Genomic DNA, 57,671 nt, shown 5'->3' with positions numbered 1-57,671 from the left:
GGTTTCTGGCTGCACAACAAACCCTTACACCGGAGAACGCGAAGCGGGTAAATCCGGCATTGGCGCGGGTATTGGCTCTCTGGTCGGCGCGGGTATTGGCGCACTCTCTTCTTCGAAGAAAGATCGCGGCAAAGGCGCTCTGATTGGTGCGGCGGCTGGCGCGGCCGTTGGCGGCGGTGTCGGCTATTACATGGACGTGCAGGAAGCAAAACTGCGCGACAAAATGCAAGGGACGGGCGTCAGCGTGACGCGCAGTGGCGATAACATCATCCTGAATATGCCAAATAACGTCACCTTCGACAGCAACAGCAGCAACCTGAAACCTGCGGGTGCCAACACCCTGACTGGCGTGGCAATGGTACTGAAAGAGTACAATAAAACCGCCGTCAACGTGCTCGGCTTCACCGACAGCACCGGCAGTCAGGATCTGAATATGCGCCTGTCGCAGCAGCGCGCGGACTCCGTGGCCAGCGCCTTAATCACTCAAGGCGTCGCCGCTAACCGTATCCGCACTCAGGGTATGGGCCCGGCAAATCCGATCGCCAGCAACAGCACGGCGGAAGGTAAAGCGCAAAACCGCCGCGTAGAGATCACCTTAAGCCCGCTCCAGTAACGTTTTGTGCCGGATAATGGCAGCGTCTTATCCGGCATGAAGCACTTGCCATCGTTGATTTTCGCGTTAAGGTGTTGTCACCAAATTTAGGGAAATCAGCGATGAGCAAATCAACACGGGCAACCATCAGCGATGTGGCGAAAGCCGCAAAAACCGGCAAGACCAGCATTTCACGCTACCTCAACGGTGAAAAGCACCTGCTTTCCGACGCGCTACTGGCCCGCATTGAACAAGCCATTGCCGATCTCGACTACCGTCCCAGCCTGATGGCAAGAGGCCTGAAACACGGTCGTACCCGTCTGATTGGTCTGATCATCGCCGATATTACTAATCCCTACTCCGTCAACGTGTTAAGCGGTATTGAAGCCGCCTGTCGCGATAAGGGCTTTACCCCGCTGGTGTGTAACACCAACAACGAAGTGGATCAGGAGCTGCATTATCTCGACCTGCTGCGCAGCTACCAGGTCGAAGGGATTGTGGTCAACGCCGTTGGAATGCGCGAAGAGGGGCTGAACCGCCTGCAACAGTCTGCGCTACCGATGGTACTGATTGACCGTAAAATCCCCGATTTTGCCTGTGATATGGTCGGGCTGGATAACACCCAGGCGGCAACGGTTGCCACTGAACATCTGGTCGAGCAAGGTTTTGAAGCCATCCTGTTCCTCAGCGAACCGCTGGGCATGGTGAATACCCGCCGCGAACGCCTGAGCGCTTTTCGCGCCACGCTCGCACAGTACCCCGGCGTTATCGCGCAAAATGCCGAAGTCCCGCTAACGGACAATACGCAACTGGATGACACGCTGCGCCAGTTTCACCAGCAGCATCGGGGGATGCGCAAAGCCGTTATCTCTGCCAACGGCGCTCTCACGCTGCAGGTTGCCCGCGCCCTGAAGCGCATTGGCCTTAACTGGGGCAGCGATATCGGCCTGCTCGGTTTTGACGAACTGGAATGGGCGGAGCTGGCGGGCGTCGGTATCACCACGTTGAAACAACCCACATGGCAGATTGGCTACACCGCCGTTGAGCAGGTTGTACGCCGAATTGATGGCGGCTCTGCTGCCATTCAGGAACAGGTATTCTCCGGCGAGCTGATCGTGCGCGGCTCAACCGCCCGTTAAATTTCCTTCGTGATGGTGATCATAAATTCGACATCATGAGCTTTTCTTTGGAACCGGTTCCATATAGCGTTATAACAAGAATGCTAGTCTGGAGTTTCCATGAAAAGAAAAATTATGGTGGTTACCGCCGCCTACGGCTACGACCAGGTGCAGGCCGCAGGCGGGCAAACGGCAATGTTGCCCATCATTGCCGAAGCCGGTGCTGACGGCGTCGAAATCCGCCGCGAGTTATTAACCGACGCCGAGCTGAAAACGCTGTCCACAATGGCCTCTGCAATCGAACTCTTCGGCCTGCTGGCCTGTTATTCAGCGCCTGAACCGTTATTCCTTGAGGATGGGAACCTGAATCCCCGACTTCCGCAGCTCCTCGAAGAAGCGCAGGCCCTACAGGCACTGTGGTTAAAAGTCTCTCTCGGTCATTTTTCCCATACCGAACAGTTCGACGATTTACGTGAATGGCTGGACAACAGCGGCATGGAGCTGGTTGTGGAAAACGATCAGACCGCCTGCGGACGCCTGCAGCCGATGCAACGCTTTAATGAAGCCTGTCAGACGCAAAACCTGCCGATATCTCTGACTTTCGATATGGGCAACTGGCTGTGGGTTGGCGACTCCCCGGAACAGGCCGCGCAGAACCTGGCGCCAACCGTCGGATATATCCATGTCAAAGCCGCAGTTACGCATCGCGATAGCTACCGTGCCGTACCGCCTGATGAAGCAGATTCACGCTGGCTGGCGCTGTTAAAAACGCTGCCCAACGATGTTCCGCGCGGTATTGAGTTCCCCCTGGAAGGGCAGGATTTGACGGCGGTTACCCGCCACTACGTCGAGCTGTTACGCGAGGAGTAACACATGAAAAATTCACTGGATGCGGTCACTATTGGTGAAGCGATGGCGATGTTTGTCGCCACGCAAACCGGCGAACTGACGGATGTAGAGCAGTTTATCAAGCGCGTTGCAGGCGCTGAACTCAACGTGGCGACCGGTCTTGCTCGTCTGGGCCTGAAGGTCGGCTGGGTGAGCCGCGTAGGCAACGACAGTTTTGGTCGTTTTATCGTTAAGTCGCTGGAAAAAGAAGGGATAGATGCGCAGGGAGTTACCCAGGACGGGCGTTACGCTACCGGCTTTCAGCTTAAATCTAAGGTCGAAAATGGAACCGATCCCATTGTGGAGTATTTCCGCAAAGGGTCCGCCGCCAGCCACCTCAGCGTTGAGGATTATCACGAGGACTATTTCGCCAGCGCGCGCCACTTGCACCTGAGCGGCGTGGCGGCGGCGCTTTCTGCCAGTTCCTATGAACTACTGGCGCACACCGCCCGCACGCTGAAAGCCCAGGGGAAGACCATCTCGTTCGACCCAAATTTGCGTCCGGTGCTGTGGAAAAGCGAAGCCGAGATGGTGGAAAAACTGAACCGGCTGGCATTCCAGGCTGACTGGGTTTTACCTGGATTAAAAGAGGGGATGATTTTAACTGGCCAACAGACGCCTGAAGCCATCGCCGACTTTTATCTGCGTCACGGAGTGAAGGCCGTGATCATCAAAACCGGGGCTGATGGTGCCTGGTACAAAACAGCCAGCGGTGAACAAGGTTGCGTTGCACCGGTAAAAGTCGACAACGTGGTCGATACGGTCGGCGCAGGCGATGGCTTTGCCGTGGGCGTTATCAGTGCCCTGCTGGAAGGCCGTTCGCTGCATCAGGCGGTGACCCGCGGCAATAAAATCGGCGCACTGGCCATTCAGGTTCAGGGCGACAGCGAAGGATTACCCACACGTGAACAATTAGGGGAATAAACTCCCGGCCAACTCTGTCTCTGTACCCTACATACAGAGGCGGCGTATCAGCATAACCAGAGGGCAGTCTATGAATAGCTCAACTAATGCAGCAAAACGCTGGTGGTACATTATGCCAATCGTGTTTATCACGTATAGCCTGGCGTACCTTGACCGTGCGAACTTCAGCTTCGCCTCCGCCGCCGGTATCAACGAGGACCTCGGCATTACCAAAGGGATCTCTTCCCTGCTGGGCGCTCTGTTTTTCCTCGGCTATTTCTTCTTTCAGATCCCAGGCGCGATTTACGCAGAACGGCGCAGCGTACGAAAACTGATTTTTGTCTGTCTGATCCTCTGGGGCGCATGCGCGTCGTTAACCGGTATGGTCAGCAATATTCCAATGCTTGCCGCCATCCGCTTTATTCTTGGCGTCGTTGAAGCCGCGGTGATGCCCGCAATGCTGATTTATATCAGCAACTGGTTTACGAAATCCGAGCGCTCGCGCGCTAACACTTTCCTGATCCTCGGTAACCCGGTTACCGTCCTGTGGATGTCTGTGGTTTCCGGTTATCTGATTCAGGCGCTGGGCTGGCGGGAAATGTTTATCATCGAGGGCTTCCCAGCCATCATCTGGGCGTTCTGCTGGTGGGTATTGGTAAAAGACAAACCGTCTCAGGTCGGCTGGCTGTCAGAATCTGAAAAAGCCGCCCTTCAGGCGCAACTGGAAAAAGAGCAGCAAGGCATCAAAGCCGTGCGTAACTATAGCGAGGCCTTCCGCTCACGTAACGTCATCCTGCTGTGCATGCAGTATTTCGCCTGGAGTATTGGCGTCTATGGTTTTGTCCTGTGGCTACCGTCGATTATCCGCAACGGCGGCGCAAATCTGGGCATGGTAGAGGTTGGCTGGCTGTCATCCGTACCTTATCTGGCGGCGACGGCGGCGATGATCCTCGTCTCCTGGGCCTCCGATAAGCTGCAAAACCGTAAACTGTTTGTCTGGCCGCTGTTATTGATAGCCGCTTTCGCTTTTATCGGCTCCTGGGCCGTGGGTGCAGACCACTTCTGGATTTCTTACACGCTGTTAGTTATTGCGGGTGCGGCAATGTACGCCCCATATGGCCCCTTCTTCGCCATCATCCCGGAAATGCTGCCGCGCAACGTCGCCGGGGGTGCAATGGCGCTGATTAACAGCATGGGCGCGCTAGGCTCATTCTTTGGTTCATGGTTTGTCGGCTACCTCAATGGCGCAACCGGCAGCCCATCCGCCTCGTACATTTTTATGGGGGTAGCGCTTTTTGTCTCAGTATGGCTAACTTTAATTGTTAAGCCTGCTAATAATCAGCAATTACCTATTGGCGCACGCCACGCTTAAATTTTAACTTACGGAGATTCGCATGAAGCCGTCCATTATTCTCTATAAAGCGTTACCTGACGATTTACTGCATCGCCTGGAAGAGCATTTTACTGTGACTCATGTGCCTAACCTGCGCCCGGAAACGGTCGCACAGCACGCCGAGGCTTTTGCCAACGCGGAAGGTATGCTGGGTTCCAGTGAAGCCGTCAATACCGCCCTACTGGAGAAAATGCCCAGGCTACGTGCGACATCCACGATTTCCGTAGGCTATGACAACTTCGACGTCGATGCCCTCAACGCGCGCAAGGTGCTGTTGATGCACACGCCAACCGTGCTGACGGAAACTGTCGCCGATACGGTAATGGCGCTGGTGTTAAGCACCGCTCGCCGCGTGGTAGAAGTTGCTGAACGGGTGAAAATTGGCGAATGGACCAAAAGTATCGGGCCGGACTGGTTTGGTACGGATGTACACCACAAAACGCTGGGGATTGTCGGCATGGGCCGTATTGGTCTGGCGCTGGCGCAACGCGCGCATTTTGGTTTTAGCATGCCGATTCTTTATAACGCGCGCCGTCATCACCAGGAGGCGGAAGAACGCTTCAACGCGCGTTACTGCGACCTCGATACGCTGTTGCAGGAGTCCGATTTTGTCTGCCTGATCCTGCCGTTAACCGCAGAAACGCATCATTTGTTTAGTACCGAACAGTTTGCCAAAATGAAGTCCTCCGCCATTTTCATTAACGCCGGGCGTGGGCCAGTGGTCGATGAAAAAGCGCTGATTGCCGCCCTGCAAAGCGGGGAAATTCATGCCGCAGGCCTGGATGTGTTTGAGCAGGAGCCATTACCGGCAGACTCACCGTTATTAGCGCTGCCAAACGTGGTAGCCGTGCCGCACATAGGTTCAGCGACGCATGAAACGCGCTATAACATGGCGGCCTGTGCGGTGGATAACTTAATCGATGCGCTGCAAGGACGCGTTGAGAAGAATTGCGTGAACCCGCAGGTCGCGCCATAAACAAAAGGCCGGGTAGCACTTACGCTTACCCGGCCTTTTATGTATTACAGCGCCTTCATTACTGAGCGGCATTCACCGCAGCAGTCCAGGCCTGATTAAATGCCTGATGCTGAGAGGCCAACGGGCCAATCAGCGTGTTGTACTGACTTGCCTGCTGTGAAGTTGGGAACTGGATACCGTTAGCGACAAAGCTCACCTGCGTATCCTGCTGTGCCACAAAATCACCGACCTGCACTAACTGCTGCGTGAAGATTTGCGCGGCAGGGATCAGCGGCTGTAGCGCCTCTGAAGGTACAGTGACGACTTTATTGTAGACCTGGTCAAAGACCGGCTTCAGATCCTCGCCCTGCTTCAGCGCGCCATGCGCAGCATCTGCCTGCAGTTTCGCATTCTGCAACTGTTGCCCTAACACGCCCAGCGCACCATTTGCCTGACGCAGCGGTTCGCGCTGAGTCACATAATCCTGAGGAACACGAATCGCATTTACGCTATCAACCACCGGGCGCAGACCGGAGTCCATTGCCTGATTAACCTGCTGCGAATAGCCATACAGAATCGCGTAATCGGACACAAACGGGCCAAACTGTTTTTTCTGATCGGCGGTCAGCGTTGGTAAACGCTCTCCGCTACGCATTGCAGTATTCTGCAGAAAATCGATAAACGCTTTGCGTTGATCGCCTTCTTTATCAAAACACCCACTCAGGCCAACTACCATTAAGAGCGCCAAAACAGGCGCAAACCAGCGAGAGCAGGACTTACCTGTCGCCATTTTAATACTCCTTTCACCCAAAAATGCGCACAACGACACCCGCGTGCCTGACGTTGACAAGGATAGTCCAGGTCAGCCCCGCAAGATACCCTTTCCGCGTAATCTTGTGGGGGAAAATAACCGCTCCCGCCACCCATCGTTTTGCTAAACAATGCGCCATTTACCACACGGCGTCATATTTTAGTCATCTTTACAATCGGGATCGATCGTTCGCAGATCACGACCTTTATCAGTTCGTTAGCCTGCAAAAGATTGTCGACCCCGATCCGCTGAAACGAATCCATCACACAAACCTAAAATTCGGCTTCATTTTTTCCGACTACTCTTAATGAGCTTCGATGAAATTCACGATCCCGCTGTGTGATTTGTAGGAGTTCTCAATGGAATACAAAGATCCTATGTTTGAACTGCTGAGCAGTCTGGAGCAGATTGTTTTTAAAGATGTATCGCAGACGGTTACTCTGACGCAAAAAACCAACCCTTTCACCGAATTTGAACAGCTACGACGAGGGACAGGTTTAAAAACAGATGATTTTGCCCGGGTGATGGGCGTGACGGTCGCGACGGTTCATGAATGGGAGTCTAAACGCGTAAAGCCTTCCAATACCGAATTGAAGTTAATGCGCCTGATTCAGGCAGACCCAAGATTAAGTAAGCAACTGATGGATTGAACTATTTTTCAATTTTACTTATGAACGGTCCTGTAAAAGGGCCGTTCCCTTAAGGGGGTTGTCCACAAAAAAGAAAATAGTAGTTGCATCCACATGCGTAAAATGAGTTAATGCCCTCAACGGTTTGACGTACAGACCATTACAGCAGTTAGTAAGGCAAGTCCCTTCAAGAGTTATCGTTGATACCCTTCGTAGTGAGCATTTCCTTTACTGTTAAAAAATCTGTAAAGCACGCCATATCGCCGAAAGGCACACTTATTTTTTAAAAGGTAATACACTATGTCCGGTAAAATGACTGGTATCGTAAAATGGTTCAACGCTGACAAAGGTTTCGGCTTCATCACTCCTGACGATGGCTCTAAAGACGTGTTCGTACACTTCTCTGCTATCCAGAACGATGGCTACAAATCTCTGGACGAAGGTCAGAAAGTTTCCTTCACCATCGAAAGCGGCGCTAAAGGCCCGGCAGCTGGCAACGTAACCAGCCTGTAAGCTTAAAAAGCTCAAAATTCTGAATCCCTGCCAAACGGCGGGGATTTTTTTTATCTGTACTTCGCAAGACTCCCCGCCCAAACGCTTCTTTGCATTACTTTACCCGTCCTCCCTTTGACCTTTCCCTAAGGGCAAGCTTTATAGTGAGCCAGTCTGTATTCCACAATATTCACAAGGAATTGAAGTTATGTCGAAATCCTCACTGCTGCTGGTTTTAGGTTTGCTCACTACAGGTAGCGCGTTCGCAGCAACTCCGGAAGCTGCTTTTCTGGCGGAACACGGGCTCAGCGGTAAATCCGTCGAGCAAATCGTCGAGACCATTGACCAGTCGCCGCAGAACCGCCCGCTGCCGTACTCAGCATCTATCACCAGTACCGAACTGAAGCTCTCTTCGGGCGATCAGATTTATACCCTACCGCTCGGTGACAAGTTCTATCTGTCATTTGCCCCCTATGTATGGCAAACACATCCTTGCTTCAACCACAGCCTTTCTGGCTGCCAGGGCGAAATGCCGGAGAAGGCATTCAATGTCAAAGTGACGGATAACAAGGGTGAGGTGGTGGTACAAAAAGTGATGAAGAGTGGTCGAAATGGCTTCGTCGGGGTATGGCTACCGCGCAATATGGCAGGCACAATCGCGGTAAGTTACAACGGTAAAACGGCGGAGTATCCCATCAAGACGATGGAAGACAGCCAGACCTGTCTGACAAAATTACAGCTGCGCTAACTACATACAAAAAAGCCGGATGGCACAATGCTTATCCGGCTTTTCTAAGTCAGCTCAGGAGCGTTACTGCAGCAGAGAAATATCCGCTACGCGCAGGAACAGTTCGCGCAGTTTTGCGAGCATAGACAGACGGTTAATACGCAGATCTTTATCTTCCACGTTGACCATCACTTTCTCGAAGAACGCATCAACCGGTTCACGCAGTTCCGCCAACTCAACCAGCGCTTCCTGGTAACGACCAGCTGCAAAGACAGGCTCCAGCTTATCGCGCAGCACCACAACCTGCAGCGCCAGCGCAATTTCTTCCGGCTCTTTCAGCGTTGCCGAATTTACGCGGTCATTCAGCGTCTCTTCAGACTTCGCCAGGATGTTCGATACACGCTTGTTCGCTGCAGCCAGCGCGGACGCGGCTTCCAGCGTACGGAAGTGCGAAACCGCCTTCATACGTGCGTCGAAATCAGCCGGACGAGTCGGACGACGCGCCAGTACTGCCTGAATGGTATCGACGGTGTAACCTTCATCCTGATACCAGGCGCGGAAGCGACCGAGCATAAAGTCGATCACATCATCCACCACGTTGGCGTTAGTCAGCTTGTCGCCATACAGACGAACCGCTTCTTCGGTCAACGTTTGTAGATCCAGATTCAGGTTCTTCTCAACGATGATACGCAGTACGCCCAGCGCGGCACGACGCAGCGCAAACGGGTCTTTGTCGCCTTTCGGATGCTGACCGATACCGAAGATACCCGCCAGTGTGTCCATCTTATCGGCAATCGCCACGGCACAGGCAACCGGGTTAGACGGCAGGTCATCACCGGCAAAACGCGGCTGATACTGCTCGTTCAGCGCCACAGCGACATCTTCCGCTTCACCATCGTGACGCGCGTAGTGCATGCCCATCACGCCCTGAGTATCGGTGAACTCGAAGACCATGTTGGTCATCAGGTCGCACTTGGACAGCAGGCCAGCACGCGTTGCGTGGTTAACGTCAGCGCCAATCTGACCAGCAATCCAGCCCGCCAGCGCCTGGATACGGTCAGTCTTGTCGCGCAGCGTACCCAGTTGCTGTTGGAACAGCACGGTTTGCAGACGCGGCAGATGGTCTTCCAGACGTTTTTTACGGTCTGTATTGAAGAAGAATTCGGCATCCGCCAGACGCGGACGAACCACCTTCTCGTTACCGGAGATGATTTGCTGCGGGTCTTTGGATTCGATGTTGGCAACGAAGATAAAATTCGGCAGCAGTTTGCCGTCGTTCGCGTATACCGGGAAGTACTTCTGGTCACCTTTCATGGTGTGTACCAGCGCTTCGGACGGAACAGCGAGGAATTTCTCTTCGAACTTCGCGGTCAGCACGACCGGCCATTCCACCAGCGAGGTGACTTCTTCCAGCAGGCTTTCACTCAGATCGGCGTTGCCGCCAATTTTACGCGCCGCGTCTTCGGCATCGGCTTTGATTTTGGCTTTACGCTCAGCGTAATCCGCAATCACTTTGCCGCGCTCACGCAGAATTTCTGGGTACTGATCGGCATTATCGATGGTGAACTCCGGCTCGCCCATAAAGCGATGCCCGCGGATCACGCGATCGGACTGAATCCCCAGAATAGTTGCCGGAATAACTTTGTCGCCCAGCAGCAACGTCACGGTGTGAACCGGACGCACGAAGTGAACGTCAGACGCGCCCCAGCGCATCAGTTTCGGGATCGGCAGCTTCGCCAGTGAGGTGGCGATCATATTCGGCAGCAACGCTTCAGCGCTTTCGCCTTTCACATGCGCGCGATACAGCAGCCACTCGCCTTTGTCGGTGGTCAGACGCTCAGCCTGATCAACCGTGATGCCACAGCCACGCGCCCAACCTTCGGCCGCTTTGCTCGGTTTACCTTCGGCGTCAAACGCCTGGGCAATGGCCGGGCCGCGTTTTTCTACTTCACGGTCGGGTTGTGCTTCAGCCAGGGCAGCGACTTTCAACGCCAGACGACGCGGCGCGGCGAACCACTCCACGTTGCCGTGCGCGATGCCAGCATTATCCAGCTCCGCGGTAAAGTTCGCAGCAAAGGACTGAGCCAGGCTGCGCAGTGCTTTTGGTGGCAGCTCTTCAGTGCCGATTTCCACCAGAAAAGTTTTCTCAGACATGGCCGCCTCTTATTTGTCTTTGTTGCACATCGGGAAGCCAAGGGCTTCACGGGAAGCGTAGTAAGCTTCTGCCACTGCTTTGGTCAGGGTGCGAATACGCAGGATATAGCGCTGACGCTCGGTGACGGAGATGGCTTTACGCGCATCCAGCAGGTTGAAGCTATGGGCGGCTTTCAGAATACGTTCATACGCAGGCAGCGGCAGCGGATTTTCCAGCGCCAGCAGCTGCTGCGCTTCTTTCTCGTACTGCTCGAAGCAGGTGAACAGGAAGTCCACGTCGGCGTATTCGAAGTTGTAGGTGGATTGCTCCACTTCGTTCTGATGGAACACGTCGCCGTAAGTGGTTTTACCCAGCGGGCCGTCGCTCCAGACCAGGTCGTAAACGCTGTCTACGCCCTGAATGTACATGGCCAGACGTTCCAGACCGTAGGTAATTTCCCCGGTCACTGGTTTACATTCCAGACCACCAACCTGCTGGAAGTAGGTGAACTGCGTGACTTCCATGCCGTTCAGCCACACTTCCCAACCCAGACCCCAGGCACCCAGCGTTGGGTTTTCCCAGTTATCTTCCACGAAACGGATATCGTGAATGGTCGGGTCCATACCCAGCTCTTTCAGAGAACCCAGGTACAGCTCCTGAATGTTGTCCGGAGACGGCTTAATCACTACCTGGAACTGATAGTAGTGCTGTAAGCGGTTCGGGTTTTCGCCATAGCGGCCGTCGGTCGGACGACGAGAAGGCTGCACATAAGCAGTCGCCATCGGTTCCGGCCCCAGCGCCCGCAGGCAGGTCATTGGGTGAGATGTCCCCGCGCCGACTTCCATGTCCAATGGTTGAACGATGGTACAGCCCTGGCGAGCCCAGTAATCCTGTAAGGTCAGGATCAAGCCCTGGAAGGTCCTGGTATCAAACTTTTGCATATTATTTCGTGCTGGATACGTGTGGATTTAAAGGAAGCGGTCAGTATACCCGCTGGCTGCAAGATATACAGTACGAAACGGGAAAAAGGGGGAACTTAGCGCATGGAAAGGTGTAAAAACTGCCCGTCTGCATCAAAAGAGCAGACAAAACTCTCTTTACGGAAGGTAGAACCACGCATCTCATAGCTGCCCTGAAATTGTTCCAGACCGGAGATATCAATTTTCTGCACTCCAGTGTTGTAGATTTGTGCCGCCTCATTTTTACATAGTGACTCCATATCCAGCGAACGTGTTGCACTGACTTTGATCTTTTGCGCCTTCTGCGCGGGTGCAGGCGGCTGGGTGTCGGCGCACGCAACCAGTAAAAGGGTAACGATCGCGGAAAAGAAATACTTCATCATCATTTTATTACCGCCTGATTTGCTGGTCAGTCTTATTATTAAGTGTCTGGAAACGGATGCTATTTTGAGAATCTCATCAGACCATCTCAAGCTTTAGCGTAAGAACTCGGATTTTTCCAGTGAGCTACGCTCGCAAATTTTCGGTCAGACTTTTTTTAATGGATACAGAGGAACTGATGCAGCCCAAAATATTCTGGATTGATAACCTGCGCGGGATAGCCTGTCTCATGGTTGTGATGATCCACACCACGACCTGGTACATCACCAATGCGCAAAGCGTCAGCCCGTTGAATTGGGATCTGGCCAATGTGCTCAATTCAGCCTCTCGCGTCAGCGTCCCGTTGTTCTTTATGATTTCGGGCTATCTGTTTTTTGGCGAGCGCAGCGCCAAACCGCGCCATTTCATGCGCATTGCGCTCTGCATCCTGTTTTACAGCAGCGTGGCGCTGGCCTACATCCTGCTGTTTACCTCGATCAACGCTGAGCTGTCGCTGAAAAACCTGCTGCAAAAGCCGGTGTTCTACCACCTGTGGTTTTTCTTCGCGATCGCCGTAATCTACCTGGTTTCCCCGCTGATACAGGTAAAAAATATCAGCGGCAAGATGCTGCTGGCGCTTATGGTAGTGATTGGGGTGATTGCCAATCCCAATACCGTCTCACAAAAAATTGGCGGTTTTGAGTGGCTTCCCATCAACCTGTACATCAGTGGCGACACGTTCTACTACATCGTGTACGGTATGCTAGGCCGAGCGATTGGTATGATGGATACGCACAAGCGCGCGCTTACCTGGCTCTGTGCGGCGTTGTTTATCACCGCAGTGTTTATTATTTCTCGAGGCACGTTGCATGAACTGCGTTGGCGAGGCAATTTTGCCGATACCTGGTATCTCTATTGCGGCCCGGCGGTGTTTATTTGTGCTACCTCCCTCCTGACGCTGGTCAAAAATACGCTCAGTACGCGCACTCTGCCGGTACTGGGCCTTATTTCCCGCCACTCCCTGGGCATTTATGGCTTTCATGCGCTGATCATTCACGCGCTACGCACCAACGGTGTAGAACTCAAAAACTGGCCGCCGCTGGATATGCTGTGGATTTTTAGCGCCACGCTGGCGGGAAGTTTACTGTTGTCTGTATTGTTACAGCGCATCGATACGCGCAGACTGGTGAGCTAACAATAAAAGCCCTCGATCGGTAACCATCGAGGGCATACGATCACTCCGTAAAATCGTCTGCGACTGCCAGCGTTTCTTTTGGATGCTCAAAGCCACTATCACGGATATTTTTCTGCACCGCAACGGTACCAAACAGGCTCAAAAAGAAGGCCAGGCCGTAAAACCCTTTCTCGTTTAGCAGCAGCGTGGCATTCCACAAACCGATAACCAACAACGCAACCGCAATAATAAACGCGGCAAGACAGGTTATGTAGTAAATCGGCGTAGTCGGGATCCCCTCATATTTATCCCGTACCGTCTTTTGATACGACGCAGCAGAAAACAAACCAAGCACCAAAACAGCAAAGTAATACCCCTTTTCGTTCAACTGCATATCGGCATTCCACAACCCCAGCAGATAAACCACAATGCCGCCGAGAAGCGCGACCCATGACACAATACTAAATGCCGGTGAATAAGTTGATGTCCTGTTTTCCATTTAGAGTTCCGGTCCTTTAGATAAATATTCTGCTGAACGCATGAGTAAAACTTGCCCCAGTAAACATACGATGAATGCCAGCGGGAACAGCCCCTTTTCGAGGGGTGATAATGGGACATTCAATACGCCCACCAACAGCACCCCTACCGTGATGAGCGCCACCATCTGACATACAGAGGCGAAGTGTTCATCGTTCTGATTGAGATTTTCTGCACGCTGATAAACGTACGTCACAAACATTCCCGTCATCAGCACGGCGAAAAAATAGCCTTTGCTACTCAATAACGGGCATGCCCGCCATAAGCCAATAACGTAAATAAATGCACCAGAGAAGAATAATATCCATGGCAACAGCCTTGTCGTCTTCATTGGGACCTCCTTATCCATCATGGATACAATATGAATAACCCGCTAAAGACAACACAGAAAAGGTCACTACGCCGGACTTTCAGAATAAATTCATGCGCGCTAATTATTAATTAGATTGAAATATATATTTGATAAATCCCCTCTGTTTACCAGAGGGGATTTAGGGTCAGGACATCAGCGGGTGTAATTGCTGATAGATTCGGCGGAAGGTTTCCCGACGCTGTTGGTAAAGGGCATGGCGCTCGGCATCAGGATAATGCGCCTGCTCCAGCGTAAGCTGAGGTAGAAGGTCTGATAATGGCTGCTGCGGATTAATGGCAATCTGCGCCAGACGCGCCGCACCGAGAGCAGGACCAACATCGCCGCCGGTACGGTAATCCAACTGCAATCCGCTGATGTCAGACAGCATCTGACGCCAGTATTCGCTGCGCGCCCCGCCGCCAATCAGCGTAATGCTGGAGGGCTGCACGCCGCAGGCGTGTACCACGTCCATACCCTCAGCCAATGCAAAACCAACGCCTTCCAGCACCGCCTGTGCCAGCTCCGCCGGACCATGCTGATGCGTCAGACCGAAAAATACGCCCTTCGCCTGCGGGTTGTTGTGCGGCGTACGTTCACCGGACAGATAGGGTAAAAACCAGACCGGCTCAGCGTGTTCATCCGCCTGTTGCGCTGCGGCAATCAACGCAGGAACGCTCGCCAGTCCGGTTAATTTTGCCGCCCAGTCCAGGCAGGATGCCGCACTTAACATCACGGACATCAGGTGCCATCGTTCAGGCAATGCATGGCAAAAGCTATGGACCGCGCTTTCCGGTTTGCTGAGAAAGCCGTCGCTGACCGCAAAATAGACCCCGGAAGTACCCAGCGATAGCATCGCCTGACCGGCATTCATCATGCCCACGCCCACCGCCCCCGCTGCGTTATCCCCGCCTCCGGCGACCACCGCAACCTCCTGCATTCCCCAGGCCCTGGCGACTGCTGGCAACAATGTTCCGGTAATCTCACTGCCTTCATAGAGCGCAGGCATATGCGCACGAGTCAGCTTACAGGCTTCCAGCATGACATCACTCCAGTCACGCTTCGCAACATCCAGCCACAAGGTACCAGCCGCATCAGACATATCGCTGGCGAAATCGCCGGTCATACGCAGGCGCAGGTAATCTTTCGGCAGCAGGACTTTATCAACCCGGCTAAAAATCTCCGGTTCGTGGCGCTGTACCCACAGCAGCTTTGGCGCGGTAAAGCCAGGCATCATCAGGTTGCCGGTGATGGCACGAGACTGCGGAACCAGGCTCTCCAGCATGACGCACTCTTCGGCGCAGCGACCATCGTTCCACAGGATAGCCGGGCGCAATACCTTCTGTTGTTCATCCAGTAGCGTCGCGCCGTGCATCTGTCCGGCAATCCCCAACGCTTTCACCTCGCGAAGTGAATGCTGCCGACCCAGGGCTTTCACAGCGCGATCCGTTGCCAGCCACCACTGCTCTGGGTCTTGTTCTGACCATAACGGGTGCGGGCGCGAAACGGTGAGTTTCTCTGTTTGCGAAGCGACCACATCGCCCTGCTCGTTGAGCAGAATGGCCTTTACGCCTGATGTGCCAAGATCTATCCCGATATACATAGGGCATCGTTCCTTAAAGAAAGGCCCGGTAGCGCGAGCTGACCGGGCTTACGGACATGCTCAGAGACCCGTTATTTGTCGAACAAATAATGGTTCACCAGATTTTCCAGCAATTCCTGATGACCGCTCTGGTGCACTGGCGCCAGGTTGTGTTGTTCAGCGTACTGCGCAATTTCCGTCAGCGTCATCTGCCCTTTCAGAATTTGCTGGCCCAGCTCACCATTCCAACCGGCATAACGTTTAGCCACGCGCTGATCCAGACCACCGTCTTCAATCATACGCGCCGCAATTTTCAGCGACAGCGCCATGGTATCCATCGCACCAATATGACCATAGAACAGATCGTATTTATCGGTACTCTGACGACGAACCTTGGCATCGAAGTTCAGGCCACCGGTGGTGAAGCCGCCGGCTTTCAGGATTTCGTACATCACCAACGCATTCTCTTCTACGCTGTTCGGGAACTGGTCAGTATCCCAGCCCAGTTGCGCGTCCCCACGGTTGGCATCGACAGAGCCAAACAGACCCAGCGCGATAGCGGTGGCGATTTCGTGATGGAACGAGTGACCCGCCAGCGTGGCGTGGTTGGCTTCGATATTCAGTTTGATCTCTTTTTCCAGACCGAACTGCTTGAGGAATCCGTATACGGTCGCCGCATCGTAATCGTACTGGTGCTTGGTCGGTTCCTGCGGCTTCGGCTCGATAAGCAAAGTGCCCTGGAAACCGGTTTTGTGTTTGTGTTCCACGACCAGTTGCATGAAGCGACCAATTTGCTCACGTTCCTGACGCAGATCGGTATTCAGCAGCGTTTCATAGCCTTCACGACCGCCCCACAGAACGTAGTTTTCACCGCCTAATTTATGCGTGGCATCCATAGCCGTAACCACCTGCGTGGCGGCCCAGCTGAACACTTCTGGATCCGGGTTCGTGGCCGCGCCCGCGCCGTAACGTGGGTTGGTGAAGCAGTTTGCCGTTCCCCACAGCAGCTTCACGCCGCTCTGCTCCTGTTTTGCCGCCAGTACATCAACCATCTGCGCAAAATTGTTTTTGTACTCTTTCAGCGACGCACCTTCCGGCGAGACATCCACGTCATGGAAGCAGTAGTAGGGCACGTTCAGTTTGTGGAAAAACTCGAACGCCACGTCCGCCTTGCGCTTCGCTAATTCCAGCGCTTCACCGGGCTGCTGCCACGGGCGATTAAATGCACCAACACCAAACATATCTGCACCATTCCAGCAGAAAGTGTGCCAGTAGCAGGCAGCAAACCGCAGGTGATCTTCCATACGCTTGCCTAACACTAACTCATCAGAGTTGTAGTGGCGAAATGCTAATGGATTAGTTGATTTGGTGCCTTCATAACGAACGCGCTCAAGCTGGTCAAAATAGGCTGGCATAATGAACTCCATAATCAGGTAATGCGGCGGGTGATGGATAATGTCGTAATATTGGGCACTCCCCACCCATTGCTCAATTATGTTATTTAATACTGCCATTGAGATAATTCACAAGTGTGCGCTACTTCTCAAAATAAAATCTGACCAATTTAAAAATTGTTACTTATCAAACTTAAATGCAACCCAGGTAACGAATCATTTAAAATACGATCCCGGTCATAAATCAAGAAATAAACCAAAAAACGTAATTGGAAGATAAAAATCTATAATTGCCTTCCCGCCTTTACCTGTTAAAACTCTGCTACGTCTTATGCTGTGATTGTTACTTTTACTGCTATTTCTCCCCTACAAAAGGCATCACGATTATGAAGATGAAGAACATTTTACTTGCTGTTTGCACATCCCTTTTACTCACCAGCGTCGCAGGTCATGCCAAAGAAGTAAAAATCGGTATGGCGATTGATGATCTCCGCCTGGAACGCTGGCAGAAAGATCGCGATATTTTCGTCAACAAAGCTGAATCGCTTGGTGCGAAAGTATTTGTACAATCGGCGAATGGTAATGAAGAAACCCAAATGTCGCAGATTGAAAACATGATAAACCGGGGCGTGGATGTCCTTGTGATAATCCCTTACAACGGCCAGGTATTAAGCAATGTTATCAAAGAAGCAAAACAAGAAGGGATCAAGGTGCTGGCTTACGATCGCATGATCAATGATGCTGACATCGATTTTTATATCTCTTTCGATAATGAAAAAGTAGGTGAATTACAGGCTCAATCATTAGTCAATATTGTTCCCGAAGGGAATTATTTCCTGATGGGTGGCTCACCCGTTGATAACAACGCGAAGCTGTTCCGCGCTGGACAAATGAAAGTATTAAAACCGTATATCGACAGCGGAAAAATTAAGGTAGTGGGCGATCAATGGGTTGACGGCTGGTTACCGGAGAATGCGTTGAAGATTATGGAAAATGCGCTAACCGCCAACAATAACAAAATTGACGCAGTAGTTGCCTCAAATGACGCCACAGCTGGCGGTGCGATTCAGGCGCTGAGTGCGCAAGGATTATCAGGAAAAGTCGCTATTTCCGGACAAGATGCAGACCTTGCAGGCATCAAGCGCATTGTCGCCGGGACTCAAACCATGACGGTTTATAAACCTATTACATTGCTCGCAAATACCGCTGCGGAAATCGCCGTCGAACTGGGAAATGATCAACAGCCTAAAGCAGATACTTCGCTGAATAATGGCCTGAAAGATGTCCCTTCCCGACTACTCACACCTATTGATGTTAACAAAGACAATATTAACGAGACCGTCATTAAAGACGGATTCCACAAGAAAAGCGATCTGTAAGCCATGTGCCCTCTGCAAATCAGAGGGCAATAAAACGTGGTGTCAAATTCGCCACGGATAAACGTGAATGTCCACGCAGGGTTCTCTTATTGGCTTATGTGGAGCAGTTATGCCATATCTTCTTGAAATGAAAAACATTACCAAGACATTCGGCGTAGTGAAGGCGGTTGATAACGTTAGCCTTAGGATCAATGCTGGCGAAATCATTTCATTATGCGGTGAAAATGGTTCGGGTAAATCGACGCTAATGAAAGTTCTGTGCGGAATTTACCCGCATGGAACCTACGAAGGCGAGATCATTTTTGCTGGCGAAGCCATCCGTGCCAGCCATATTCGTGATACCGAACGTAAGGGTATTGCGATCATCCACCAGGAATTAGCCCTGGTGAAAGAGTTAACAATACTGGAAAATATTTTCCTCGGTAACGAAATGACCCGTAACGGCGTTCTTGATTACGAGATGATGACGTTACGCTGTCAAAAATTACTCGATCAGGTCAGTTTGTCTATTTCGCCAGATACGCGCGTGGGCGATTTAGGATTAGGGCAACAACAGCTGGTAGAAATTGCAAAAGCGCTGAATAAGCAGGTCCGCTTACTTATTCTGGATGAACCAACGGCCTCCCTCACCGAGCAGGAAACTGCAATACTGCTGAATATTATACGTGACCTACAACAGCATGATATCGCCTGCATTTATATTTCACACAAATTGAATGAAGTTAAGGCCATCTCGAATACCATTTGCGTTATTCGCGACGGTAAACACATCGGCACACGCGATGCAACCAACATGACTGAAGACGATATTATCACCATGATGGTTGGTCGTGAGCTCACCGCACTTTACCCCAGCGAGCCTCATACCACGGGAGAAGAGATTTTACGGGTTGAGAATCTGACAGCCTGGCATCCCGTCAATCGCCATATAAAACGCGTCAACGACATTTCTTTCTCACTCAAGCAGGGCGAAATTCTCGGCATTGCCGGACTCGTCGGTGCAGGACGTACCGAAGCCGTACAGTGTCTGTTTGGCGTCTGGTCTGGTCGTTGGGAGGGAAAGATTTTTATTGAAGGCACTCAGGTGCATATCCATAACTGCCAGCAAGCTATTGCTCATGGCATCGCCATGGTGCCTGAAGACAGAAAAAAAGATGGCATTGTTCCGGTGATGGCTGTGGGGAAAAATATCACGCTGGCTGCACTCGATAAATTTACCGGGGGCATGAGCCATCTTGATGATGCCGCTGAACAAAAATGCATTCTGGAATCGCTTCAACAGCTCAAAGTAAAAACATCGTCCCCCGACCTTGCGATCGGGCGTCTGAGCGGAGGGAATCAGCAAAAAGCGATTCTCGCACGTTGCCTCCTGTTAAATCCCCGGATTCTCATTCTTGATGAACCCACCAGGGGTATTGATATCGGCGCCAAATATGAAATCTACAAACTCATCAACCAGCTCGTCCAGGAAGGCATTGCCGTGATTGTCATCTCCTCTGAATTACCTGAAGTGCTCGGACTAAGCGATCGCATCCTCGTGATGCATGAAGGAAAACTGAAAGCTAACCTGGTAAATCATAACCTGACTCAGGAGCAGGTGATGGAAGCCGCATTAAGGAGCGAACATCATGTCGAAAAACAATCCGTCTGAAGCGAAACTTTCTCCCTCTATCACAGGTGGTTTCCCAGCAATAAAATCGCTTAACTTGCAAGTCTTCGTCATGATTGCGGCGATTATCGTGATTATGCTGTTTTTCACGTGGACCACTGATGGCGCATACCTGAGCGCACGTAATGTCTCGAACCTGCTTCGACAGACTGCGATTACCGGTATTCTTGCCGTGGGTATGGTGTTTGTGATCATTTCCGCTGAAATCGATCTCTCTGTCGGTTCCATGATGGGATTATTGGGCGGCGTAGCGGCGATCTGTGATGTTTGGCTAGGCTGGCCTTTACCGCTGACGGTGATCGTAACCTTGACTCTGGGATTGCTCCTCGGGGCATGGAATGGATGGTGGGTTGCTTACCGCAAGGTTCCGTCGTTTATCGTCACCCTTGCGGGAATGCTGGCTTTCCGCGGTATTCTGATTGGCATCACCAACGGCACCACCGTATCCCCCACCAGCGCAGCAATGTCTCAGATTGGTCAGAGCTACTTGTCTGATGGCACAGGCTTTGTCATCGGTGCTCTCGGCTTAATGGCGTTTGTTGGCTGGCAATGGCGAGGCCGTATGCGTCGCCAGGCGTTAGGCCTTGCCACTCCCGCATCAACGTCGGCTGTGGGTCGCCAGGCATTCACAGCCATTGTCGTCTTAGGGGCAATCTGGCTATTAAACGATTATCGTGGTGTTCCAACGCCCGTCCTGCTGCTGACGCTGCTGCTGCTCGGTGGGATGTTTATGGCCACGCGCACGGCATTCGGTCGGAGAATTTACGCCATTGGCGGGAACCTGGAAGCCGCCCGCCTTTCAGGTATCAACGTTGAACGCACCAAACTTGCCGTTTTCGCTATTAATGGTTTGATGGTCGCCATTGCCGGGCTCATTCTTAGCTCCCGGCTTGGCGCAGGTTCCCCTTCCGCAGGGAACATTGCAGAACTGGATGCCATTGCCGCATGTGTCATCGGGGGAACCAGCCTGGCGGGAGGGGTCGGGAGTGTTGCCGGCGCCGTCATGGGCGCATTCATTATGGCTTCTCTCGATAATGGAATGAGTATGATGGACGTCCCCACCTTCTGGCAATACATAGTGAAAGGGGCGATATTGTTGTTGGCGGTATGGATGGACTCAGCAACCAAACGTCGTTCCTGAATTTAAGAAGTGGGTGTATCTCAATGCCGGTTAATGCAACCGGCATTGTCTTATCTACATGATTCAGCAGGAAAAGAACCATGTTTTATAAACGTCATCGTATTACGTTGTTATTTAATGCCAATAAAGCCTACGACCGTCAGGTGGTTGAAGGGGTTGGCGAGTATCTGCAAGCGTCACAATCGGAGTGGGATATCTTCATAGAAGAAGATTTTCGTGCTCGCATTGATAACATTAAAGAGTGGTTAGGCGACGGCGTTATTGCCGATTATGACGATGATGATATTGCGCAATTACTTGTCGATGTGGATGTTCCGATCATTGGCGTTGGGGGTTCCTACCATCTGCAGCAAGATTATCCACCAGTACATTACATTGCCACCGACAACCACGCGCTGGTAGAAAGCGCCTTCCTGCATCTGAAAGAGAAAGGGATTAACCGGTTTGCATTTTATGGTCTTCCGGCTTCAAGCGGGAAACGCTGGGCCGCAGAACGTGAATATGCGTTTTGCCAGTTGGTTGCCAAAGAGAAGTACCGCGGCGTCGTCTATCAGGGGCTGGAAACCGCGCCAGAAAACTGGCAGCACGCGCAAAATAGGCTGGCGGACTGGCTGCAAACCTTACCTCCACAAACCGGGATTATCGCCGTCACCGACGCACGTGCGCGGCACGTTCTGCAGGCCTGTGAACATCTGCATATTCCGGTACCGGAAAAACTGTGCGTCATTGGTATCGATAACGAAGAGCTGACCCGTTACCTGTCACGAGTCGCCTTGTCCTCCGTCGCTCAGGGGGCCAGACAAATGGGGTATCAGGCAGCCAAACTACTCCACCGCCTGCTGGCTCACGAAGAGATACCCTTACAGCGCATTCTGGTTCCTCCTGTACGCGTTGTTGCGCGTCAGTCTACAGATTATCGTTCACTTACCGATCCTGCCGTTATTCAGGCGATGCATTACATTCGCAACCATGCCTGCAAAGGTATCAAGGTTGATCAAGTGTTGGACTCAGTAGGGATTTCACGTTCGAATCTGGAGAAGCGCTTTAAAGAAGAGGTCGGAGAGACCATTCACGCCGTGATTCATGCCGAAAAGCTGGAAAAGGCGCGCAGCCTGTTGATTTCTACCACGCTTTCAATCAACGAAATTTCACAGATGTGCGGCTACCCATCTCTGCAGTATTTCTATTCGGTATTCAAGAAAGAGTACGACACGACGCCAAAAGAGTATCGCGATGTGAACAGTGAAGTGTTGCTATAAGGATGATAGCCGGAGGGCGAAGTCGCCATCCGGCACTCGAAATTACATATGCGCGGCGATTAAACGCTGGTTGTCCTGATACATTGCAAACAGATAGTTGTTATAACTCTGTCCCTTAGTGGAATAACCCTTAAGTTTATGGATCATCGCGGTGGCGGTGACTTCCTGATCGGCTTTACGCAACTGCGCACGTGACTTACGGAAGGAAGAGTAGGCCGGATGCGTATTCAAATTAATGACGTAAGCATTCACCGACTCTTTCACTGATTCAAATTGTGAGTAGCCTTTCACCTTACCCGGTGCATTGTTACAACGACCCTTGCCACATTTCATGCCAAACAGGTTGTTGTTGCTACGCGCCAGCTTCGACGTACCCCAGCCGCTTTCTGCCGCAGCCATGGTTGCCACCATACTGGTCGGGATAATGTCTACACGCTCAAGCAGCGTATTCCACGGAATTTTACGCGTGTTACCAGACCAGTTCACCTTGTAGCGCTTCGCGATGTCTTTCATACGCGTACGCTCAGTCGGTGACCAGCGGTTCTGGTACTGTTTTGAAATCAGCCAGTTACGGTCCGCCGTAATGGCAGCATTTTGACTGGTAATATAAGGCATAACCGTCCGGAGAAACGCTTTTTTCCTTGGTGTTCCGGAAGGGTATTTTCGCAAATCAGGAAGTGAACTACTCTTTGCACTATTGCGAGAATACTCTTGTTTACTGCTAACCTGTTTATTACTTGCCTTGGTTATCTGGGGCTTGTGACTCGTTGTCGCCGTGTGTGTCTTTGCCAGCACCTCACCCGAAAATGCAACGGTGAGTAACATAAGAATCATTGCCCCATATCGTCGAATGGGAGTCAATATCATTAGGTCTCCTGGTCGGATTTATACATTCCAACACCTTATATTTTTCACAAAAATGAGAGATGAATCTCAAATCATATCAAAAATAGCCGTCAAGAGCACCCACAGGAATAGTCCAATTCTGAAACTATGTCACGTATTAACGGTTCTGGGTGCCATTAATTCGAAGAAAATGTGGAGGTTATCGCAAAATAAGTTCATTTTTTGCGCGCGATTGCTCACCCTCACTTCTCCTCCTGGCGGAATCAACTCAAAGGAGGAGTTTCCGGCCTGATTTCGCTGGCAAACTGGCGAAAATCGCAGCATCAAGGACAGCACTATGAAACTTGCCGCCGTTGCGCTGGCGCTAATGCCCGGCATTGCCATCGCCTCATCATGGACGTCTCAAGGACTTCCCATCTTCGAAGCGGAAGGTACGGGTAAATTCGTCAGCCATGCAGCGTTGACGAAGGGTACCCGTCCTTTAACCCTGAATTTTGACCAACAGTGCTGGCAGCCTGCTGATGCGATAAAACTCAACCAGATGCTGTCGCTAAAACCTTGTGAAGGCGCGCCGCCACAGTGGCGTTTATTCAAAGACGGCGATTACACGCTGGAAATCGATACCCGCTCCGGTACGCCAACGCTGATGCTGTTGGTAAAAAGTGCTAAGGACACCGTCACCACCCAGATTCGCCAATGCCCGAAATGGGACGGTTCACCATTAACGCTGGACGTGAGCCAGACCTTCCCGGAAGGTGCCGTGGTGCGTGATTTCTACAGCCAGCAAACGGCAACGGTAAAAAACGGGTCGATTACCCTACAGCCCGCCGCAACCAGTAACGGGCTGTTGCTACTGGAACGGGCGGAAACCGATGCCCCCGCAGCTTTCGACTGGCATAACGCCACGGTGTATTTCGTCCTGACGGACCGCTTTGTGAATGGCGATCCGAGTAACGACCACAGCTATGGGCGTCGCAACGACGGCATGCAGGAAATTGGCACGTTCCACGGTGGCGATTTGCGCGGGCTCGCCAGCAAACTCGACTACCTGCAACAGTTAGGCGTCAACGCCCTGTGGATCAGCGCGCCGTTTGAGCAAATCCACGGCTGGGTCGGCGGTGGCGCCAAAGGGGACTTCCCCCACTACGCTTACCACGGCTACTACACCCAAGACTGGACCACGCTTGACGCCAATATGGGAAACGAAGCGGACCTGCGTGCGCTGGTTGATGGCGCACACCAGCGCGGCATCCGTGTCTTGTTTGATGTGGTGATGAACCATACCGGCTACGCCACGCTGGCGGATATGCAGGAGTATCAGTTTGGGGCACTGTACCTATCGGGCGATGAGCTGAAAAAAACGCTCGGGGAACGCTGGACGGACTGGCAGCCATCCGCCGGGCAAAGCTGGCATAGTTTCAATGATTACATCAACTTTAGCGATAAAGCTGGTTGGGAAAAATGGTGGGGAAAAAACTGGATCCGCACCGATATTGGCGATTACGACAATCCTGGCTTTGACGACCTGACGATGTCGCTGGCTTTCCTGCCCGATCTGAAAACCGAATCCACCACGCCTTCCGGGCTGCCAAACTTTTATCAGCACAAGCCGGATACGCACGCCAAAGCCATCGCCGGTTACACGCCCCGGGATTATCTGACGCACTGGCTCAGTCAGTGGGTGCGTGATTATGGGATTGACGGCTTTCGGGTCGACACCGCTAAACACGTCGAGCTTCCCGCCTGGCAGCAGCTAAAAACACAAGCCAGCGCGGCGCTGGTCGAATGGAAGAAAGCCAATCCGGAAAAAGCGCTGGATGATAACCCCTTCTGGATGACTGGCGAGGCCTGGGGTCACGGTGTGATGCAAAGCGACTATTACCGTCACGGCTTCGATGCGATGATCAATTTCGACTACCAGGAGCAGGCGGCAAAGGCCGTCGATTGTCTGGCAAATATGGACCCCACCTGGCAGCAGATGGCGGATAAATTGCAGGACTTCAACGTCCTGAGCTATCTCTCCTCGCACGATACACGTCTGTTCCGCGAAGGTGGAGACAACGCCGCCGAGCTATTGCTGCTGGCACCTGGCGCGGTTCAACTCTTTTATGGCGACGAGTCGGCCCGCCCCTTTGGCCCAACCGGCTCAGACCCATTACAGGGTACGCGCTCAGAAATGAACTGGCAGGATGTGACCGGGAAATCTGCCGCCAGCGTCGCCCACTGGCAGCGAATCAGTCAGTTCAGGGCCAGGCATCCCGCCATTGGCGCCGGTAAACAAATCACGCTGCCGCTGACGCAGGGATACGGATTTATTCGTGAGCATGGCGACGATAAGGTGATGGTGGTGTGGGCCGGTCAGCCCTGATCCCGGCAGGCTTCTCGCTGTGCACGCAGCGGGAAGCCTTACTCAACATTAAAAACCAGCCAAATAAAAATCATTAGCACAAAATCTCAATCCGGCCTGATACCCCTGATTTGCACCCTGCCATGGGTAGCGCTATGGTTAGCCACTTTACTACTCAGTTCGACAGACCACCTGCTATGACATTCTCACTTTTTGGCGACAAATTTACCCGCCATTCAGGCATCACACGCCTGATGGAGGACCTTAACGACGGTTTACGCACCCCAGGCGCCATCATGCTCGGTGGCGGCAATCCGGCGCAAATTCCAGAGATGCAAAATTACTTTCAATCTCTGCTGGCAGATATGCTGGAAAACGGCAAAGCCACTGATGCGCTTTGCAATTACGATGGTCCACAAGGTAAAACCGAGCTGCTGACTGAGCTGGCGAAACTGCTACGTGAGAAGCAGGGTTGGGATATCGAGCCACAAAATATTGCACTGACAAATGGCAGTCAGAGCGCATTTTTCTACTTATTCAATCTGTTCGCCGGACGCCGCGCCGACGGAACAACGCAAAAAGTGTTGTTCCCGTTAGCTCCGGAATACATTGGCTATGCCGATTCCGGGCTGGAAGAGGATCTCTTTGTCTCCGCGCGTCCAAATATCGAACTGTTACCAGAAGGTCAGTTTAAGTATCACGTTGATTTTGAACACCTGCACATCGGTGAAGAGACGGGCATGATCTGCGTGTCACGTCCGACAAACCCGACAGGCAACGTGATCACCGATGAAGAGCTGATGAAGCTGGACCGGCTGGCCAACCAGCATGGGATCCCGCTGGTGATTGATAACGCCTATGGCGTACCGTTCCCCGGCATCATCTTTAGCGAAGCGCGCCCGCTGTGGAACCCCAACATTGTGCTGTGCATGAGCCTTTCCAAGCTGGGTCTGCCAGGCTCCCGCTGCGGCATCATTATCGCGAATGAAAAAATCATCACCGCCATCACCAACATGAACGGCATTATCAGTCTCGCGCCTGGCGGAATGGGTCCGGCAATCATGTGCGAAATGATTAAGCGCAACGACCTTCTGCGCCTGTCCGAGACGGTGATAAAGCCGTTTTATTATCAGCGCGTTCAGGAGACGATTGCGATCATTCGCCGCTATTTATCTGAAGATCGGTGCCTTATTCATAAACCGGAGGGCGCGATTTTCCTGTGGTTATGGTTCAAAGATTTGCCTATCAGCACCGAACTGTTGTATCAGCGTCTGAAAGCGCGCGGCGTGCTGATGGTTCCCGGTGACTACTTCTTCCCGGGTCTGGATAAACCCTGGCCGCATACGCATCAGTGTATGCGGATGAACTACGTGCCAGAACCGGAGAAAATAGAAGCTGGAGTGAAGATTCTGGCTGAAGAGATCGAACGCGCCTGGCAGGAAGGCTAACGCAAGTCCCGACCTAACTACAGGTCGGGACTCACATTACTGTGGAAGTGAACACAGACGCTGGCGCTGAATACTGACGGCATCTATACACTGCAACGCGCTGGTCGGGCAGGCTTCGACACACGCCGGCCCCGCATCACGGTGCCAGCATAAATCGCACTTTATCGCCTGTACCCGCGACGAGCGGGCGACGACATTCATTGCCCCAAACGGGCAGGCCAGCATACAACTTTTACAACCAATACAACGCGCCTGTTCAACGAAGATATGCCCATGTTCACGACGAATTGCGTGCGTCGGGCAGACATTTGCACAGGGAGCGTCCTCGCATTGATGGCAGGCGACTGCCGTCGTAAAGGCGTCGTCTTTGATCACGCGGATGCGCGGGGTAAACGCAGTGGAAGAGACCGACGCGCAGTCCTGGTTTTGCTGGTGCGCGACGACGCAAGCAACTTCGCAGGTACGACACCCAATACATTTTGCCGCATCCGCCATAATAAACTCGTTCATTGCTCCCTCCGTCTGCGTGAAAACCACAGAGTGCCAGAGAGGTTGCCCCTGACGCCTTGATCGGACAGGGGAAACGGTTAAATATTGTCAGGTGCCTGAACAACTATGGCGATCCGCCTAATCGCGAGCGGTAAAGCCCAGTTCATTGGAAATGAGCCGGATGACGATGCTTCGGGTCTTATCCGGTCTATCACATTGAAAAGATTGCCCTCCTCCCTGAGGACAAACGGGTGAGAATCAGAAACGCCAGGTCAGACCGGACATAAAGGTAAAGCTGTCATCACGGTCAACCATCGGGCTATTTTTAATATCATCTGGCAGCGCACTATAGTTGGCGCTGGCCAGCAGCGTCAGATTGCTGGTCAATGCGTATTTAGCGGACAGGCCAACATACGGTGTCCAGCTATCGCCAGGGGAGTAGCTTGATAACCCACTACGGCGGGATTCATTGCCAGAGATGCCGTAGTAATATTCGTTGAAGTTTTCGTCATAGTAGAGCACGCCAATCGCCGGCGTCAGCGTCAGCTTGCCCATCGGCATTTGGCGAAACAGAGACATTTCCCCAACCCAACCGTTGCTGTTGTCCAGCACATCCGCTGCTGCGGAGACTTTCACGCTGCCCCATTTCTCATGGTGATACCATGCAGCACCCGCCATCGCGGTTGCGTCACGCTTGTTCAGTTGCTTCATCGCTTGATCGTCGTTATCACCCGGATCAAACTCAAGCGGCATATACGAGGCAGTAATGCTAAATTCATTACTTTCATTTTTTGAAAGAATATAACCTAACGTTGTTTGCCTAAAATAAAATGATTCACTTTCATAACTGACAAGCGGTACTGCGTGAACGTTATCATTATATCCACGATAAGGAGATTCGTTATATACAGCACCGCCGCCAATAGAAAATTCTGCGGCAGTTGCGCTCGCCATAAATGAAAAGGTGAATAGCGCCACAATATTGCGTTTAATTAACATGCCCACATTCCATTTTAAAATAAGATACAAAACGCGTGCATAATAATGCTTACAATTTCATCGGTGCAAGATTCATATTTATATAGTAATATATACAAACATATATATATTGGGTTTGGCGATGAACAAATTACAACTCAAACACCGGGAACTGAAGATTATTTCGGTAATTGCTGCCAGTGAAAACATCAGTCATGCCGCTACGGTTCTCGGCATCGCACAAGCCAACGTTAGTAAGTATCTTGCTGATTTTGAATCCAAAGTTGGACTAAAGGTATTTGATCGCACCACTCGACAGCTCACCCTCACACCGTTTGGTACAGCGCTGCTTCCTTACATCAATGACATGTTGGACAGAAACGATCAGCTCAATAATTTCATTGCTGATTATAAGCACGAAAAACGTGGCCGGGTAACCGTATATGCACCGACGGGCATAATTGCTTATTTATCGCAACATGTGATCGCAAAAATTCAGGATATCGGTGGAATTAGCCTCTCACTTAAAACATGTAACCTGGAACGAAAGGCATTTTTTGAAGGTGTCGACTTCCCTGAAGATTGTGATATTTTAATCACCTATGCGCATCCTAAAGATGAATCTCTGGTTGCCAGTTTCATTACCAAATATGCGGTGACGGCTTTTGCCAGCCCTGAGTATATCAAAGCACATCCTATTAGTAGCCCTGATGAACTGGAAGAACATTCCTGTATCCTGATTGATTCCATGATGATAGATGAGGCTAATATCTGGCGTTTCACTTCTGCCGGAGGCAAGGAGATGCACGATTATCGGGTGACCGGAAATTATGTCTGCGACAATACACAGTCTGCACTGGCGCTGGCACGTAACCATCTGGGCATTGTTTTTGCGCCAAATGCGAGTGTACAAAAAGATGTTGAATCCGGGTCGCTGGTTCCATGTTTCTCAGAACAACATGAATGGTGGCTGGATTTGGTGGTGATTTTCCGCAAACGTGAATATCAGCCATGGCGGGTACAGTTTATTCTTGATGAGATGTTGGCAGAGATCCGCCAGCAACTTACTCAGGCGCTGGAACAGCAGCCTGAGTAAGCGAATTAGGGTACCAGGTTCAAAATGGTAAGCAAAATAGCCTGCGCCTAGTGATCGAGATACAGATAATGCACCCAACTGGTCATACGCAGCAGAACCTTACGCATCACTGACACATGGGTGAAGTGATCAGAATAAACCGCGACCTGCGCATAAATCCCATCAGGCAGTGCGTTCACATCCACATTATCATTCAGCTCAATCGTGGCGATCACCCCCTCCGATCCGGGCGTAGAATTTAAGGATTGCAGCACCCCATTCGACTGATATGTCCCCCCCGGTACGGCCGGACTGATGGCAGCCAGTTTGCCGCTGAAAACCTTACCCGGCAAGGCGTTAAACACCACCTCAGCTTCATCGCCTGGCTCCAATCGCAGCAACGAGTTTTGCCGGAACTGGGCGATAATTTGCCGTTTTTGATCAGGGATAAACACCATCACCGGACGCATAGGCAGCGCGGCGGCATAGGTTCCCGGTCGCATCAACACCTGCGTAACGTAACCATCGCTGGGCGCGCGAACCACTGTCTGGTCCAGGTTGAACTCCGCTTCGGCTAACTGCGCTTTCAGGCTGGCAATTTGCGAATTCTCACCCTGCACCAGGCTGTCTAACTGACTCTGGATTTGCTGTTGTTCCGCAACGGAGGATTTCACCGCTGCTTCCTGCGCCAAATAGTTTTGCCGCGCCGCATCGATATCGCGTTCAGAAAAAGGATTGACCTTCGCCTGACTCCCCTGCGCATAACGCTGGTAATCTTTAGCTAGCTTGTCACGGGTAGCCTTTGCCCGCTGCGTGTTGGCTTGCATTTCGTCTAACTGCGCCACCAGCACCTGCTCTTTATGTTGTGCAGTGACAATATCAGCTTTCAGGCGATCAACTCGTGCCTGGTAACGTCCTGGATTAAGTTTAAACAGTACCTCACCTTTTTTGATCAGCGTATTCTTCTTATCCGTCACTTCCGTCACGACCCCCGTGACTTGCGGTACTACGGGAATAGAAATTACTGCCTTTTGCGCCTTAAATGTATACGGATGGTTATAATTCATCAGTAATATAAGCCCGCAAACAATGAATATACCGCCCAATGCTGCAGTGGGTACTGTCCATTTATTGGCAGGAATTTTAAAAATCTTAAATATTGACCATGCGCACGCCACATAGGTCAGAACGATCAATAAATCCATCGATATTACTCCGCCGGAGAGGTCTTCGCCTCACCCAGTTTCTTTTCCAGATCGGCAACCCTGGCCTGCAACTGGATCAGGGAAGAATCCGCGCTTTGCATACCCCACCCGCGTTCCGGGCGATAAAGCGTTGCCCAGATCCATAAAAAGGGCCAAATGACATGTAAGGTAAACAAACTCACCCAGCCCGCGACATGTATTGCGTCAGCATGAGGATGGTTACGTTTCTTTGCAATGAGATAGGGAATATCATGCAGAATAATAATCCCGTAAAAAATGACCAGGAATACAAAAATAAGCACTCCTAATGCAAAATAATTAAGAAACATATTTGCCTCAGGGATTTAAATTAATAATTCGGCTGCAATTTGATTTACACAATAGAGTTGATAATAGTAGTGGAATGACCAGATTGGATGCAATCGTCTTATTTATATAACGATATATGGGTTTATATATAACTGCAGAATAAAGATATGCCCGGCGCAAAACCGGGCAATAAGTGATGAGAAATTAAAATAGTCCCAGCGGTTTATCTGAGTAGCTCACCAGCAGACATTTGGTTTGCTGATAATGCTCGAGCATCATCTTATGCGTCTCGCGCCCGATGCCCGACTGCTTATAGCCACCGAATGCCGCATGGGCCGGGTAAGCATGGTAACAGTTGGTCCATACACGCCCCGCCTGAATCCCACGGCCCATCTTGTACGCCAGATTTCCGTTACGGCTCCAGACACCAGCGCCAAGCCCATATTGGGTGTCATTGGCGATTTCCAGCGCCTCTTCCATGGTTTTAAAGGTCGTGACGGCCAGCACGGGCCCGAAGATCTCTTCCTGGAAAACCCGCATGTTGTTCTTGCCAAACAGAATGGTTGGTTCGAGGTAATAACCTTCTTTTAAGTCGCCATCCAGTTGCTTGCGCCGCCCGCCGGTGAGAACATCAGCCCCTTCTTTCTTACCAATATCGATGTAATTCAAAATGGTTTCCAGTTGACCATGCGACACCTGCGCACCCATTTGCGTCACGCTGTCTAACGGGTTGCCGCTGCGAATACTCTCCACCCGGCGAATAGCTCTTTCCATAAAACGTTCGTAAATAGATTCCTGTACTAATGCACGGCTCGGACAGGTACACACTTCACCCTGATTGAAGGCAAACAGCGCGAAACCTTCCAGCGCTTTGTCAAAAAAAGCATCCTCTTCATCCATCACATCTGCGAAGAAGATATTGGGCGATTTCCCACCCAGCTCCAGCGTGACGGGAATAATGTTCTGCGTGGCGTATTGCATGATCTGCTGCCCAACTTCCGTTGAGCCGGTAAACGCCACTTTCGCAATGCGTTTAGACGTCGCCAGATACTCACCGATTTCCCCACCCGCACCGTTTACCACGTTCACCACGCCTGGCGGGAGCAGATCGCCGATGACTTCCATCAGCAACAGCACGGACAGCGGCGTGAGGCGCGCGGGTTTAAGCACGACGCAGTTACCCGCCGCCAGCGCGGGCGCCATCTTCCAGCTGGCCATCAGCAACGGGAAGTTCCACGGGATAATTTGCCCTACCACGCCAAGAGGTTCATGGAAGTGATAAGCCACGGTCTCGCTATCAACCTCGCTTATTCCCCCTTCCTGCGCACGAATACAGGAAGCGAAATAGCGGAAATGGTCAATCGCCAGCGGAACATCTGCCGCGCTGGTTTCGCGGATGGGCTTACCGTTATCCCAGGTTTCTGCCGTCGCCAGCAGTTCCAGGTTTTGCTCCATACGATCGGCGATTTTGAACAGTATCGCCGCCCTGTCCTGCACGGATGTCTGCGCCCACTTGTCTTTTACTTTGTGCGCGGCATCCAGTGCCAGATCGATATCCTTTTTGCCGGAAGAGGCCACTTCGCACAGTAATTGCCCGGTTACCGGCGTCAGGTTTTGGTAATACTCGCCGTCCACCGGGGCAACCCAGTCACCGCCGATAAAGTTATCGTATCGGGCTTTTAACTTCAGAGGGTAACCATACTCGCCGGGATAAATACGCGTTGAAGGGGGGTTATTGGTCATGACCGTCTCCTTGCTGTAGGGGTACTACAAGGGTAGACGGGGCTGGCGAATTATTCGCCAGCCATTTACTGCTTTACGACAGGTATCACGAATTACATAGCAGCGCGATAAATCGCCATGATTTCTTCATGAGTCGCCTGAATCGGGTTAGTGAAACCGCAGGCATCTTTCAGAGCATTGGTCGCCAGTACGGCAATATCCTCTTCCTTCACGTTCAACTCACGCAGACCGGCCGGGATATTCACTTTCTGCGCCAGTTCGCGGATCGCCGCGATGCAGGCTTCCGCCCCTTGCTCTGTACTCAAGCCAGCAACGTCCACGCCCATTGCCGCAGCGCAATCACGCAGGCGAGCGGCAGCCACTTTGCTATTGAAGACCTGCACATGCGGCAGCAGCACTGCGTTACATACACCGTGCGGCAGATCGTAGAAGCCACCCAACTGGTGCGCCATTGCATGCACATAACCAAGAGAAGCGTTGTTAAAAGCCATGCCCGCGAGGAACTGCGCGTAAGCCATGGCTTCGCGCGCCTGAGCATTGCTGCCATCTGCAACGGCGACCGGCAGGTTTTCCGCAATCATGGTGACCGCTTTCAACGCGCACGCATCGGTAATCGGCGTTGCAGCAATAGACACGTAGGCTTCAATGGCGTGGGTCAGCGCATCCATACCGGTTGCCGCTGTCAGGGACTTCGGCATGCCGACCATCAGCGAGGAGTCATTAACGGACAGCAGCGGCGTAACGTGCTTATCCACAATCGCCATTTTAATGTGGCGTACTTCATCGGTAATGATGCAGAAACGGGTCATTTCAGATGCCGTGCCCGCGGTGGTGTTAATGGCGATCATCGGCAGCTGTGGTTTTGCAGAACGGTCCACACCTTCGTAATCGCGAATATCGCCGCCGTTAGCCGCCACCAGCGCAATGCCCTTCGCACAATCGTGCGGAGAACCGCCGCCGAGGGAAATAACGCTATCACATTCGTTTTCTTTCAGTATATGCAGGCCAGCAGCGACGTTACTGGTCGTGGGATTAGGATGCGTACCGTCGAAAATTACGCTGAAAATATCACGTTCCTGTAATGCTTTTTGAATCTCGCCAGCCATACCTAATTTTGTCAGCATGGCATCCGTGACAATCAGCGTACGACGAAAACCATATTCCGCCATTGTATTCATTGCGTCTTTTAATGAATCAGCGCCGATTACATTCACGGAAGGAATAAAAAATGTTGAAGCAGCCATTGTACGATCCTTAATTACTCTAAAGAGTCAGGAAGCATACGAGTGAAATATCCAACAAAATATGATCGTGGTTGTTATTTTAATAACACCCACAATTAAAAAGCACATTAGGTTCATAATCTAATGTGCTTATTTCAATCAATATCTATTTTGTATTAATTCATTTAATTCCTGAATTAATTGTTTCATTACTTTTCGGGAAACAGCAAAGCATCGCGTAATAAATGATCATTTCCCCGGCGACGCGTAAAACCAATGCGGTCAAAATATTCCAGAATCTGGATAGCCAATTTGCGTCCAACGTTAAGCCTGTCGCGGAAATCGGCAGCACAGGTCGATCCTTTCTCCTGATCCAGTTCGCGGATCATATTGGCAAAGGCCACAATCCGATCATTACGGTAATAGCGATCTTTGACGATCGCGGTGATGATGCCTTGCTGCGCTGCTTGTCGTAACGCCACACGCATCATCTGCTCATCTGTGCCCGTCTGTTTTGCCAAATCACGCACCCACCACGGCTCATCGCCAAAAAGCGGTTCTGCTTTTTGCCAGATAGCCTGCTGCTCTTCGCTGAAACCGGCCTTATGATCCGGCAAATGCAGCCAGCCATGATGGCTATGGATGGCGCCGCTCTCACGCATCTTTTCAATCAGCAGCAGGACCAACGCTTCGTCTTCCATCGGCAAAGCCATACGGCGCAGGCGTTCTCGCCCAGGTCCTGGTTCATCACGGTGCTGCTCGTGGTACGTCGCCAGCGTATCAAGGACTTTCCGCTGCCAGCGCGCTGCAACGGCAGCATTCAACAGACTGTATCCCGCCTGAATAAAGCCATGCAGCTCAATCAACGGACGCATACCGTTGCCGTTGAGCTGACGCGCCCAGGCGAAGTCAGGAATATTCACCGCCCCGCGCGTCAGATGTAGCGCCAGAGCTTCGCCGTCACTCTGTACCTTCTCCAGCGCTGCTAGCCACTGCAAATATTCCGGCTTACGCTTCCCGCGACGCGGCGGATTGAGCGTTACCACGCGCGCGCCAGCCAGCGTCGTGCGGGCCGAAATATCGCGTAGCACCAGACGGTCGTTATCGGCGAGCCAGAGCGGTGTATCAAACACCAGTTCCGCCAGCGTCCCTTCAAGCAGCGAGATTCTCCCGGTGACGTGGCTGGCCGCGTGGTGAATATGCAGCGGTTGCCACTGCATCAGCGGCGCGGCATGCTCTAAAGAGACAATCACGCGGGTAAACGCCTCTGGCGGTGCATCGGACAGCAGCCAGTCGCCGCGGTTAAGCTCTTCTTTTTGTGCATCACCGGCAATATTCAGCGCAATACGTTGCCCCGCCTGCGCGCGATCGGTGGCCTGATTTTGCGCATGCAAGCTACGTACGCGCATCGGTTTGTTGACGCCCGTGAGCCACAGCGTGTCACCAACAGTCACCTCACCGCTAAGCGCCGTCCCGGTCACCACCAGACCCGCGCCTTTGACCGTAAAGGCACGGTCAATCGCCAGGCGAAAGCTACAATCGCGGGCATGCTCGCGCGACGTTAATTGCTGTAAATGATCGCGCAGTTCTTCGATTCCACGACCTTCACTGGCAGCCGTCACGAACAGAACCGCATCGGCGAATCCATAGTTCTCAAGCGCAGTATGCACCTCAGTACGTACCGCGTTGATGCGATCGTCATCCACGCGATCGGCTTTCGTGAGCGCCACGGTGATCTGCGGATTGCCCGTCAGTTGCAGAATTTGCAAATGCTCACGTGTTTGCGCCATCACGCCGTCATCACACGCCACCACCAGCAGCGCATGGTCGATCCCGCCGACACCCGCCAGCATGTTGGACAAAAACTTTTCGTGTCCGGGAACATCGATAAATCCCAGAATCCTTCCGTCCGGCTGCGGCCAGTAGGCATAACCGAGATCGATGGTCATGCCGCGCTTTTTTTCTTCCGGCAAACGGTCGGCATTCACGCCGGTAATCGCCTGTAATAACGTTGTTTTTCCGTGGTCAACGTGTCCGGCGGTTGCAATAATCATTTCAGCATCATCTCCATAAACCGGGTCTCGTCCTCAAGGCAGCGCAGATCCAGCCATAAGCGACCATCATAAATTCGCCCAATGATCGGCACGGGCAGCGCACGCCAACGGGCGGCCAGTGCTTCGAGGCGGCTACCGCGCCCGTCATGTGGCGTAAAGGTTAATGCCGCGCTGGGCAGCCTATCAACAGGCAGCGAACCGCTGCCTATCTGCGATAAACAAGGCATAACGTTCAGGGCGAATTCGTCGCCGTAATGATCAGCAAGCCGTGCCTGTAATTGTTGTGCCTGCGCGTGGACAGCCTCCTGCGAGCGGGTGAGCTGGCGTAACGTCGGCAACTTCGCTGCCAGCGCTTCCGGGTGCAGGTAGAGCCGCAGCGTCGCTTCCAGCGCAGCCAGCGTCATTTTATCAGCCCGTAATGCACGTTTCAGCGGATGGCTCTGTAAGCGCGCGATCATCTCTTTTTTACCGACAATAATCCCTGCCTGCGGCCCTCCCAGTAATTTATCGCCAGAGAAGCTCACCAGGCTGACGCCAGCGGCAATCAGCTGTTGCGGCATCGGCTCCTGCGGTAATCCATACTGGCTGAGATCGACCAGCGAGCCGCTGCCGAGATCCGCCACTACCGGAATATCCAGCTCCTTGCCAATAGTGGCCAGCTCTGCCTCATCCACCGACTTCGTAAAGCCTTCGATGCTGTAATTACTGGTATGTACTTTCATCAGCAGACCGGTATTTTCATTTACCGCCTGACGATAATCTTTCGTGTGGGTCCGGTTGGTGGTACCCACTTCGCGCAGAATACATCCGGCCTGACACATCACGTCCGGAATACGAAACGCGCCGCCAATTTCTACCAGTTCTCCGCGTGAAACGACCACCTCTTTGCCGTTAGCTGTGGCCGCCAGCATCAGCAAAACCGCGGCCGCGTTGTTATTGACGATACAGGCGTCTTCCGCCCCCGTCAGACGGCAGAGTAAATCCGCCAGGGCCCGATCCCGATGTCCACGCCCGGCATCATCCAGGCTGTATTCCAGCGTCACTGGCGTGCGCATCGCCTGCACCACAGCCTCGATCGCTTCTTCGGCCTGCGATGCGCGACCAAGATTGGTATGCAGCACCGTTCCGGTAAGGTTAATTACCGGACGCAGCGCACTTTGCGATTCTCGTTCCAGCCGGGCGCAGGCCTCTTGCGCCCAGTCCTCACACCATGCCGGGAGCGCGTGCGTGTCGCGAATAGCTTCTCTGGCTTCGTCGAGCATGTGACGCAGCAGGTCAACCACCCGGGTATGACCGTGAGACTCACGTAAAGCTGGGAAGGCGCTATCGCGCAATAAACGATCGATCGCAGGAAGCTGGCTGTAGAGTGAACGCATGTCGGTTGTCATGAAAGGGCCTGGCTGTTGGTGGCCCTCTCCACCGTGGAGAGGGATATCGATATAGCAAGGATTGTACCGTGACTTTGCTCAGGCGAGTATAATGTGTATCAAGCCTTTGGCGGTTCCGTACGGGCAAAACTTTCGCGTTGAAAGAGCGTTTCCACCAGTTTGACCAGACGCGGGCGATCAACACACCAGCCGGGCGCAACCCGACGGAAATTGAGATAACCGACGGCACAGGCAATCGCAATGGTTGCCAGGTTAACCGTATCCGTTTTCAGCGTACCCTCCGCCAGATAACCTTCCAGCATATCCAGACTACGGGTAATCTTCTCTCGCTGGCGTAACAGTTCGGTTTCTGACTGCTGTGCGACGGGGCGAGCTTGTTCGCGTACCGAGACTAAACCGGCATCCATAATGCCATCGGCCAGCGCTTCCAACTGGCGTACCTTCAGCGCCGCCAGTGGTTCACGCGGCAGCATCGCTGGCGCAATATCCAGCAGTTCTATGTATTCCGCGATGATCGGAGAGTCAAACCAGTACTCGCCCTCATCGGTAACCAACGCGGGCACTTTTCCTAACGGGTTATAGCGTGCCACGCCGTTATCTGCGTTATAGGGGAGTTCATTCACAAATTCGAAGGTGATGCCCTTTTCCAGTAACAGAATAGAAATTTTACGCACAAAAGGGCTGGTATAGCTGCCAATGAGTTTCATGCCGGGTCCTTTTTGCCAACAAAAATATCAGTATGGCTCAGGTCAGTGCAAATGGCAGGTGATGACGGTCTCAATGATCCAAATAAAGGTAATGCATCCAACTGGTCATGCGCAGCAGCACTTTTCGCATCACTGAAACGTGAGCGAAATGGTCGGAATAGACCGCCACCTGGGCATAGATACCGTCCGGCAGCGCATCCACATCGGCATTGGGAGCCAGCTCAATCGTGGCCAGCACGCCATCGGTACCCGGCACCACCGTTAAGGACTGTAATGCTCCCTGCGCCTGATAAGAACCGCCCGGAACAACCGGCAGAATGCTGGTAAGCTTGTCGGAGAATACCTGGCCTGGCAGCGCGTTGAAGACCACTTCCGCTTCATCACCCGGTTTAAGGCGCAGCAACGAATTCTGGCGGAATTGCGCCACGATTTGCCGTTTTTGTTCCGGAATAAATACCATCACCGGGCGCAGAGGCAGCGCGGCGGCATAGGTCCCGGGCCGGATAAGCACCTGTGTTACATAACCGTTGCTGGGCGCACGTACGATAGTCTGCTCAAGATTGTATTTGGCTTCAGCGAGCTGGGCGCGCAGAGACGCAACCTGAGATTGCTCTCCATTGACCATACTGTCTAACTGGCTCTGAATCTGCGTCTGTTCAGCAACGGAGCCTTTGACCAGCGCATCCTGCGCCAGGTAGTTTTGCCGGGCATTGTCGATGTCGCTTTCAGAGAATGGATTAACCTTCGCCTGACTACCCTTCAAATAGCGTTGATAATCTTTATACAGGCGATCTCGTTCAGCGGAAACGCGGGTGGTATTGGCTACGGCTTCAGACAGCTGCGCTTTCATATTGTCGATGTTGTGCGTAGCGGTCACCAGGTCGGCCTGCAGCCTGTCAACCCGCGCCTGATAACGAACGGGATCGAGTTTAAATAACACCTCGCCTTTTTTAATCAGCTGATTATTTTTATCTGTCACTTCACTAACAATTCCGGTGACCTGTGGGGTAACAGGAATTGAAATAACCGCCTTTTGCGCCGTAAAGGTATACGGGTGGTTATAGTTCATTAATAAAATCAGTCCCGCCACAATAAACACCCCACCTAATGCGGCGGTAGCAAGCGTCCATTGATTTACCGGAATACGGAATATTTTAAAAATGGCCCAGGCGAATGCCACATAGGTCAGGACAATCAACAAGTCCATGATCAAATCTCCGGAAAGGTGGAGTTATCGTTTTTTTTCTCCCCATCCAGTCTATTTTCCAACTGGGTGATGCGCGCGGCCAGCGCGGCAATTTCAGGGTCAGGTTCCTTCCCGGACGGCGTGATGTGTGACTGCATTCCCCAGCCTCGTTCTGGCTGATAGAGCGTGGCCCAGATCCACAGGAAGGGCCAAATAACATGCAGCGTAAATAAACTCACCCAACCCGCCGTATGGATGGCATCGGCATGGGGATGGTTGCGCTTCTTAGCCATGTTATAGGGAATATCATGGATGGCGATGATTCCGTAAAACAGAACCAGAAAAACGAAGATCAGCACACCTAACGCGAAATAGTTTAGAAACATACCCGCCTCGTATTCACGCTAATCAGAGCTTTCGATTGCAGGCAGCCGAAAGGAGTCATGGCTGGTAATTTGAACATAATTGCAGTTAGCCATTTCCGCCATACCACCAGGGTATAAATTTTCAGGTTGATGGCTTGCGGGGTAGTTGCAAGAAATAGGTGATGAAACAGAATCCGCTCCAGATCACACCAGGAGAAATCCAGACAAATATTTATTGCGAAGTAGATCACAAATACCCAACAAACAGCCAAAACAAAAACGTGAACAACTTCACACTTAACGCCCATTTTTAGCCAATTCTTGACCTGTGATGTTTTTTTGTACCGATATTTTGTGATGAAAATCACATTAACTAACGCCATACACCCTATATTTACGTGACAAACGTCACATAAAAAGTCGTCGACTGGACAGTTGAACGATTCAGTGCCAGATTTCGCAGTATCTACAGGGTCCGGCTACCTCCTGCCGCTACATTAACAAACCTCGGGCTTTTAGCCTGCGCGACAGCAAACATAAGAAGGGGTGTTTTTATGTCATCCGATATTAAGATCAAAGTGCAAAGCTTTGGTCGATTCCTCAGTAACATGGTGATGCCAAATATCGGCGCGTTTATCGCGTGGGGTATTATCACCGCATTATTCATTCCGACAGGGTGGTTGCCGAACGAAACGCTGGCGAAGCTTGTCGGCCCAATGATCACCTATCTGCTGCCGCTGCTGATCGGTTATACCGGTGGTAAGCTGGTTGGCGGCGAGCGTGGCGGCGTGGTGGGTGCTATCACCACCATGGGCGTTATCGTCGGTGCCGATATGCCAATGTTCCTCGGCGCGATGATCGCAGGTCCGCTGGGCGGCTGGGCTATCAAACATTTCGACAACTGGGTAGACGGTAAGATCAAGTCCGGTTTTGAGATGCTGGTGAATAACTTCTCCGCAGGCATCATCGGGATGATCCTCGCCATTCTGGCATTCCTTGGCATTGGCCCATTGGTTGAAGCACTGTCCAAAATCCTGGCGGCAGGCGTTAACTTCATGGTTGTCCATGACATGCTGCCGCTGGCGTCTATCTTCGTTGAACCGGCGAAAATCCTGTTCCTCAACAACGCCATCAACCACGGTATTTTCTCACCGCTGGGTATTCAGCAGTCCCACGAGATGGGCAAATCCATCTTCTTCCTGATTGAAGCTAACCCGGGTCCGGGTATGGGCGTTCTGCTGGCATACATGTTCTTCGGTCGCGGCAGCGCTAAGCAGTCTGCAGGCGGCGCGGCTATCATCCACTTCCTGGGTGGTATCCACGAAATTTACTTCCCGTACGTGCTGATGAACCCGCGTCTGATCCTGGCCGTTATCCTCGGCGGTATGACTGGCGTATTTACCCTGACTATCCTGAACGGCGGCCTGGTTTCTCCGGCTTCTCCGGGTTCTATCCTGGCCGTACTGGCAATGACGCCGAAGGGTGCTTACTTCGCGAACATCGCTGCTATCTGTGCCGCAATGGCTGTCTCCTTTGTCGTCTCAGCCATTCTGCTGAAAACCAGCAAAGTGAAAGAAGATGATGACATTGATGCCGCTACTCGTCGTATGCACGACATGAAAGCGGAATCCAAAGGTGCATCTCCGCTGGCGGCTGGCGACGTGACTAACGACCTGAGCCATGTGCGTAAAATCATCGTTGCCTGCGATGCGGGTATGGGCTCCAGCGCCATGGGGGCGGGCGTACTGCGCAAGAAAGTGCAGGATGCCGGTCTGTCTCAGATTTCCGTCACCAACAGCGCGATTAACAATCTGCCGCCGGATGTCGATCTGGTCATTACTCACCGTGACCTGACCGAACGTGCGATGCGCCAGGTGCCTCAGGCGCAGCACATTTCGCTGACCAACTTCCTCGACAGCGGCCTGTACGCCAGCCTGACCGAACGTCTGGTTGCAGCACAGCGCCACAACGTGAACGAAGAGAAAGTCCGCGATCACTTGAAAGACAGCTTTGAAGAGGGTGATACCCACCTGTTCAAACTGGGTGCGGAGAATATCTTCCTCGGCCGTAAAGCCACTAACAAAGAAGAAGCGATTCGCTTTGCCGGTGAGCAACTGGTGAAAGGCGGCTACGTTGAGCCAGAATACGTCGAGGCGATGCTGGACCGCGAAAAACTAACCCCGACTTACCTCGGTGAGTCCATCGCAGTGCCGCACGGTACGGTTGAAGCCAAAGACCGCGTACTGAAAACCGGCGTGGTGTTCTGCCAGTACCCGGAAGGCGTGCGCTTCGGTGAAGAAGAAGACGATATTGCCCGCCTGGTCATTGGTATCGCCGCACGTAACAATGAACATATCCAGGTGATCACCAGCCTGACCAACGCTCTGGATGACGAATCCGTGATCGAACGTCTGGCCCATACCACCAGCGTGGATGAAGTTCTGGAACTGCTGGCTGGTAAAAAAGCTTAACCATTAAGTATCTCCAAAATAGTTCGAGCTGCAGAAAGGCGGCAACGCAGCGAATCCCCAGGAGCGTACATAAGTACGTGACTGGGGTGAGCGAGGAGAGCCAACGCATCTGCAGTTCGAAATATGAAGGCGATATCCTCTCCCTTGTGGAGAGGGTTAGGTTGAGGGAAACGCCTCACCCCAGCCCTCTTGGGTAAAAACATTAATGAAGGTTAATACTATGAAAGCATTACATTTTGGCGCAGGTAATATCGGTCGTGGCTTTATCGGCAAACTGCTGGCGGACGCGGGGATACAACTGACGTTCGCGGATGTAAACCAGGTCGTGCTCGATGCCCTGAATGCCCGTCATAGCTATCAGGTTCATGTGGTGGGTGAAAACGAGCAGGTTGATACCGTTTCCGGCGTCAACGCCGTGAGCAGCATCGGCGATGATGTTGTCGACCTGATTGCCCAGGTAGATTTAGTCACTACCGCCGTCGGCCCGGTCGTGCTTGAGCGTATCGCTCCGGCCATCGCCAAAGGGCTGGTTAAACGCAAGGCGCAGGGCATCGCCACTCCGCTGAATATTATCGCCTGTGAAAACATGGTGCGCGGAACCACCCAGTTGAAAGGCCACGTTATGAACGCGCTGGCAGATGAAGACAAATCCTGGGTTGAAGAACATGTTGGCTTCGTCGATTCCGCCGTGGACCGCATTGTTCCCCCTTCGGCTTCTGCGACCAACGATCCGCTGGAAGTCACCGTCGAAACCTTCAGTGAGTGGATTGTCGACAAAACACAGTTCAAAGGCGAACTGCCTGACATCCCGGGAATGGAATTAACTGATAACCTGATGGCATTTGTCGAACGTAAACTCTTCACGCTGAACACCGGGCATGCTATAACCGCGTACCTCGGAAAATTGACCGGTCATCAGACCATCCGTGACGCGATTCTCGACGAGAAAATCCGTGCAGTGGTAAAAGGTGCGATGGAAGAGAGCGGCGCGGTACTGATCAAACGCTATGGCTTTGATGCAGCAAAACATGCGGCATACATTCAGAAAATCCTCGGTCGCTTTGAAAACCCGTATCTGAAAGATGACGTTGAGCGCGTGGGTCGTCAGCCGCTGCGTAAACTGAGCGCGGGCGATCGTCTGATTAAACCGCTGCTGGGCACGCTGGAGTATGGCCTGCCGCACGCGAATCTGGTCACCGGTATTGCTGCAGCGATGCACTATCGCAGTGAAGAAGATCCGCAGGCCCAGGAACTGGCCGCGCTGATTGACGAAAAAGGTCCACAGGCCGCGCTGGCACAGGTTTCCGGTCTGGATGCCAACAGTGATGTGGTGGCGGAGGCGGTTAACGCATATAACGCAACCAAATGATAGAGAATGTGGCGCAGGTCAGCCTGCGCCCAAATGACAGATTGTCAGATATGCAGGCAATAATGGAACAAACGCAGGCCTTTGAAAATCGTGTGCTTGAGCGTCTGAATGCTGGCAAAACCGTACGCAGCTTCCTCATCACCGCCGTAGAACTGCTCACCGAAGCGGTGGATATCCTTGTGCTTCAGGTATTTCGCAAAGACGACTATGCGGTAAAATATGCCGTAGAACCCCTACTCGACGGCGACGGTCCGCTGGGCGATCTTTCCGTTCGTCTGAAGCTAATTTACGGTCTGGGCGTACTCAGCCGGCCGGAGTATGAAGATGCGGAGCTTCTGATGGCGCTGCGGGAAGAGTTAAACCATGACGGTAATGAATACGCGTTCACCGACGACGAAATTCTTGGCCCGTTTGGCGAACTCCACTGCGTGACGGCACTCCCGCCGCCACCGCAGTTTGATACCTCAGACTCAGGTTTGCACGCAATGCAGATTCAGCGCTACCAGCAGATGGTACGCTCCACGATGGTACTTTCCCTGACCGAGCTGATTTCTAAAATCAGCTTAAAAAAAGCCTTTCAAAAATAAGACCCTGCAGGCTTACTTCTCTTCCTGCTGCGGTCGATACAGCTGCCGATAATACGCCAGACGTTGCAGATACAGCTGCGCATTCTCCTGCGGTATTTCAGTAGGGACAACGTTGCGCGGTGGTGTTTTATTCAGATATTCGCGAAAAGCCTGGCTTGAAGCCATAAAATCGACCGTCTTATCAATAAGGGCCGAAACGTTCTCACCTATTTTCGCCATAATCTTCCCTCCTCCATGTATTAACCGCGCTCAGCCTGCGCGGTTGCTCATTTAAGTTTAGGATCGGTTGGGCGATTATATTGAGGAAAACGTGCTTCACTATGAACCCGTCAATAAAAAGCACCACGGCCGACCTTATCACTTAAAATTCCATATTAATCAAAATATTAGTATTTTCATTAGCTGAATAATACTTGCAACATTTGATTATTTATCTTCGATTAGTTGTGAATAATCCCGCTCTGCGCGCATACTATAGGATATTCATCCTATTTTTATCAGAAGCTATCCTATGAAAGAAGTCGAAAAAAACGAAATTAAACGCCTGAGCGATCGTCTGGACGCTATCCGCCACCAGCAGGCAGACCTGTCCCTGGTTGAAGCCGCCGACAAATATGCCGAGCTGGAGCAAGAGAAAGAAACGCTGGAAACCGAGATTGCGCGTCTGCGTGACGTCCACGGCCAGAAGCTGAGCAAAGAAGCGCAAAAGCTGGCGAAACTTCCTTTCCGTCGTGCTATCACCAAAAAAGAACAGGCCGACATGGGCAAGCTGAAGAAGAGCGTGCGCGGCCTGATCGTCGTTCACCCGATGACCGAGCTTGGCCGTGAAATGGGCCTGAAAGAGATGACGGGCTTCGCGAAGAGCGAGTTCTAAGCACTCCCGCATCACAGGCTCTCAAGACACCCGTCGAACGGCGGGTGGCTTGAGAGCATCGGGCTATATTCCGAATTTTTTCTTGTAAATATTTACACCGCTTATATACAATTTCATTTTTAACGGCAATCTCTGCTTTTCAGAAAAAAAATCCCACCATCATGTCTGTTTGTATTTATACAATGAATTTTTCCATCCTCTTTTTTCATGACCCGCAGAATATAATTGACCCACAAAATTAAATAACATTATCATCTATAAAACAATGCCCCTATATATAAATATTATGATTATATTTTTATAAGGCATTGCTATGGGTAATTAATAAATAATATTGGGTATTTTCAAAATTTCATATAAGCAATGAATATTTTCATTATAACCATACGTTAATGGGTTATTGGCAATGCCCGCAGAATGGTGAGTTAGCTGTATAAATAACAGACAACTATTTACACCATATAAATTATAAATAAGGATATTTTATATGAACAATAATGGAAAATTTGTTCCGCTGCTTGTTTTGGGATTCACATTCTTGTTATCGGGTTGTGATTACTTTGCAGATAAACACCTTGTCGAAGAACTAAAAAAACAACAAAAAGAACAAGAAGAAAAGATAAATTTATTAGAAAAACAACAAACTACGATTATTAACGCGACACAAAAGGTCGCCGAAGTCGTTGGACGCATTGAACGCAAACAACGGCTATTCGACTACACAGAACTGGACCCATCACAAACGCACTATTTTATTATTAACAACGGCAATATCGGCTTAGCCGGGCGTATTCTATCTATTGAGCCAATAGATGATGGAAGTGTTATTCATCTTGATTTGGTTAACTTACTCAGCATTCCCGTATCAAACCTGGCGTTTAATATGACATGGGGTACGAAAAAACCTTCCGAGGCAAAAGATCTGCCTCGCTGGAAACAACTCCTGCTCAACACGCAAATGGATTCGACAATAGAACTCTTACCGGGAGCATGGACAAACGTCACGCTGACATTAAAAGGCGTATCGCCCAATAATCTTAAGTATCTAAAAATAGGCATTAACATGAAAAATGTTATTTTTGACAGCATACAACCTATTAAAGATACAAAAAAGAAATCAAAAAAATAATAGCCATTGATACAACTATTTTATAAAAGGAAAGCACTTATCCATGAACAAAATATTTAAAGTCATCTGGAATGCCGCTACGGGAACATTTATTGTCACCAGCGAAACCGCAAAAAGCCACGGCAAAAAAAGCGGTCGCAAAAAGCTGGCTGTTTCCGCACTCATCGGTCTTGGCAGTATTATGGTCTCAGCGGATGCGCTGGCCAACGCGGGGAACGATACCGGAAGCGGTGTTACCGTATCAGGTACAACGGGAACAGGATGGATTGCAATTGGTACCAATGCCACAGCCAATACTTACACCAGCGAAGATGGCGCAAGCGCCGCGATGGGTTATAAGGCCGATGCGATGGGGAATTGGAGTACCGCCATTGGTTCATACAGCCAATCCTCCGGCGACTCTTCGCTAGCGCTTGGCGTAAAATCGGTTTCTGCCGGTGACCGGGCCATTGCAATGGGAGCCTCTTCCTCAGCCGGTGGAGATTATTCGATGGCAATGGGTGTTTATGCCAATTCGAGCGGTGCAAAATCGGTTGCATTAGGTAATCAATCCACTGCGAGCGGAGCAACATCCGTTGCATTAGGTAATCAATCCACTGCGAGCGGTGACGACAGCACTGCATTTGGTAATGGCGCAAAAGCGATAGGCACCAGCTCAGTTGCCCTTGGCACAGGCTCTACCGCCCTGGAAGACAATTCCGTCGCCGTGGGTAACAGCACCACTCAACGGCAGATCACCTATGTTGCTAAAGGCGACATCAATTCCAGCAGTACTGATGCCGTCACAGGTGCGCAAATTCATTCTTTAAGTCAATCCGTCGCCAACCGACTCGGCGGAGGGGCTTCCGTTAATTCTGATGGTACAGTGAATGCTCCCCTCTACCAGGTAGGCACAGGCACCTACAATAACGTAGGCAGTGCATTAAGTGCACTTAACACTTCTATCATTAACACAGGTGCCTCTGTCGCAGGATTAACCGAAGACGCGCTGTTGTGGAATGACAGCACCAGTGCCTTTAGCGCTAACCACGCGGGAAGCACCAGCAAGATCACCAATCTGGCGGCAGGCACCCTGGCCGCAGACAGCACCGATGCCGTTAACGGCTCCCAGTTGTTTGATACAAATGAGAAAGTGGATCAGAACACTACTGATATCGCCACCAATACCGACAGCATTAACCAGAACACAACAGATATCGCCGCTAATACGACCAGCATCAATCAGAACACTACTGATATCGCCGCTAATACGACCAGCATCAATCAGAACACCACTAATATTGCCACCAACACCACCAATATCAATAACCTGAGTGACTCTGTTACCACGCTCACCAATGATGCCTTGCTGTGGGATGCTAACTCTGGCGCATTCAGCGCTAACCACGCGGGAAGCGCCAGCAAGATCACCAATCTGGCGGCAGGCACCCTGGCCGCAGACAGCACCGATGCCGTTAACGGCTCCCAGTTGTTTGATACAAATGAGAAAGTGGATCAGAACACTACTGATATCGCCACCAATACCGACAGCATCAACCAGAACACAACCGATATCGCCGCTAATACGACCAGCATCAATCAGAACACCACTGATATCGCCGCTAATACGACCAGCATCAATCAGAACACCACTGATATCGCCACCAACACCACCAATATCAATAACCTGAGCGACTCTGTTACCACGCTCACCAATGATGCCTTGCTGTGGGATGCTAACTCTGGTGCATTCAGCGCTAACCACGCGGGAAGCGCCAGCAAGATCACCAATCTGGCGGCAGGCACTCTGGCCGCAGACAGCACCGATGCCGTTAACGGCTCCCAGTTGTTTGCCACCAACGAAAATGTGTCTCAGAACACCACTGATATCGCCACCAACACCACCAATATCAATAACCTGAGCAACTCAGTTACCACGCTAACCGATGATGCCCTGCTGTGGGATGCTGACTCTGGAGCATTCAGCGCTAACCACGCGGGAAGCGCCAGCAAAATCATTAATGTCGCCGCCGGGGAACTTTCTGAGGACAGTACAGACGCGGTGAACGGCTCACAGTTGTATGAAACCAACCAGAAGGTAGATCAAAACACATCAGATATTGCAGATATTAATACAACGATCACCAATCTTGGTACCGATGCACTGAGCTGGGATGAGGCAACCAATTCGTTCTCCGCCAGCCACGGAAGTAGTACGGCAAACAAAATCACCAATGTCGCCGCCGGGGAGCTTTCTGAGAGCAGCACCGACGCGGTTAACGGTTCGCAGCTGTTCGAAACCAATGAAAAAGTGGATCAGAACACGACCGATATCGCCGCCAATACCACCAACATATCTCAGAACAGCACCGCAATTGAGAACCTGAATACTTCTGTCACCGACATTAATACGTCCATTACCGGCCTCACTGATAATGCTCTGTTATGGGACGAAGACATCGGGGCTTTTAGCGCAAACCACGGTGGAAGTACCAGTAAAATAACCAATGTCGCCACCGGGGAGCTTTCTGAGGACAGTACAGACGCGGTAAACGGCTCACAGTTGTATGAAACCAACCAGAAAGTAGATCAAAACACCTCTGCTATTGCGGATATCAATACGTCCATCACCAACCTTGGTACCGATGCACTGAGCTGGGATGACGAAGAGGGTGCGTTCAGCGCCAGCCACGGTACCAGCGGTACCAATAAGATAACCAATGTAGCAGCAGGTGAAATCGCCAGTGACAGTACTGACGCCGTTAATGGCTCTCAGCTCCATGAAACTAACATGCTGATTTCTCAGTATAATGAATCTATTAGCCAAATAACCGGTGATACCAGCGAAACCTATATCACGGAAAATGGTACCGGCGTGAAATACATCCGCACGAACGATAACGGGCTTGAAGGCCAGGATGCATACGCAACGGGTGACGGCGCAACAGCAGTGGGTTACAACGCCGTCGCATCCGGTGCTTCGAGTCTGGCGCTTGGAGAAAACAGCAGCAGCAGCATTGAGGGCAGCATCGCCTTGGGCAGTGGCTCCAGCTCTAACCGCGCTATTACAACCGGCATACAAGCAACGAGCGTAACAAGCGATGGCGTCGTCATTGGTTACGATACAACAAACAGAGAGTTGCTGGGCGCGTTGTCATTGGGGACGGATGGAGAAAGCTATCGTCAAATTACCAACGTTGCGGACGGCTCTGAAGCGCAAGATGCGGTAACAGTTCGTCAGTTACAAAATGCTATCGCCGCCGTTTCCACGACGTCGGCACAATATTTCCACTCCAACTCGGATGAGGAAGATTCCCTGGCGGTGGGTGAAAACGCGATAGCCGTCGGCGCGAAAACCATCGTCAATGGCGATTCGGGAGTCGGTATTGGCTATGGCGCAGTCGTGGATCAATCTGCCTTCAACGGCATTGCCATTGGTTCAAACGCACAGGTAAATCACGCCACCAGCATCGCGCTCGGCAGCAATTCACAAACCACCGTCGGCGCACAAAGCAGCTATACCGCTTACAACATGGATACGCCACAAACGTCAGTGGGCGAAGTTTCTGTAGGCAGTGGCGATGGCCAGCGGCAGATCACCAATGTTGCAGCAGGAAGCGCAGACACCGATGCCGTAAACGTTGGTCAATTGAAAGTCACTGACAGCCGTGTTGCCGCAAATACCGAAAGCATCAATAACCTGAATACCCAGGTTAGCAACCTTGATACTCGCGTCACCAATATCGAAAACTCTGTCGGCGATATTGTCACTACGGGGAGCACCAAGTACTTCAAGACCAGTTCAACAGGTGCCGATGCAAATGCCCAGGGTGCAGACAGCGTCGCGATGGGTTCCGGATCTATTGCGGCTGCTGAAAACAGCGTGGCGCTAGGCACAAATTCCGTCGCAGATGAAGCTAATACGGTGTCTGTCGGCTCTTCTACTCAACAACGTCGTATTACCAATGTTGCCGCAGGGGTGAACAACACTGACGCGGTTAATGTGGCGCAACTGAAAGCCTCAGAAGCAGGTTCCGTTCGTTATGAAACCAATACCGATGGCTCGGTTAACTACAGTGTGCTCAACCTGGGAGACGGGAGTGGCGGTACCACTCGGATCGGCAATGTTTCAGCGGCGGTGAACGATACGGATGCGGTGAACTATGCGCAATTGAAACGCAGCGTAGAAGAAGCAAACACCTATACCGATCAAAAAATGGGTGAAATGAACAGTAAAATCAAAGGAGTAGAAAACAAGATGAGCGGCGGTATTGCCTCAGCAATGGCCATGGCCGGTCTTCCACAAGCTTACGCACCGGGAGCCAACATGACCTCGATTGCTGGGGGTACGTTTAATGGTGAAAGTGCCGTCGCACTCGGCGTGTCTATGGTGAGTGAAAGCGGGGGCTGGGTTTATAAATTGCAAGGAACCAGTAACAGCCAGGGCGATTACTCTGCAGCCATTGGTGCTGGCTTCCAGTGGTAATGAAGTAACAATACTCCCGACATCAAAGGCAATGGCATCATGCCATTGCCTTTTCACTTCTCTTTGTTGTCCTCACCTGCAATTGGCCCTACCAATTTTAGCCAGATCCTACCAGCACCTCACATTTCATTAAAATGTGCGTACAATACCGTTGCCAATAAATAACATTTGATTAACCATTCATTGTCATTACCCCTACACAACAATATTGGCAGGGCCACTTTTACACATAATGTGACCAGGAGATGAGCACAGACTCATTCCATTATGTCGGCGGCCCCCAGGAGACCTGCAATGAATCTCTGGCAACAGAACTACGACCCGGCCGGTAACATCTGGCTTTCCAGTCTGATCGCATCGCTCCCTATCCTGTTCTTTTTCTTCGCCCTGATTAAGCTCAAGCTGAAAGGCTATGTTGCGGCGTCATGGACGGTGGTGATCGCTCTGACGGTCGCCCTGCTGTTTTACAAAATGCCAGTCGATCACGCTCTGGCTTCCGTGGTGTACGGCTTCTTCTATGGTCTGTGGCCAATTGCCTGGATCATTATCGCCGCGGTATTCGTCTATAAAATCTCGGTGAAAACCGGGCAGTTCGACATCATCCGCTCCTCAATACTCTCGATTACCCCGGACCAACGTCTGCAAATGCTGATTGTCGGTTTCTCCTTTGGCGCATTCCTCGAAGGGGCGGCAGGATTTGGCGCTCCGGTAGCGATTACCGCCGCACTGCTGGTTGGTCTGGGCTTTAATCCTCTGTACGCGGCAGGTTTGTGCCTGATCGTAAACACCGCTCCGGTCGCTTTTGGCGCAATGGGCATTCCGATTCTGGTTGCCGGTCAGGTTACCGGGCTGGATAGCTTCGAGATTGGTCAGATGGTGGGCCGTCAGTTACCGTTCCTGACCATTATCGTGTTGTTCTGGATTATGGCGATTATGGATGGCTGGCGCGGCGTAAAAGAGACCTGGCCTGCGGTGATGGTCGCTGGCGGCTCGTTTGCTATCGCGCAGTACCTCAGCTCTAACTTTATCGGGCCGGAACTGCCGGACATTATCTCGTCTCTGGTTTCGCTGGTCTGCCTGACGCTGTTCCTGAAACGCTGGCAGCCAGTACGCATCTTCCGCTTTGGCGATATGGGCGCTTCACAGGTCGATCAGACGCTGGCTCGCACCCACTATACCGCTGGACAGGTGGTCCGCGCCTGGTCTCCGTTCCTGTTCCTGACCGCCACCGTCACGCTGTGGAGCGTACCGCCGTTTAAAGCGCTGTTTGCGCCAGGCGGCGCGATGTACCACTGGGTGGTCAATATTCCGGTTCCGTACCTCGATAAGCTGGTTGCCCGTATGCCGCCGGTTGTACACGAAGCCACAGCCTACGCGGCGGTGTATAAATTTGACTGGTTCTCCGCAACCGGTACCGCGATTTTGTTTGCCGCCCTGCTGTCTATCGTCTGGTTGAAGATGAAGCCGTCCGCAGCGCTGCAGACTTTTGGCAGCACGCTGAAAGATCTGGCATTACCTATTTACTCCATCGGAATGGTGCTGGCATTCGCGTTTATCTCAAACTACTCCGGGCTTTCATCAACCCTGGCGTTGGCCCTGGCACACACCGGCAGCGCGTTTACCTTCTTCTCACCGTTCCTCGGCTGGCTGGGGGTATTTCTGACCGGGTCCGACACCTCATCAAACGCACTGTTTGCCGCCCTGCAGGCTACGGCTGCTCAGCAAATCGGCGTTTCGGATGTGCTGATGGTTGCGGCAAATACCACCGGCGGCGTGACCGGCAAGATGATCTCGCCGCAATCTATCGCTATCGCCTGTGCGGCAGTGGGGTTAGTGGGGAAAGAGTCTGACCTGTTCCGCTTTACCGTGAAACACAGCCTGATTTTCACCTGCATGGTGGGTGTGATTACCACGCTGCAGGCCTATGTCTTAACCTGGATGATTCCATGATAGTGATGCCCAGACGCCTGTCAGATGAAGTCGCATCTCGTGTGCGGGCGCTGATTGAAGAACAACAGCTGGAGGCGGGCATGAAGTTGCCCGCTGAGCGTCAACTGGCCGTACAGCTCGGCGTATCGCGTAACTCGCTGCGCGAGGCGTTAGCAAAGCTGGTCAGTGAAGGCGTACTGATTAGCCGTCGTGGCGGCGGGACGTTTATCCGCTGGCAGCATGAGGCCTGGTCTGAACAAAACATCGTTCAGCCGCTGAAAACCCTGCTGGCGGACGATCCTGATTACAGTTTCGATATTCTGGAGGCCCGCCACGCCATCGAAGCCAGTACCGCCTGGCACGCAGCCATGCGGGCCACCGCCGCGGATAAAGAGAAAATCAGGCTCTGTTTCGAGGCCACGCAAAGCGAAGATCCGGATCTCGCCTCGCAGGCTGACGTTCGTTTTCATCTCGCCATTGCGGAAGCCTCGCACAACGTGGTGCTGTTGCAGACCATGCGCGGTTTCTTCGACGTCCTGCAGTCTTCGGTAAAACAGAGCCGCCAACGTATGTACCTGGTACCGCCGGTATTTTCTCAACTGACGGCGCAGCATCAGGCCGTGCTGGACGCCATTGTTGCCGGGGATGCCGACGGGGCGCGTAAGGCCATGATGGCGCACCTCAGTTTTGTCCACACCACAATTAAACGATTTGATGAAGATCAGGCCCGGCAGGCGCGTATTACGCGCCTGCCCGGTGATCCTGGTGAGAATAGCAGGGAGAACAACACATGATTATTTCAGCAGCCAGCGACTATCGCGCCGCAGCCCAGCGCATCCTGCCCCCCTTCTTGTTCCACTATATTGACGGCGGGGCGTATGCCGAGCACACCTTGCGCCGTAACGTGGCAGACCTGTCAGAGGTGGCGCTGCGCCAGCGCGTACTTAAGAATATGTCCGACCTGAGCCTGGAAACCAAGCTGTTCAACGAAACACTCTCCATGCCGGTAGCCCTCGCGCCTGTCGGTTTGTGCGGCATGTACGCACGCCGGGGCGAGGTTCAGGCCGCCGCCGCCGCTGATGCCAAAGGCATTCCGTTTACGCTTTCCACAGTGTCCGTATGTCCGATTGAAGAAGTCGCCCCGACCATCAAGCGTCCGATGTGGTTCCAGCTGTATGTTCTGCGCGATCGCGGTTTTATGCGTAACGCACTGGAGCGCGCCAAAGCAGCGGGTTGCTCCACGCTGGTCTTTACCGTCGATATGCCAACGCCTGGCGCACGCTACCGTGATGCCCATTCCGGTATGAGCGGTCCAAATGCGGCACTGCGGCGCTACTGGCAAGCAGTCACTCATCCACAGTGGGCATGGGACGTTGGTCTGAACGGTCGCCCGCATGATTTAGGTAATATTTCGACTTATCTTGGCAAACCCACCGGCCTTGAAGATTACATCGGCTGGCTGGCGAATAACTTCGATCCGTCGATTTCCTGGAAAGACCTCGAGTGGATCCGTGAATTCTGGGATGGTCCGATGGTGATCAAAGGGATCCTCGATCCTGAAGATGCCCGCGACGCCGTACGCTTTGGCGCGGATGGTATCGTTGTCTCTAACCACGGTGGCCGTCAGTTAGATGGCGTGCTGTCTTCAGCTCGTGCGCTGCCCGCCATTGCCGATGCGGTGAAAGGCGATATTACCATTCTGGCTGATAGCGGGATCCGCAATGGTCTGGACGTTGTACGCATGATAGCGCTGGGCGCGGATAGCGTGCTGCTGGGGCGTGCTTATCTGTACGCGCTGGCGACCCACGGCCAGGCCGGTGTGGCGAATCTGCTGAACCTGATCGAGAAAGAGATGAAGGTGGCGATGACCCTGACCGGTGCGAAGTCGATTAGCGAAATCAGCCGTGATTCGCTGGTACAGGAACTGGGTAAGAGCCTGCCTGCCGCGCTGGCACCTCTGGTCCAGGGTAGCGCAGCGTAACAACATCCCCGTAAACCCCATTTTCTGAATGGTCGGTCTGTTTTCAGCCCGACCATTTTTTATCCAAAAATAACGACTAGTTAACATTTACAACCAATATATTTGACAACTTTTTATCCACCTGCCAAATGTATAGACAAGCTAATACAACAGCATTTTATACATATAACAATCATCATAACTGGCGAGGGTGACATGGCTTATTCCGGAAAAGTGAATATCCAGCAGGCGATAGATGACAGTGCTTTTTCGCGTTTCCACTGGGTCATTATTGTCCTGGGTTTTCTGGTTTTAGCCATTGACGGCTTCGATACGGCGGCGATGGGCTATATTGCCCCCACGCTTTCAGCCGACTGGGGCATCAAGAAACAAGATCTTGGACCGGTGTTAAGCGCCGCGCTATTGGGCCTCTCATTTGGTGCCCTGCTGGCCGGACCGATTTCCGATCGTATGGGTCGTAAGCGCGTCCTGGTCTTTTCCTGTCTGTTCTTTGGCCTCGCCAGTCTGGGAACCGCCTATGCCCAGACGCTGAATATGCTCACGTTTTGGCGCTTTCTCACCGGGCTTGGGCTTGGCGCGGCAATGCCCAATGCCATCACCCTGGTGTCAGAATTCGCCCCGAAACGCTGTCGTTCAATGGCGATTAACACCATGTACTGTGGCTTTCCATTAGGGGCTGCGGGCGGCGGCGTGATCTCCTCCTGGCTGATCCCCAACTACGGCTGGCACAGTGTTCTGCTTGCTGGTGCGATCGCCCCACTGGTCCTCACCGTACTGTTGGTGCTGTTCCTGCCGGAGTCGGTTAAGTATCTGGTTCACCGCGGTAAAGGGGTTGCACAGATTAAACGCATTGCTCAACGCTTTATGTCGGGAAGTCTGGAACAGGTTACCCAGTTTTATCTGGATGAAGACCGTATCACGGTCAAAAAAAGCAGCGTGGCACAGTTATTTAGTATGCCCTGGCTGCCGGGTACGCTGATGCTCTGGATGACCTACTTTATGGGGCTGGTTATCTATTACGTGCTGCTGAGCTGGATGCCAACGCTGATGCTGGGAATGGGCTATCCGCTGGCCGAATCCGCCTGGCTGACATCGCTGTTTACCTTTGGCGGTACGGCGGGGATCCTGCTGGCCGGTTGGTTAATGGACCGCTGGGAAGCCCATAAAGTGGTCTCACTCGGCTTCATTCTGACGATGCTGTTTGCCCTCGCTCTCGGGTTTGAACATAACCACATCATCTTGTTCGGCGCACTGATCTTCCTGATGGGGATTACCATGAACGGCGCGCAGTCCGGGCTGCAGACGCTGGCCGCCACGTTTTATCCAACCCACTGCCGTGCGACGGGCATTGCCTGGATGCAGGGCGTGGGCCGCTTCGGCGGCGTAGCCGGAACGATGATGAGCGCCCAGTTGCTTTCCCTGCAATGGCAGGCAGACAGTATCTTAATGTTCCTCAGCCTTCCGGCCCTGGTCGCTGCTGCCGCGACAATTTACAAGCTGCAACGCTATAAACCGCAGACGCTGACCGTCGCATAGTACCCGCTCTTTCTGCTATTCTGCCCCCCGTTATCAAGGGGGCAGTATGCTTAACATCGTTTTATTCGAACCAGAAATCCCGCCAAATACCGGCAATATTATCCGTCTTTGCGCCAACACCGGCTTTCGTCTGCATATTATAGAGCCAATGGGCTTTACCTGGGACGACAAGCGCCTGCGTCGCGCGGGGCTGGATTACCATGAATTTACCGCCGTGCTGCGCCACTCTGATTACGCCGCCTTCGTCGCCGCAGAACATCCGCAGCGCCTGTTTGCTCTGACCACCAAAGGTACGCCAGCGCATAGCGCGGTATGCTATCAGGACGGGGATTATCTGATGTTTGGTCCGGAAACACGCGGTCTGCCAGCCAGCATCCTTGACGCGCTGCCGGCCGAACAAAAAATTCGTATTCCGATGATGCCAGACAGTCGCAGCATGAACCTGTCAAATGCGGTGTCGGTGGTGGTGTATGAGGCCTGGCGCCAGCTAGGGTATCCGGGCGCGGTACTGCGTAGCTGATGATTGTTGGATGGCGGCTAGGGCCTGATCCGACCTACATTAATTTGATGAAATTCATTTCGAGCGTTATCGGCGCAGACAGATTGAACACGGACTGCGCACAGTCACCGGAGCGTACACGCAATACGTGAGGATGACGAGCACAGCTCAGGTTCAATCTGCCAGGTAAGATAGCTCGAAATCAGATACCATCTCCATACTCAAAAGTATGATGTATCCCGTTGAAATGCTGATCCATATCCATGGACGGCTTATCGCTGTCAGGCTTGCCGACGATGCGTGCCGGAACGCCTGCTGCAGTGGTATGCGGGGGTACCGGCTGTAAAACGACGGAACCTGCGCCAATCTTCGCGCCGCGCCCGACTTCAATGTTGCCGAGAATTTTTGCTCCCGCGCCAATCATCACGCCTTCACGAATTTTCGGATGACGGTCACCGCCGGCTTTACCGGTCCCGCCCAGCGTGACGGATTGCAAAATAGAGACGTCGTTTTCAATCACGGCAGTTTCACCGACCACAATACCAGTGGCGTGATCGAGCATAATCCCACGGCCAATTTTTGCCGCCGGGTGAATGTCTACCTGGAAGCTAACGGACACCTGATTTTGCAGGAAGATTGCCAGCGCCTGACGCCCCTGATGCCACAGCCAGTGACCGATACGGTAGGCCTGAAGCGCATGAAAGCCCTTCAGATACAGAAGTGGGGTGGAATATTTATCGACAGCCGGATCACGCGTGCGTACCGCCTGAATATCACAGGCCGCTGAGGCAATCATTTCAGGATCGGCCGCGTAGGCCTCTTCCACGACTTCGCGAATGGCAATGGCGGGCATGATCGGAGAAGCGAGTTTATTCGCCAGCATATAGCTTAGCGCACTGCCGAGGTTTTCATGCTTGAGCAACGTTGCGTGATAAAAACTGGCCAGCATTGGCTCACATTCCGCCAGTGCCCGGGCTTCCGCTTTAATGTTTTTCCAGACGATATCCAGTTCTTCACACGGCA

50 protein-coding genes (2 of these 50 cut by a window edge) are annotated in these 57,671 nt (G+C 52.2%); 28 read left to right on the top strand and 22 right to left on the bottom strand.

Annotation, left to right across the window (positions count from 1 at the left end; all coding sequences use genetic code 11):
- From HV229_RS00805 to ghrB, 6 genes are all read left to right on the top strand, one after another.
- Positions 1-613, top strand: the 3' portion of a protein-coding gene (locus HV229_RS00805) for an OmpA family lipoprotein (protein WP_016157720.1). 50 nt of this gene lie to the left of the window's left edge; 613 of the gene's 663 nt are visible here — the last part of the coding sequence; its start codon lies beyond the left edge, outside the window; its stop codon occupies positions 611-613.
- Positions 614-714: 101 nt separating this feature from the next.
- Positions 715-1,731 carry a LacI family DNA-binding transcriptional regulator gene (locus tag HV229_RS00800; RefSeq protein ID WP_005133828.1) on the top strand — a complete coding sequence of 339 codons (1,017 nt, stop codon included), beginning with the start codon at positions 715-717 and terminating at the stop codon, positions 1,729-1,731.
- A 99-nt stretch (positions 1,732-1,830) separates the two neighbouring features.
- Positions 1,831-2,580: a sugar phosphate isomerase/epimerase gene (locus tag HV229_RS00795; protein WP_181546693.1), complete on the top strand. Its 750-nt coding sequence runs from the start codon at positions 1,831-1,833 to the stop codon at positions 2,578-2,580.
- A gap of 3 nt (positions 2,581-2,583) precedes the next feature.
- Complete coding sequence (locus tag HV229_RS00790) at positions 2,584-3,522, top strand: sugar kinase (RefSeq protein ID WP_046275780.1); 939 nt, start codon at positions 2,584-2,586, stop codon at positions 3,520-3,522.
- A gap of 70 nt (positions 3,523-3,592) precedes the next feature.
- A complete protein-coding gene (locus HV229_RS00785; protein WP_003827389.1) occupies positions 3,593-4,873 on the top strand; it encodes an MFS transporter in 1,281 nt (426 codons plus the stop codon).
- A 22-nt stretch (positions 4,874-4,895) separates the two neighbouring features.
- Positions 4,896-5,870: a glyoxylate/hydroxypyruvate reductase GhrB gene (gene ghrB, locus HV229_RS00780; protein ID WP_094761604.1), complete on the top strand. Its 975-nt coding sequence runs from the start codon at positions 4,896-4,898 to the stop codon at positions 5,868-5,870.
- 58 nt (positions 5,871-5,928) lie between these two features.
- Here the strand turns inward: ghrB and HV229_RS00775 are convergent, their stop codons facing one another.
- Positions 5,929-6,639: a DUF3053 domain-containing protein gene (locus tag HV229_RS00775; RefSeq protein WP_016154915.1), complete on the bottom strand. Its 711-nt coding sequence runs from the start codon at positions 6,637-6,639 to the stop codon at positions 5,929-5,931.
- Positions 6,640-7,019: 380 nt separating this feature from the next.
- Here HV229_RS00775 and HV229_RS00770 point away from each other — a divergent pair, with 380 nt between their 5' ends.
- The 3 genes from HV229_RS00770 to cueP all read left to right on the top strand — a co-directional run bounded on the left by HV229_RS00770 (position 7,020) and on the right by cueP (position 8,529).
- On the top strand, positions 7,020-7,310 hold the full coding sequence (locus tag HV229_RS00770; protein ID WP_016157726.1) for an HTH-type transcriptional regulator: 291 nt from the start codon (positions 7,020-7,022) through the stop codon (positions 7,308-7,310).
- A 279-nt stretch (positions 7,311-7,589) separates the two neighbouring features.
- A complete protein-coding gene (gene cspA / locus HV229_RS00765) occupies positions 7,590-7,802 on the top strand; it encodes an RNA chaperone/antiterminator CspA (protein ID WP_000014594.1) in 213 nt (70 codons plus the stop codon).
- Between the two features lie 187 nt (positions 7,803-7,989).
- Entirely contained in the window at positions 7,990-8,529 is a 540-nt protein-coding gene (gene cueP / locus HV229_RS00760) for a copper-binding periplasmic metallochaperone CueP (RefSeq protein WP_181546691.1), read from the top strand.
- Positions 8,530-8,592: 63 nt separating this feature from the next.
- Here cueP and glyS read toward each other — a convergent pair whose 3' ends face one another.
- From glyS to HV229_RS00745, 3 genes are all read right to left on the bottom strand, one after another.
- The gene (gene glyS, locus HV229_RS00755) at positions 8,593-10,662 is read right to left on the bottom strand and encodes a glycine--tRNA ligase subunit beta (protein WP_094761605.1); all 2,070 of its coding nucleotides are present in this window, start codon (positions 10,660-10,662) and stop codon (positions 8,593-8,595) included.
- Between the two features lie 9 nt (positions 10,663-10,671).
- A complete protein-coding gene (glyQ, locus tag HV229_RS00750; RefSeq protein ID WP_001168551.1) occupies positions 10,672-11,583 on the bottom strand; it encodes a glycine--tRNA ligase subunit alpha in 912 nt (303 codons plus the stop codon).
- A gap of 95 nt (positions 11,584-11,678) precedes the next feature.
- Complete coding sequence (locus HV229_RS00745; RefSeq protein WP_016154920.1) at positions 11,679-11,987, bottom strand: YsaB family lipoprotein; 309 nt, start codon at positions 11,985-11,987, stop codon at positions 11,679-11,681.
- Positions 11,988-12,160: 173 nt separating this feature from the next.
- On the opposite strand from HV229_RS00745, the gene HV229_RS00740 reads away from it, so the two are divergent.
- Positions 12,161-13,156 carry an acyltransferase gene (locus HV229_RS00740; protein WP_101700470.1) on the top strand — a complete coding sequence of 332 codons (996 nt, stop codon included), beginning with the start codon at positions 12,161-12,163 and terminating at the stop codon, positions 13,154-13,156.
- A 40-nt stretch (positions 13,157-13,196) separates the two neighbouring features.
- On the opposite strand, the gene yiaA is transcribed toward HV229_RS00740, so the two are convergent.
- From yiaA to xylA, 4 genes are all read right to left on the bottom strand, one after another.
- Entirely contained in the window at positions 13,197-13,634 is a 438-nt protein-coding gene (gene yiaA / locus HV229_RS00735) for an inner membrane protein YiaA (RefSeq protein WP_016154922.1), read from the bottom strand.
- Positions 13,635-14,003: an inner membrane protein YiaB gene (gene yiaB, locus HV229_RS00730; protein WP_103283330.1), complete on the bottom strand. Its 369-nt coding sequence runs from the start codon at positions 14,001-14,003 to the stop codon at positions 13,635-13,637.
- A gap of 166 nt (positions 14,004-14,169) precedes the next feature.
- The gene (gene xylB / locus HV229_RS00725; RefSeq protein WP_016157731.1) at positions 14,170-15,624 is read right to left on the bottom strand and encodes a xylulokinase; all 1,455 of its coding nucleotides are present in this window, start codon (positions 15,622-15,624) and stop codon (positions 14,170-14,172) included.
- A gap of 71 nt (positions 15,625-15,695) precedes the next feature.
- Complete coding sequence (xylA, locus tag HV229_RS00720; protein WP_016154925.1) at positions 15,696-17,018, bottom strand: xylose isomerase; 1,323 nt, start codon at positions 17,016-17,018, stop codon at positions 15,696-15,698.
- Between the two features lie 365 nt (positions 17,019-17,383).
- Here xylA and xylF point away from each other — a divergent pair, with 365 nt between their 5' ends.
- The 4 genes from xylF (at position 17,384) to xylR (ending at position 22,445) form a co-directional block, all read left to right on the top strand.
- The gene (xylF, locus tag HV229_RS00715; RefSeq protein WP_016154926.1) at positions 17,384-18,376 is read left to right on the top strand and encodes a D-xylose ABC transporter substrate-binding protein; all 993 of its coding nucleotides are present in this window, start codon (positions 17,384-17,386) and stop codon (positions 18,374-18,376) included.
- A gap of 109 nt (positions 18,377-18,485) precedes the next feature.
- Positions 18,486-20,027 carry a xylose ABC transporter ATP-binding protein gene (locus HV229_RS00710; RefSeq protein WP_046275786.1) on the top strand — a complete coding sequence of 514 codons (1,542 nt, stop codon included), beginning with the start codon at positions 18,486-18,488 and terminating at the stop codon, positions 20,025-20,027.
- On the top strand, positions 20,005-21,186 hold the full coding sequence (gene xylH, locus HV229_RS00705; protein WP_016154928.1) for a xylose ABC transporter permease XylH: 1,182 nt from the start codon (positions 20,005-20,007) through the stop codon (positions 21,184-21,186). Before HV229_RS00710 ends, xylH begins: the two co-directional genes overlap by 23 nt.
- Before the next feature lie 80 nt (positions 21,187-21,266).
- The gene (gene xylR, locus HV229_RS00700; protein ID WP_016154929.1) at positions 21,267-22,445 is read left to right on the top strand and encodes a D-xylose utilization transcriptional activator XylR; all 1,179 of its coding nucleotides are present in this window, start codon (positions 21,267-21,269) and stop codon (positions 22,443-22,445) included.
- 42 nt (positions 22,446-22,487) lie between these two features.
- On the opposite strand, the gene HV229_RS00695 is transcribed toward xylR, so the two are convergent.
- Entirely contained in the window at positions 22,488-23,312 is an 825-nt protein-coding gene (locus HV229_RS00695) for a protein bax (protein WP_016154930.1), read from the bottom strand.
- A 316-nt stretch (positions 23,313-23,628) separates the two neighbouring features.
- On the opposite strand from HV229_RS00695, the gene malS reads away from it, so the two are divergent.
- Positions 23,629-25,659: an alpha-amylase gene (gene malS, locus HV229_RS00690; RefSeq protein WP_181546688.1), complete on the top strand. Its 2,031-nt coding sequence runs from the start codon at positions 23,629-23,631 to the stop codon at positions 25,657-25,659.
- 134 nt (positions 25,660-25,793) lie between these two features.
- On the top strand, positions 25,794-27,086 hold the full coding sequence (avtA, locus tag HV229_RS00685) for a valine--pyruvate transaminase (RefSeq protein ID WP_228522540.1): 1,293 nt from the start codon (positions 25,794-25,796) through the stop codon (positions 27,084-27,086).
- A gap of 36 nt (positions 27,087-27,122) precedes the next feature.
- Here the strand turns inward: avtA and HV229_RS00680 are convergent, their stop codons facing one another.
- Together HV229_RS00680 and HV229_RS00675 are read right to left on the bottom strand one after the other, a co-directional pair.
- On the bottom strand, positions 27,123-27,596 hold the full coding sequence (locus HV229_RS00680) for a 4Fe-4S dicluster domain-containing protein (protein ID WP_016157734.1): 474 nt from the start codon (positions 27,594-27,596) through the stop codon (positions 27,123-27,125).
- Between the two features lie 237 nt (positions 27,597-27,833).
- Complete coding sequence (locus HV229_RS00675) at positions 27,834-28,574, bottom strand: MipA/OmpV family protein (RefSeq protein WP_080859285.1); 741 nt, start codon at positions 28,572-28,574, stop codon at positions 27,834-27,836.
- A 121-nt stretch (positions 28,575-28,695) separates the two neighbouring features.
- On the opposite strand from HV229_RS00675, the gene HV229_RS00670 reads away from it, so the two are divergent.
- Entirely contained in the window at positions 28,696-29,649 is a 954-nt protein-coding gene (locus HV229_RS00670; protein WP_016157735.1) for a LysR family transcriptional regulator, read from the top strand.
- Between the two features lie 47 nt (positions 29,650-29,696).
- On the opposite strand, the gene HV229_RS00665 is transcribed toward HV229_RS00670, so the two are convergent.
- The 9 genes from HV229_RS00665 to HV229_RS00625 form a co-directional block, all read right to left on the bottom strand.
- Complete coding sequence (locus HV229_RS00665) at positions 29,697-30,833, bottom strand: HlyD family secretion protein (protein WP_047359015.1); 1,137 nt, start codon at positions 30,831-30,833, stop codon at positions 29,697-29,699.
- 5 nt (positions 30,834-30,838) lie between these two features.
- Complete coding sequence (locus tag HV229_RS00660) at positions 30,839-31,162, bottom strand: DUF3302 domain-containing protein (RefSeq protein WP_003024200.1); 324 nt, start codon at positions 31,160-31,162, stop codon at positions 30,839-30,841.
- A gap of 184 nt (positions 31,163-31,346) precedes the next feature.
- Entirely contained in the window at positions 31,347-32,885 is a 1,539-nt protein-coding gene (gene aldB, locus HV229_RS00655) for an aldehyde dehydrogenase AldB (RefSeq protein ID WP_019078065.1), read from the bottom strand.
- A gap of 92 nt (positions 32,886-32,977) precedes the next feature.
- Positions 32,978-34,129, bottom strand: a complete 1,152-nt coding sequence (yiaY, locus tag HV229_RS00650) for an L-threonine dehydrogenase (protein ID WP_049042802.1) — start codon at positions 34,127-34,129, stop codon at positions 32,978-32,980.
- Positions 34,130-34,317: 188 nt separating this feature from the next.
- On the bottom strand, positions 34,318-36,162 hold the full coding sequence (gene selB / locus HV229_RS00645) for a selenocysteine-specific translation elongation factor (protein WP_016157738.1): 1,845 nt from the start codon (positions 36,160-36,162) through the stop codon (positions 34,318-34,320).
- Complete coding sequence (gene selA, locus HV229_RS00640; RefSeq protein WP_047359012.1) at positions 36,159-37,550, bottom strand: L-seryl-tRNA(Sec) selenium transferase; 1,392 nt, start codon at positions 37,548-37,550, stop codon at positions 36,159-36,161. The genes selB and selA overlap by 4 nt, the downstream gene beginning before the upstream one ends.
- 98 nt (positions 37,551-37,648) lie before the next feature.
- Positions 37,649-38,257: a glutathione S-transferase gene (locus HV229_RS00635; RefSeq protein WP_046275795.1), complete on the bottom strand. Its 609-nt coding sequence runs from the start codon at positions 38,255-38,257 to the stop codon at positions 37,649-37,651.
- Positions 38,258-38,327: 70 nt separating this feature from the next.
- On the bottom strand, positions 38,328-39,464 hold the full coding sequence (locus HV229_RS00630; protein WP_181546683.1) for an HlyD family secretion protein: 1,137 nt from the start codon (positions 39,462-39,464) through the stop codon (positions 38,328-38,330).
- A 2-nt stretch (positions 39,465-39,466) separates the two neighbouring features.
- Complete coding sequence (locus HV229_RS00625; RefSeq protein ID WP_016154955.1) at positions 39,467-39,829, bottom strand: DUF3302 domain-containing protein; 363 nt, start codon at positions 39,827-39,829, stop codon at positions 39,467-39,469.
- A gap of 533 nt (positions 39,830-40,362) precedes the next feature.
- Between HV229_RS00625 and mtlA the strand changes: the two genes are divergently transcribed.
- From mtlA to mtlR, 3 genes are all read left to right on the top strand, one after another.
- Entirely contained in the window at positions 40,363-42,279 is a 1,917-nt protein-coding gene (gene mtlA / locus HV229_RS00620; RefSeq protein WP_016154956.1) for a PTS mannitol transporter subunit IICBA, read from the top strand.
- Between the two features lie 220 nt (positions 42,280-42,499).
- Complete coding sequence (gene mtlD, locus HV229_RS00615) at positions 42,500-43,648, top strand: mannitol-1-phosphate 5-dehydrogenase (protein ID WP_065554396.1); 1,149 nt, start codon at positions 42,500-42,502, stop codon at positions 43,646-43,648.
- Entirely contained in the window at positions 43,645-44,235 is a 591-nt protein-coding gene (mtlR, locus tag HV229_RS00610; protein ID WP_016157742.1) for a mannitol operon repressor MtlR, read from the top strand. Before mtlD ends, mtlR begins: the two co-directional genes overlap by 4 nt.
- 12 nt (positions 44,236-44,247) lie before the next feature.
- Here the strand turns inward: mtlR and HV229_RS00605 are convergent, their stop codons facing one another.
- Positions 44,248-44,454, bottom strand: coding sequence for a hypothetical protein (locus HV229_RS00605; protein WP_016154958.1), 207 nt, complete (start codon positions 44,452-44,454; stop codon positions 44,248-44,250).
- Between the two features lie 292 nt (positions 44,455-44,746).
- Between HV229_RS00605 and HV229_RS00600 the strand changes: the two genes are divergently transcribed.
- The 8 genes from HV229_RS00600 (at position 44,747) to trmL (ending at position 56,669) form a co-directional block, all read left to right on the top strand.
- The gene (locus HV229_RS00600) at positions 44,747-45,109 is read left to right on the top strand and encodes a YibL family ribosome-associated protein (RefSeq protein ID WP_016154959.1); all 363 of its coding nucleotides are present in this window, start codon (positions 44,747-44,749) and stop codon (positions 45,107-45,109) included.
- Between the two features lie 487 nt (positions 45,110-45,596).
- Positions 45,597-46,238, top strand: coding sequence for a DUF3251 domain-containing protein (locus HV229_RS00595; RefSeq protein WP_047358810.1), 642 nt, complete (start codon positions 45,597-45,599; stop codon positions 46,236-46,238).
- A 43-nt stretch (positions 46,239-46,281) separates the two neighbouring features.
- Entirely contained in the window at positions 46,282-50,703 is a 4,422-nt protein-coding gene (sadA, locus tag HV229_RS00590; RefSeq protein ID WP_181546681.1) for a trimeric autotransporter adhesin SadA, read from the top strand.
- Positions 50,704-50,997: 294 nt separating this feature from the next.
- Positions 50,998-52,653 carry an L-lactate permease gene (lldP, locus tag HV229_RS00585; RefSeq protein WP_016154960.1) on the top strand — a complete coding sequence of 552 codons (1,656 nt, stop codon included), beginning with the start codon at positions 50,998-51,000 and terminating at the stop codon, positions 52,651-52,653.
- Positions 52,650-53,426 carry a transcriptional regulator LldR gene (lldR, locus tag HV229_RS00580; protein WP_003024170.1) on the top strand — a complete coding sequence of 259 codons (777 nt, stop codon included), beginning with the start codon at positions 52,650-52,652 and terminating at the stop codon, positions 53,424-53,426. The genes lldP and lldR overlap by 4 nt, the downstream gene beginning before the upstream one ends.
- On the top strand, positions 53,423-54,613 hold the full coding sequence (gene lldD / locus HV229_RS00575; RefSeq protein ID WP_016154962.1) for an FMN-dependent L-lactate dehydrogenase LldD: 1,191 nt from the start codon (positions 53,423-53,425) through the stop codon (positions 54,611-54,613). The genes lldR and lldD overlap by 4 nt, the downstream gene beginning before the upstream one ends.
- Positions 54,614-54,808: 195 nt before the next feature.
- Positions 54,809-56,149 carry an aromatic acid/H+ symport family MFS transporter gene (locus HV229_RS00570; RefSeq protein ID WP_016154963.1) on the top strand — a complete coding sequence of 447 codons (1,341 nt, stop codon included), beginning with the start codon at positions 54,809-54,811 and terminating at the stop codon, positions 56,147-56,149.
- 46 nt (positions 56,150-56,195) lie between these two features.
- On the top strand, positions 56,196-56,669 hold the full coding sequence (gene trmL / locus HV229_RS00565) for a tRNA (uridine(34)/cytosine(34)/5-carboxymethylaminomethyluridine(34)-2'-O)-methyltransferase TrmL (RefSeq protein ID WP_049042808.1): 474 nt from the start codon (positions 56,196-56,198) through the stop codon (positions 56,667-56,669).
- Between the two features lie 181 nt (positions 56,670-56,850).
- Here trmL and cysE read toward each other — a convergent pair whose 3' ends face one another.
- Positions 56,851-57,671: the 3' portion of a serine O-acetyltransferase gene (gene cysE, locus HV229_RS00560; RefSeq protein ID WP_016154965.1), read on the bottom strand. The gene runs 1 nt beyond the window's last position; only the last 821 of its 822 coding nucleotides appear in the window; only part of the start codon is in view: it crosses the right edge, with 2 bases visible at positions 57,670-57,671; its stop codon occupies positions 56,851-56,853.

This window comes from Citrobacter sp. RHBSTW-00524, from assembly GCF_013747755.1.
GTDB lineage: Bacteria > Pseudomonadota > Gammaproteobacteria > Enterobacterales > Enterobacteriaceae > Citrobacter > Citrobacter braakii.
Note: the sequence above shows the minus strand (reverse complement) of the source record. Positions and strands in the feature narration are given on the sequence as shown.

Coding starts and splice junctions, on each gene's coding strand:
- xylB (WP_016157731.1), bottom strand. CDS start 15,624: ATGTATATCGGGATAGATCTTGGCACATCAGGCGTAAAGGCCATTCTG.
- selB (WP_016157738.1), bottom strand. CDS start 36,162: ATGATTATTGCAACCGCCGGACACGTTGACCACGGAAAAACAACGTTA.
- HV229_RS00775 (WP_016154915.1), bottom strand. CDS start 6,639: ATGGCGACAGGTAAGTCCTGCTCTCGCTGGTTTGCGCCTGTTTTGGCG.
- glyS (WP_094761605.1), bottom strand. CDS start 10,662: ATGTCTGAGAAAACTTTTCTGGTGGAAATCGGCACTGAAGAGCTGCCA.
- yiaB (WP_103283330.1), bottom strand. CDS start 14,003: ATGAAGACGACAAGGCTGTTGCCATGGATATTATTCTTCTCTGGTGCA.
- HV229_RS00675 (WP_080859285.1), bottom strand. CDS start 28,574: ATGTTAATTAAACGCAATATTGTGGCGCTATTCACCTTTTCATTTATG.
- mtlA (WP_016154956.1), top strand. CDS start 40,363: ATGTCATCCGATATTAAGATCAAAGTGCAAAGCTTTGGTCGATTCCTC.
- HV229_RS00665 (WP_047359015.1), bottom strand. CDS start 30,833: ATGGATTTATTGATCGTTCTGACCTATGTGGCGTGCGCATGGTCAATA.
- xylH (WP_016154928.1), top strand. CDS start 20,005: ATGTCGAAAAACAATCCGTCTGAAGCGAAACTTTCTCCCTCTATCACA.
- malS (WP_181546688.1), top strand. CDS start 23,629: ATGAAACTTGCCGCCGTTGCGCTGGCGCTAATGCCCGGCATTGCCATC.
- HV229_RS00625 (WP_016154955.1), bottom strand. CDS start 39,829: ATGTTTCTAAACTATTTCGCGTTAGGTGTGCTGATCTTCGTTTTTCTG.
- avtA (WP_228522540.1), top strand. CDS start 25,794: ATGGTTAGCCACTTTACTACTCAGTTCGACAGACCACCTGCTATGACA.
- xylR (WP_016154929.1), top strand. CDS start 21,267: ATGTTTTATAAACGTCATCGTATTACGTTGTTATTTAATGCCAATAAA.
- trmL (WP_049042808.1), top strand. CDS start 56,196: ATGCTTAACATCGTTTTATTCGAACCAGAAATCCCGCCAAATACCGGC.
- HV229_RS00695 (WP_016154930.1), bottom strand. CDS start 23,312: ATGATATTGACTCCCATTCGACGATATGGGGCAATGATTCTTATGTTA.
- HV229_RS00740 (WP_101700470.1), top strand. CDS start 12,161: ATGCAGCCCAAAATATTCTGGATTGATAACCTGCGCGGGATAGCCTGT.
- yiaA (WP_016154922.1), bottom strand. CDS start 13,634: ATGGAAAACAGGACATCAACTTATTCACCGGCATTTAGTATTGTGTCA.
- lldP (WP_016154960.1), top strand. CDS start 50,998: ATGAATCTCTGGCAACAGAACTACGACCCGGCCGGTAACATCTGGCTT.
- HV229_RS00745 (WP_016154920.1), bottom strand. CDS start 11,987: ATGATGATGAAGTATTTCTTTTCCGCGATCGTTACCCTTTTACTGGTT.
- glyQ (WP_001168551.1), bottom strand. CDS start 11,583: ATGCAAAAGTTTGATACCAGGACCTTCCAGGGCTTGATCCTGACCTTA.
- HV229_RS00680 (WP_016157734.1), bottom strand. CDS start 27,596: ATGAACGAGTTTATTATGGCGGATGCGGCAAAATGTATTGGGTGTCGT.
- HV229_RS00770 (WP_016157726.1), top strand. CDS start 7,020: ATGGAATACAAAGATCCTATGTTTGAACTGCTGAGCAGTCTGGAGCAG.
- lldD (WP_016154962.1), top strand. CDS start 53,423: ATGATTATTTCAGCAGCCAGCGACTATCGCGCCGCAGCCCAGCGCATC.
- aldB (WP_019078065.1), bottom strand. CDS start 32,885: ATGACCAATAACCCCCCTTCAACGCGTATTTATCCCGGCGAGTATGGT.
- sadA (WP_181546681.1), top strand. CDS start 46,282: ATGAACAAAATATTTAAAGTCATCTGGAATGCCGCTACGGGAACATTT.
- lldR (WP_003024170.1), top strand. CDS start 52,650: ATGATAGTGATGCCCAGACGCCTGTCAGATGAAGTCGCATCTCGTGTG.
- HV229_RS00605 (WP_016154958.1), bottom strand. CDS start 44,454: ATGGCGAAAATAGGTGAGAACGTTTCGGCCCTTATTGATAAGACGGTC.
- HV229_RS00660 (WP_003024200.1), bottom strand. CDS start 31,162: ATGTTTCTTAATTATTTTGCATTAGGAGTGCTTATTTTTGTATTCCTG.
- yiaY (WP_049042802.1), bottom strand. CDS start 34,129: ATGGCTGCTTCAACATTTTTTATTCCTTCCGTGAATGTAATCGGCGCT.
- HV229_RS00710 (WP_046275786.1), top strand. CDS start 18,486: ATGCCATATCTTCTTGAAATGAAAAACATTACCAAGACATTCGGCGTA.
- HV229_RS00630 (WP_181546683.1), bottom strand. CDS start 39,464: ATGGACTTGTTGATTGTCCTGACCTATGTGGCATTCGCCTGGGCCATT.
- xylF (WP_016154926.1), top strand. CDS start 17,384: ATGAAGATGAAGAACATTTTACTTGCTGTTTGCACATCCCTTTTACTC.
- selA (WP_047359012.1), bottom strand. CDS start 37,550: ATGACAACCGACATGCGTTCACTCTACAGCCAGCTTCCTGCGATCGAT.
- mtlR (WP_016157742.1), top strand. CDS start 43,645: ATGATAGAGAATGTGGCGCAGGTCAGCCTGCGCCCAAATGACAGATTG.
- HV229_RS00600 (WP_016154959.1), top strand. CDS start 44,747: ATGAAAGAAGTCGAAAAAAACGAAATTAAACGCCTGAGCGATCGTCTG.
- HV229_RS00635 (WP_046275795.1), bottom strand. CDS start 38,257: ATGAAACTCATTGGCAGCTATACCAGCCCTTTTGTGCGTAAAATTTCT.
- HV229_RS00595 (WP_047358810.1), top strand. CDS start 45,597: ATGAACAATAATGGAAAATTTGTTCCGCTGCTTGTTTTGGGATTCACA.
- ghrB (WP_094761604.1), top strand. CDS start 4,896: ATGAAGCCGTCCATTATTCTCTATAAAGCGTTACCTGACGATTTACTG.
- cspA (WP_000014594.1), top strand. CDS start 7,590: ATGTCCGGTAAAATGACTGGTATCGTAAAATGGTTCAACGCTGACAAA.
- cueP (WP_181546691.1), top strand. CDS start 7,990: ATGTCGAAATCCTCACTGCTGCTGGTTTTAGGTTTGCTCACTACAGGT.
- HV229_RS00570 (WP_016154963.1), top strand. CDS start 54,809: ATGGCTTATTCCGGAAAAGTGAATATCCAGCAGGCGATAGATGACAGT.
- HV229_RS00785 (WP_003827389.1), top strand. CDS start 3,593: ATGAATAGCTCAACTAATGCAGCAAAACGCTGGTGGTACATTATGCCA.
- xylA (WP_016154925.1), bottom strand. CDS start 17,018: ATGCCAGCCTATTTTGACCAGCTTGAGCGCGTTCGTTATGAAGGCACC.
- HV229_RS00670 (WP_016157735.1), top strand. CDS start 28,696: ATGAACAAATTACAACTCAAACACCGGGAACTGAAGATTATTTCGGTA.
- HV229_RS00800 (WP_005133828.1), top strand. CDS start 715: ATGAGCAAATCAACACGGGCAACCATCAGCGATGTGGCGAAAGCCGCA.
- HV229_RS00795 (WP_181546693.1), top strand. CDS start 1,831: ATGAAAAGAAAAATTATGGTGGTTACCGCCGCCTACGGCTACGACCAG.
- mtlD (WP_065554396.1), top strand. CDS start 42,500: ATGAAAGCATTACATTTTGGCGCAGGTAATATCGGTCGTGGCTTTATC.
- HV229_RS00790 (WP_046275780.1), top strand. CDS start 2,584: ATGAAAAATTCACTGGATGCGGTCACTATTGGTGAAGCGATGGCGATG.